We start from the raw sequence: 57,299 nt of genomic DNA on the forward strand, positions 1-57,299 counted from the left end.
CCCTAAATGGCTGAGACGAACGACTCCGCTCAGCGTTCTGCGGACATCCTCGCTCGCCAATCGGGCCAACCGACCTGTCTCGTAACCTCGGTGTCTCGTAACGCATGGGATGCAAGACAGTCTCGCACCTGCATTGGAGATATAGCGGGTGTCCGACGAGGCAGCTCCTGTGGCCGACACTGCCCGCGTAGGAGGGGCGATGCGGTGGCGCATCTCCATGCAATGGACGATGATGGCGGCTATGTCGCATCCTCGCCGTGTCGCCCTGTCCGCTCTGTCAGTGGCAGCAGCCCTTGTTGTGGCTGGCTGCGCGGGGCAGAGCCAAACTTTCGCGGATCTCCAAGGTGATCGTGAGCCTCAGGATGAACTCCCGCAGCTGCCGGACTACGCGTACGAAAACGTCGACGCATCGTCGAGTCGATTCGTCGGAGAGCATGAGGGCGCATCACTCTGGCTCGCTCAGGGGTCTGGGGATTCACCCATCTGTCTTGTTGTTGACCCCGGGGACGATACGTGGGTCGTTAGCTGCGGCGACGGATCTCTCAGAGTCGGTGGGCTCGTCGGAGACTTTGGAGTTGTATCTGACGGCTTGGTGGCTCCTGAGGGAACTACTCAGATCTCTGACAACGTCTACGCGGGCTAAGTCGATCCGGACAGGTGTCTCGTAATCTCTGTGTCTCATAACCCATGGGGTACGCGACAGTGCCCCACCCGTGGGATCGGCTGACGCGCACGAGTGTTGAGGACTTCGGACAGAAATGCCGACGACTTCGGACATCGACACTTTCGTCGGCAACCTATAGTGATATCGCAGCGGTGGTTTGACTCGCGTGATCGCTCGAACCGGCCCGGGTGCGATCGATGAACAGCCTGGAGCAGCGGGATGTGGTTCGCTCGTGGGGTGACGTATCCCGACGTAGTGCTGGTGCATGGTCTTTACCACCAGCCGATTCATATGCAGGTGGTCGAGGCCGAACTTCGCTCGCGAGGTTTCATGGTGCATGTCCCGCGGCTCCATCGCGGTTCGCTGGGGGAAGACACGCGCGCGGTGCAGGCAGCCGTCGACGATTGCGCTGGGGAGCCGATCGTCGTTGGTCATAGCTACGGAGGCGCGGTGATCACCGGCCTGGAGAGAATACGTCGACTGGTCTACATCGCGGCATTCGTGCCCGACGTTGATGAGAGTTGCGCCGGCCTGGGCGGCGAGCATGCTCCTGTGAACGAATGGGTGCGCCCCCACGATTCCGGTGGCACATTCATTCGCGGTGCGGACGCGATGCGATTGTTTTACCAGGACTGCCCTTTCGAGCTCGCCGATTGGGCTGCAAAGCAGCTAGTACCACAGGCGTCCGGTCACGGGCGCGGCAAGCCGTTGCGGGCCGCCTGGAAGAGCATCGAGAGCACATATCTGGTGTGCGCGCAGGACCGCGCCATTGCGCCAGAACTGCAGGAGAGGATGGCTCAGCGGTGCACGACGGTCGTGAAAATGCAGGCGAGCCACTCTCCCTATATCGCCAATCCCGCCGCTGTCGCGGACGTCATCACATCCCACACCTCCGACGCCCGTTGAACGATCCATGACGGGCAACGACTTCTGCTCAGCGCACGTGGAGGCGGCGACGGAGAAAGACCAGTTCTAGACGCTCGTGGTAGGCCAAGCGTCGCAGGAGTTTCACAGCGGTCCATGTCTCGTGCCGATGCGTCGTCCTGAATGAGCGTGGCATCTCGAGGATCACCTCGCGGATGTGCTGTGCAGAGCGGCTGAGTTCCTCGCGGAGATCGTCCACTGGTTCCAGCTGAGGAAGCCCACACCAGCGCGGATAGGCCCGTGCCTCTGTATCAGCGATGTGGCGCAGAATCATCCGAGGCGTGCGCCACGGCATCCACGTCGGCTGCGCAATTGTATGATCCTCCGCGTCGAGTTCGGCGTCGGTCGAAGCATCCAGTAAAGCGAGCGTTTCTCGGCGCTGGGCTTCTAATATACGAATCGTCCGAGCGACCTGATTCTCAGTGGTCGGCAACGCATCCTCCGAGAAGATGCCATCGGGGCCACTAATCCGCTCGGACGTCTCCAGTTCCTGCAGCGAAATCCCAGCGCGGCGCGCGAAACGAGTTAGCGCCTCTGTCTCTGTGGAAGCTTGAGCGCATTCGCCCCACGCCTCGAATGACCAGACGGCCACTTCCCCGAGACGAGCCATGGTGTCACCCGCGTCGACAACGACAAACATCTCCCTACGCTATCCCTCGCTGCGCGTCAGGTTCACCCGATCGAGGAGGTATCACTCAACCGAGCACATGTGTCTCGTAACCTCGGTGGCTCGCAACCCATGCGTTACGCGACACCGGGCTCGAGACATGATCTACCCGATCGCTCTCAAGTCGTGGACTATGGCCTTATGGCTGCGCTAAAGGAGAGTCCTCGCCACACTTCCACGACGTTCGTCGTCACGATGGTGTTGGCTGCGGTCATCGGCGTGCCGGTCGGACTCTACGCGTCCATATTTGGGCCTTACTATTCGATCGCAGTCGGCGCAATTCTGGTCATCGTTGGAGCGATCGGGACCGTGCGCGGTGCCCGCTGGAACCGCATCCTGCTGATCTTCGGTGCCGCAGTCATCGTTGGTGCTGCGCTCTACTTCATGATCGGTGTTCTGACCCCCGACGGGGCGAGTAGTGGATTTGGTAGTGGCTGCGCTGCCGGTGGCTCCTGCGAATGAGTTGATGGTCATCATGAGCCTTCGTTCTGCCATGCAGGGCTCCGAAGCCTCAATCGCGGAGAGTGTCTCGCAACCTTCGTGTCTCGAAACCCATGGGATACGAGACAGTCGCCCCACCTCGCGCGATCGGCTGACGCACACGAGTGTTGAGGACTTCGGACAGAAGTGCCGATGACTTCGGACATTGACACGTACCCCCTCGAGCGCGGAACTGCCTTCCAGAAACGTGCGCCGCGAAGGCGTTTCGGCAGACGTATTCGGTGAGAACCGAGAGGCCTCTTCTCTCAGGTCAGCGGCCTGTTGCCTCATCAAGGGCATCGGTGAGGTCGCTGAGCTGTGTGAGTTCGAGCTTTTCGCCGTTGAGGAAGAAGGTCGGTGTGCCGCTGATGCCGAGATACTGTCCGTCGTTGAAGTCGGCTTCGACTCTCTCCCTGGTCGCGGGGGCGGCTACGGCGGTGTCGTAGGCGTTCATATCAAGTCCGAGGTCTTCCGCGAAGGTGCGGAACAGATCCGCTCGGGAGATCTGCTGTTCGCCCCATTGGGTCTGGGTGTCGAACAGACGCTGGTACATCTCCTCGAACTTCTCCTGCTCGGCTGCGGCCTCGGCGGCCAGGGCGGCGTTCATGGAGTTGAAATGACCGGGGAGCGGGTAATAGCGGACGACGTAGTTGATGTCGCCGGCGTACTCTTCTCGGATCTGCTCGACGACGGGGTAGAACGCCCCGCACGCTTCACATTCGAAGTCGAGAAACTCCACCAAGGTCGGGGCGTCTGGTCCGGCGTCGTCGAGGACATGGGAGTCCGCGAGGGTGCCGGGGAGTGCTCCCTCAGAGCCGGCGTCGGGAGAGTCGGGGCGGGTCGTCATGACAACGATGAGCGCCACGATCGCGAGGACGATGACGACGCCCCCGGTGACGAGGGTGACTTTGACGGGGGCCTTCATGGCGGGCTCCAGATCGGTGGCGGGTTGTCGCCGAGGTGGGGTTGTTCAGACGTGGGCAGGCTCGCGCGTTGTGGCAAGTGTCCGCAGAGCGGCAGGGCGCCGCGCGGCACGCACGCCGTTGAGGATCACGAAGACCTCTGCGATCTCGTGCACGAGGACCACGCCGGCTAGCCCGAGCACACCGAAGAGGGCGAGGGGGAAGAGGACGACGATGATCGCGAGGGCGAGCACGATGTTCGCGGTCATGATTCGGCGGCCGCGACGGGCGTGGGCGAGGGCCCCGGGGATCAGTCGGAGATCGTTCCCGGTGAAGGCGACGTCGGCGGACTCGATCGCAGCAGCCGATCCCTTCAGACCCATGGCGATTCCGACGGTGGCGGTCGCGAGGGCGGGGGCATCGTTGATGCCGTCACCGACCATAGCCGTCGGGCGTACGGATGCGAGTTGTTCGATGACGGCGGCCTTGTCTGCGGGGAGCTGCTCTGCGCGGACGTCGGTGATGCCGGCCTGTGCGGCGATTGCGCGGGCGGTGCGTTCGTTGTCCCCGGTGAGCATCGTGATCCCGATTCCGGCATCCTGCAGCAGGCGCACGGTCTCTGCGGATTCGGGGCGCAGCTCGTCGCGGATGCCGATGAGTCCGGCGATTTTGCCCTCGGCTTCGACGACGACCACGGTCATGCCGTCTTCCGCCATTTCATCAGCGGCCGTGTTGAGTGCACCGGGGGCGAGCCATCGGACGTTGCCGACGCGGACCAGGGTGCCGTTGACGCGGCCGGTGATTCCGTGGCCGGCGTCTTCGACCACTTCCACGGCTGTAGTTGCGCCCGGTGCGGCCGCGGTGATCGCGGCGGCGAGCGGGTGGCTGCTTGTCGCTTCGACTGCTCCCGCCCAGGTCAACAGCTCGTCCCGTGAGATACCGGCTGCGGGGCGTACGTCGACGGCGGCCGGCTTGTTGCGGGTGAGGGTTCCGGTCTTGTCCAGCGCCACTGCCTGGATGGTGCCGAGCTGTTCGAATGCCTCCCCGGACTTGATCACGATGCCAAACTTCGACGCGGAACCGATAGCGCCGATCACCGTGACCGGTACCGCGATCGCAAGGGCACAAGGAGACGCGGCGACCAGGACGACAAGTGCACGCTCAATCCAGATCGACGGATCTCCCACGATGAACCCGAACAGGGCGAGGAGGGCAGCGGCGATGAGTACGACGGGGACGAGGGGACGGGCGATCCGGTCCGCGAGCCGTGCGCGGTCGCCCTTGCGGGCGTGGGCTTGCTCCACGAGGGACACGATCTGGGTGAGCGAGTTGTCGCGCCCATCGGCGGTCGCCTCGATCCGCAGCGTCGATGTACCGTTCACCGAGCCCGCCGCGACCGCAGTGCCGGGTTGCACGTCGACAGGGATGGACTCTCCCGTGATCGCGGAGGTGTCCAAGCTCGACCGTCCTTCCACGACAACACCATCGGTGGCGACACGCTCGCCTGCTCCGACGATGAGGATGTCGAGTTCACGGACGTCCGCGGCCGGGATCGTCGTGTCGCCGGCGAGGCGCGAGACGCGCACGGTCTCGGGGATCAGGGACAGCAGGGCACGCAGGCCCTCTTTCGCCCGATCCATCGCCCGGTCTTCGAGAGCTTCCGCCAGCGAGAACAGGAACGCCAAGGTCGCAGCCTCACCGACGTGGCCCAGGAGAACCGCACCGATCGCGGCGATGGTCATCAGCAGCCCGACTCCGAGGCGGCCCCGGATCAGCCGGCGGATCGCCCTGGGAATGAACGTGTAAGCCCCCGCCAGCAGAGCAGCCCATTGCAGCACGAGCGCCGGGATACCAATGCCCGCCCACTCGAATGCGTAGCCGGCGATCAGGAACAGGCCGGAGAGTGCGGAGGGGAGAAGGGCGATGTCGCGCCACCACGGCGGACGCACCTCGCGCTCATCGTCACTTGCGCTGCGCTTGGAGGGCAACGCCGGCCCGCAGCAAGCGTCTCCCTCCTCATGGGTCGTGGGTAGGGCGGCGTTCTGCGCCGTCTCGGGAGCACAGCATGCGTCTCCCGCAGCATGGGGCCGCGTCAACTCGATGCGCTGAACAGTACGTTTCCTGCGGGGTTCATCCGGGCCGCAGCACTCTTCACTCATGCGCAGCACTCACATTTCTCGTCAATGCACGGAACACCCTCGTCGACGGCGACGACCGCTTCCAGCATGTGCCGCAGGCCCATCGCGAGATGCGGGTCCGCGATCTCGTAACGCGTGCGCCGTCCTTCCGGCGTAGCAACAACCAGACCGCACCCGCGCAGACACGTCAGGTGGTTGGAGACATTCGAGCGCGTCAGATCGAGATCACGGGAGAGTTCCGCCGGGTAGCCCGGCGCGTCCAAGAGCGCCAGAAGGATCCGCGAGCGAGACGGATCCGCCATCGCACGGCCCAGACGGTTCATCACATCAAGATGAGAAGAAATAGTCAGCACAAGCTGACTATACAGCGAATGCTGATTAGTCGCAAGGGTCTACCAGGCTGCCGAAAACGATCGTTTACGACAGCACCGTTTGAGACTGCGCGGCCAACGACAGCGGCCTGGGAGTCAGATCGATCTCACCAGATGTGTCGCCTCGAGCGCCCTGAATCGCATCGGAAGCAGGACGGAGGTGTTTTCGCGGCACCGATGTGGGCGATTATGGATGAATGCTGAAATCGGGACTCTGCACCACATCGAACTGCGCACGAGTGATCTTGACGCGGTCACCGAAGCATGGGGCTGGTTGCTCGGTGAACTCGGCTACGAGCGTTACCAAGAGTGGGCCAATGGCAGGAGCTGGCGTAGCGGGCCTACCTATGTCGTGTTGGAAGCCGCACCAACTCACGGCTGGGAGCATCTGTACACAGATCGCTGGCCGTCGCCTCGCAGTCAGTCGCCTGATCGGGGCCTAACCGCACCGTCGACTGGATCATGATGATCGTCAGGTCATTCGCACGAGCCACCAGCGATGAAATAGAGCGCCGCACCGACGATGACTGCGGCACCGAAGATCAGCAGGATGCGCCCCCAGAGGGCTCCGCGAACGGCCCCAATCACTCTACTGACGGCCAGAACTGTGCCGGCGGCGATCGAATAGAAGGGCCCAAATATGGACCCTTCTTGGAATGCCGAGTGAGCACCCAGCCTGTCAACTGTGCTGAGCGCAGGTCAATAAGCTGGTTGTGAGCGCAAAATATCCCGCTCGAGGTGCCTTATACGCCCATCGAGATCGATCGTTTACCGCGGGCGTATCTCGCGCCGGCACTTCAGAATCCGTAGCTCATGAACGTCGGCAGCGTGCCGCGGGTGAGAGCATCCAGCACGGCTCGCTCATGCGGCACCATCGCCTCCGGAAGATCCGCCAACGGGAACCACGCGATCTGAGCGCACTTGCTCGGTTCGACCACGCGCGGGACACCCTCCCACGAGGATGCGCTGAAGAACCAGTCCGCGCGCTGCTCGATCGCGGTTGGCGTGCCGTCGGTGCGCTGCATGACGGTCAACGGCACGAGGGCATCCGGTGTGAGCGTGACGCCGAGTTCTTCGCCGGCCTCGCGGCATCCGGCGCCCGCCGCGGTCTCGCCGAGCTCGATGTGTCCGGCCGCGCCGGCCGCCCACATCCCATCCATGTACCCGGTTCCGCGTCGGAGCTGCAGCAGCACCTCATCACCGCGTCGCAGGTACACGTAGACGGCAGGAATCACCGCGAATCGGTGCGCGTTCACGAGCGATGATCCGGGTGGATGACGACGCAGCAGCGACCGCTCTGCGGTGCGAGTTCGGCGCGATCAGGATCAGCATCCGCTCCGTCGAGAGCACCACGCACAAACGCATGATTGAGGTTGCAGGCGAGTTCGCTGTGGTCCTGCACGATGCTGTGGAACGGACAGTTCCGCAGGATGATGTCGTCGTCCTCCGTGCGGGCCGGCTCGAACCCGGCGCTCGTGAGCGCGGTCACGAGGTCTCCGCTCTGCTCGCCGAGCGACATGCCCTCCTGGGCGGATGCCGTAGCGAGCGCCGCCGTGAAAGCACCAGAGGGTGCGGCGTCTGCGGCGGTGGCGAGCAGTCTTGCCAGCAGGCTGTAGTTGCGCGGAGGCATGCTGACCGCCAGCTCGCGCCGACCGCGTGCGTAGCGCTTCGCCGGTCGTCCTGACCCGGGCCCGCTCCGCCCGTCAGGGCGTGCGAAGCTGACCTCCAACAGCCCGGCGTCGGCGAGCTTGTCGAGATGGTAGGCGGCCAGGCTCCGTGTGATGCCCACAGCAGAGGCGACATCATCGCGCGTCACGCTGCCGCTCTGGGGGGCGATGAAGTTGTACAGCCGCCGCCGCACGTCATCGGAGAGCAGAGCGAGGTCTTCCAGGTTTCCCTGCGGGTCCGTCGGGTTCATCTGGGGCATCCTTTCTAAAACCAAGATACCTTGACTAAACGTGTTTGCGGTGCCAGTCTGAAAACAGATCAATAATCTCCCAGATCGGTGGCGAAAATGTCAGAGTCGGTGCTCACCCACGACCTCGCTCCTGTGCATGTCGGCAGTGAGAAAGCGAAGCCGGATCTCGCCCGCGCAGAGCTCGCAGCCGGGGACTTCCTCCGAGCGCTGGGCGTCTCGCTCGACTCGCCCCACCTCGCCGCGACGCCGCAGCGAATGGCGCGGGCGTGGGCTGAACTGCTCGCACCCCGTGAGTTCGATCTGACGACCTTCCCCAACGACGAGGGCTACGACGAGATGGTCATCGTGCGCGACATTCCGGTGCGTTCGATCTGCGAGCACCATCTGCTTCCATTCCGTGGCCGCGCCAGCATCGGATATCTGCCGGGAGAGCGCATCGTCGGACTATCGAAGCTCGCCCGCATCATGGAGCACTTCGCCTGCCGTCCTCAGACCCAGGAACGCCTCACCAAGCAGGTCGCCCAGTGGCTGCAGGATCACCTCAACCCGCACGGCGTCGGCGTGATCATCGAGGCAGAGCACTCCTGCATGACATTGCGCGGTGCACGAGCGACCGGTTCGAGCACACTGACCTCGACACTCCTCGGACAGCTCCGCGAGGACCCGCGCTCACGCCAGGAGTTCCTCACCCTCGCCGACCTCAGCCGCGCATAGCGACACCGCGCATAGCGACACCCTGCGAACAGGAGAAATCATGAGCACCATCCAGAACGTCGTCGTGATCGGCGGGGGACTCGCCGCGGCGAAGACCGCAGAGGCCCTGCGCGAGAACGACTACACCGGAACGATCACGCTGATCGCGGCAGAGCGCCACCTTCCGTACGAACGACCGTCGCTGTCGAAGGACTATCTCGCCGGAAAATCATCCTTCGACGACGCCCTCGTTCATCCGGCCGATTGGTATCGCGAGCACGACGTCGATGTCCGCGAGGGCCGCACGGCAACCGCAATCGACACGGGTGCGCACACAGTCGCCCTCGACGACGGCTCCACGCTTCCGTACGACAAGCTCGTCCTGGCGACCGGTTCTGTTGCGCGACGCCTTCCCATCGAGGGGGCGGATGCCGACGGCATCCACTATCTGCGCACCGTCGAGGAGTCCGACGCGATCCACAAGACCTTCGGCGAGGGCCGAAAGCTCGTGATCATCGGCGGCGGGTGGATCGGACTCGAGGTCGCGGCGGCGGCCCGCGAAGCGGGCACAGACGTGACGATCCTCGAAGGCGGAAAGCTTCCGCTCCTGAAGGTGCTGGGCGAGAAGGTCGCACAGGTTTTCGCCGATCTGCACACCGCGCACGGTGTCGATCTGCGCACCGACGTGAAGATCGAGGCGATCACCACGGCGGACGGTCGCGCCACCGGAGTCCGCCTCGCGGGCGGCGAGGTCATCCCCGCGGACGCGATCGTGATCGGCATTGGCGTCGCCCCCGAGGTGGGTCTCGCCGAGCAGGCCGGAATCGCCGTCGACAACGGCGTGCTCGTGGATGCTGCGCTGCGCAGCAGCGACCCGGACGTCTTCGCGGTCGGTGACATCGCCAATCATCAGCATCCGATTCTTGGCCACCGGGTGCGCGTCGAGCACTGGGCAACAGCGTTGAATCAGCCGGCTGCCGCCGCGTCCGCTCTTCTGGGCAACGACACGGAGTACACGGAACTGCCGTACTTCTACAGCGACCAGTACGACCTCGGGTGCGAGTACATCGGGCATGCCTCGGCAGACGATCGCGTCGTGGTCCGCGGGAGCCTCAGCGAGCGCGAGTTCGTCGCGTTCTGGATCGACGGCGAGAACCACATCACGGCCGCGATGAACGTCAACATCTGGGATGTCATCGATGAGATCAAGCCGCTCATCGCCGGGTACGTCGTAGTTGATCCGGACAAACTCGCCGATCAGAATGTTCCCTATGCGAACCTCTGACTCACAGGCCGTGAACCGGCGGACGATCGGCCGGCGCACGTTCGACTTCGACACACAGGTCGCGGTCATGGCCGTGGTCAATCGCACACCGGATTCGTTCTACGATCACGGTGCGACGTTCGCGCTCGAGCGTGCCGTGGAGGCAGCCCTCGATGCCGGACGCATCGGAGCTGACTGGGTCGACATCGGTGGGGTCCCCTTCGGCCGCGGCGCTCCCGTCTCGGTCGCCGAAGAGATCGATCGCACCGTCCCGGTCGTCGCGGCCATCACGCAGGAGAGCGACGTTGTCGTCTCGGTGGATACGAACCGTGCCGACGTCGCGCGTGCCGCGATCGAAGCCGGAGCCGCCGTCATCAACGACACCAGCGGCCTGGGCGATCCGGAGATGGCCGACGTGATCTCGAAGAGCGATGCGCAGATCGTCATCACCCACAGCGTCGGCCCTCCTCGCGTCGAGAAGCCCGCCGCGCACTTCGACGATGTGGTGGGGGAGGTGCGGGCGTTTCTGGAAGAGCGCGTCGCCCGCGCCGAGGATGCCGGTGTGCCGCGCAACCGGATCATTATCGATCCCGGACACGACCTCGACAAGAACACGCTGCACTCCCTGGAACTGACCCGCCGCTTGGGTGAGCTCACCACGCTGGGACTCCCGGTGCTCGCCGCCGTATCGAACAAGGACTTCATCGGTGAGTCGATCGAGCGCGAGCAGGGCAGGCGACTCGCGGGCTCGATCGCGGCGATGACGATGTGCATCGAACGCGGCGCCCGCATCGTCCGGATGCATGACGCCCGGGCCGCAGTCGACGCGGTGCGTATGGTGGAGAGCATTCTCGGGATGCGCACTCCCGCCCATCTCGAACACAACATGCACCCGACCCGGAACGTATGAGCGCAGACATCTCCCGTCTCTGGCCGCACCCCGCGGCGCGGATCGACGACGACGGCATCCTCGACACCTACGCATTTCCCCGAGGGCCCTGGCTGCGGATGAACTTCGTCTCCAGCATCGACGGCGCCGCGACCCGCGAAGGACGATCCGGTGAACTCGGCGGCGATGCCGATCGCCGTGTCTTCGAACTGTTGCGCCGGCAGGCCGATGTCATCCTGGTTGGCGCGGGAACCGTGCGTGCCGAGGGATACGGGGCGATGCGACTCCAGCCCGACGCCGTGCAGTGGCGCCGCGCGCGCGACATGCCGGAACATCCGACGTTCGCGCTGATCTCCGGAAGTCTCGATCTCGATCCCGACTCCGACGTGTTCACCGATGCTCCGAACCGGCCCATCGTGTACACGGTGAGCACGGCCCCGGCCGATCGCCGGGAGGCTCTGTCGGCGGTCGCCGATGTCGTCGACGCCGGTGCACAGATGCTCGACCCAGCGATGGTCCGTGCAGATCTCGTGGCACGCGGGCTGTTCCACATCCACTCCGAGGGCGGGCCCGGCGTGTTCGGCTCGTTCATTGCCGCAGGTTCGGTCGACGAGCTGTGCCTGACTCTCGCCTCGTCACTGGAGGCTGGCGGCGCCGACCGCATCTCTCACTCACCGCACGCCGCGCCGACCGATATGGATATCGCAGCCATCCTCCAGGCTGACCGGGAGCTCTTCTTGCGCTACGTGCGGGCCGGCACGTAGCGTTCGTAGATCGAGCAGCCGCTCACAGGGCGAACTCGACCGCGCCCTGGGCGATGTCCGCGCTCACCAGCTGCACCGAGACCGTGTCGCCGGGCTTCGTGCCGGAGGAGACAGGAGCGGATGCCGTGACGGCAGGCTCTGCGATCTGAATGCTCGCGCGGTCGCCGTCATCGCCGCGCAACTCGATCACCGTGGCATCCATGCGCGACCCCACCAGGGGTGTCAGCAGCGCCGCCTCGACGCGGTTGATCGTGTCGGCGTTCAGTCGCGATGCGCGCTGGCTCGATTGCTGCATGAGCTCGGGCAGTTCATCCAGTGACTCCCGTGCCCATCCCGGCACGTCCGTTCCCTCGGAGATCGCGAGGCAGATCGCCAGCGACCAGCGGTCGACGAGGCGACGCAGGGGAGCGGTGGCGTGCGCGTAGGGGGCCGCGATCGCCGCCTGCTCGATATCATCAGGCACGGAGCCGTCGAAACTCACATACCCCGCACCGCGAAAGAGCGATGCGGCAGCCTCGAGCACCGGCAGTGTCAGCGGATCCTCGCGATCGAGGCTGCGCAGGTACTCGCCGTACTCGCCGGTCCGCCACGGGCGGCCGAGTGCTTCGGTTTGGCGTCGGAAAGCGTCGAAGGACTTCTCGTCGGGAGCGGGCATGGTGCGCAGCACGCCCACCTTCGCACCGATCATGAGCTCTGCCGCCGCGATTCCCGTCATGAGCGACAGCTGCGCGTTCCACTCCTCGATGGGCAGCGGCGTTCCGCGCACGATCGAATAGGTGCCGTCGTCGTGTTGCACGACCTCTTCATCCGGCATGTTCAGGCTCGCCCCGCCGCGCTCCTGCTCCTTCGCAATGCGCAACTCACCGATGTCGCGCAACAGCGACGCGGGTGAGTCCTCACCGCGATCGAGCGCCTGCTGCGTGGTGACGTAGTCGAGCTGCACTCGTGAGCGAATGAGCGTCCGCTCGAGCCGGAACTTGGCCACGGTGCCATCTGCGGTCAGATCGAACGTCCAGACGAGGGCGGGGCGATCGACGTCAGGAAGCAAGGAGGCATGGTCTTCGCTGAGGACAGGCGGATGCAGCGGGATGCGCCCGTCCGCGGCATACAGGGTCTGCCCGCGCTCGCGCGCGGCAGCATCCACGGCCCCGCCAGGGGTTACGAATGCCGGCACGTCGGCGATCGCGTAGCGCACGACGAATCCTGAAGCATCCCGAGACAGGTGGAATGCCTGGTCGAGGTCTTTCGCCCCCGCCGGATCGAGCGTCGCGAAGGGGATATCGCGCAGGTCGAGGTCCGGTGTCTCAGGCGCGGCGGCAGCGGCCTCGGCTTCTGCCTCCGCCGAGAAAGCAACGGGTACGTCCAGGTCGGCGCGCAGTGCGGCCAGCGCTGCGGCGAGCTCGCTCTGGGCGGCGGACGGGGCGACATGGGCACGACGCTGAGGCATGTCCTCAGCCTAATCACGGCTAGCGTGGATGCTGCGGCGCCAGCCGCACGAAGAGCGGAGGACCCGATGAGAAAGCTCGCACTGCTTCTGGTGATGATGCTGGCACTCGCCGGATGCTCGGCGTCACCCACAGATGATCCCGACGCGCCGGTGCAGACCGTTCAGGTGGATGCCGCGAATATGCGCTTCACACCGGATGCCATCGAGGTTCCCGTCGGCACGCGGCTCGTGATCGAACTGACGAACACGGACGTGTCGCAGATGCACGACCTGGTGTTCGACAACGGCGCTGCCGGCGAACACCTCGCGCCCGGAGCGTCCGAGACGATCGACGTCGGTGTCATCACGGAGGACATCGACGGCTGGTGCTCGATCTCGAACCACCGCGCGATGGGGATGACCATGACGGTGACCGCCGTCAATTGAGCCTGCCGCTCAGGGGGAGCCTGTCTCTCAGGCGACCTTGCGGATCAGGATGCGCCAGCGCTCGGGGCCCTCGTCGAGGTAGCGGGTGGCGTACGCGTCGCCGTGACGAGCCTGCAGCTGCGTGAGTAGCGGTACCGGGTTGTGCGTGGCGGAGATGATCATCGCGGATCCGACGTGAAGCGACTCGATCGCACCGAAGATCGAGGCGTGACGGATCGCGTGGGGGATCGTCTGCACATCGAGTTCGGGCAGTTCTTCATCGGCTTCACCGCATGTGCATCCCGCCGTGGGGTTCTGGTTTACGGCTTCTTCGCGTGACCGCTGAATCTCGATGTTGCCCATGGCTTACTCCCGTCGATGGCTGACTGCTGGAGATTTAACTATAATCAATTCCGTGGAAAAGTTTCCCGCCGAGCACCGGCGAACTGCGCAGGATCGCGTGCACTCCTCGACGCGCGAGCGCCTGTTGCGTGAGATCGAGTCGCGTCCCGACGCGACCACCGCACAGCTCGTGGAGGCCACTGGCCTCCACGAGAACACGGTGCGCGGTCATCTGGAGCGTCTGCGCGCCGACGGGCACATCCGGCGCGACCGTGACAGCGGATCGGGGCGCGGGCGGCCGGCATGGCGGTGGCGGACGGTTCCTCCCGCACAGCTCAGCGCATATGCCGGACTCGCCGGTGCCCTGGCATCCGCGCTGGGTGACGCCTCCGCGGACCCTGCGGCATCGGCACGTCTGGCCGGTAGATCGTGGGGCCGCGAGCTCATCGCCGACCACGGGGCGGAAGGCGCCGACACGCGGGAGGTCATCGTCGATGTGATGCGCGAACAGGGATTCGCGCCCGACGACGACGGCACGACCGTGCATCTGCGCGCGTGTCCGCTGTTCGCGGCCGCAGCGCGGGACAGCCGCGTGGTGTGTGCCGTGCACGAAGGAATGATCGACGGTATCGCGCAGGCGCAGGGCGCGGATGTGGTCAGCGAGCTCATCCCGTTCGCGACCGACGGGGCATGCGCCCTGCACCTGCGAGCCTCGGCGTGAACGCCCGCACGCAGCGCCGCGGTCCGTCGTGGCGCCTGATCTGGATGCTGCCCGCCGGCCTCGCGCTGCTCGCCGGTCTCGATGCCGGCCTGCTCCTGCTCGGGCTCCCAGCCCCGGTCGACGGCAGTCGTCTGCCCGAAGTGCACGGGATGCTGCTCGCACTGGGATTCGTCGGCACACTGATCTCGCTGGAGCGAGCGACAGCACTGCGGCGCTGGTACGGATACGCGGCACCCATGCTGCTCGGCCTCGGCGGGATCGCCCTGGTCGTCCCCGCGATCCCTCTAGTCGGCGCGAAATCGGTTCTCATCGCCGGCGCGGCGGCTTTCGTCGTCGTCTACCTTCCGCTGTGGCGCCGCCAGTACGACGCCGCACTGCTCACGCAGCTGCTGGGCGCGGGGCTCGGTCTCGTCGGGAGCATCCTCTGGCTCGTGCCCGACAGCATGGCGCACGTGCTGCCCTGGATCATCGGCTTCATCGTGCTGACCATCGCCGCCGAACGGGTCGAACTCGCCCGGATCACGATGGGACCCCGCGCAGGGTTCTGGCTGCTGATGCACGCCTGGGCGATGGTGACGGCACTGGTCATCGGGGTCGCGCTGCCTGATGTCGGAGCCGTGCTTCTCGGTATCGTGCTGATCTCGCTGACGGGATGGCTCGTCACCCATGACGTGGCTCGCCGCACGGTCCGTGCCACGGGTGTGACACGGTACATGGCCGCGTGCATCCTGGCGGGCTACTTCTGGCTCGCGCTCGCCGGAGCTGTACTGCTGCTCGGACGCCCCGACGCGCAACCGCAGTACGACGCCGTCGTGCACGCCGTCTTCCTCGGCTACACGTTCTCGATGATCATGGCGCACGCGACGACCATTCTCCCGGCCGTACTGGGGATCTCGCTTCCGTATCGTCCGGCATTCTGGGTACCGGCGGCGCTGCTGCACGTGGCGCTGATCGTGCGGATCTTCGCCGGCGACGCCTGGGGCATCCCGATGGGCTGGCAGATGGGCGGCGCGCTGGGAGTACTCGCACTCGTGCTGTTCGTCCTGACCGCGCTGTTCAGCGCCGTTTTCGGATCACAAGAAAGCCGGTCACGAAAAAGCCGGTCTCGGACAAGAGAGACACATCGATGAGAATGTCCACACCGCCCCGGGCCAACGAGGTCAAGGCTCCCGCGCGCGGATTCTGGGCCGCCCGCGACCTGCCCACGGCGTTCTGGCTGGTGCTCACCGTCATCGCAGTACTCGCTCACCGTTCACTGCCCGTGCCGCAGTGGCTGATGATCCACCTGCTGCTGCTCGGTGCGATCACCCACGCGATCCTCGTATGGAGCCAGTACTTCTCGTTCGCGCTGCTGCGGAGCGCCGCAACCATCGCGGACCGTCGGACGCAGAACATCCGGCTCATGCTCGCGAACGGTGGAGCCGCCCTGGTCTTCCTCGGAGTACCACTGGGGATCTGGCCGCTGTCCATCGCCGGTGCGGCGCTGCTCATCATCGCCGTCATCTGGCATGGGGTGAGCCTGTACGTGCGAGCGAAGCGGAGCATGCCGGGCCGATTCGGGCGCACCATCCGCTTCTACATCGCGGCGGCCGGGATGCTGGTGATCGGTGCGGCCCTCGGCGGATGGCTCGCGCAGGGCACGGACGCCCCGAACCTCGTGCTCGCCCATGCTCTTCTGAACGTTCTTGGCTGGATCGGGATCGTTGTCGCCGGTACCGTCGTCACGCTGTGGCCGACGATCCTCCGCACGCGGGCCGACGAGAGCGCCGCGATCGGAGCCGCACGCGCGCTGCCGCTGCTTGCCGCCGGTGTCCTCATCGCAGCGGCAGGAGCGGCCCTGAACGTGAGCGCGCTGCTCGCGGTGGGCCTGACCGCATACTTCGCGGGGCTCGTCTTCATCGGCGTATCGCTGTGGCGTGCGGCGCGACAGGCACCACCGAAGTCCTTTGCAGCACTTTCGGTCGGGATGGCGCTGCTGTGGTGGGCCGGGTGCGTGGCCGTCCTCATCGTGGGAACGATCGTGGTGAGCATCGACGGCAGCGGTATCGCCGGTCTCAGTCCGCTCTTCGACCAGACCGTTCCGTACCTCGTCGCCGGATTCGCCGCCCAAGTGCTCCCCGGAGCGCTGAGCTATCTGATCCCGGTCGTTCTCGGCGGTGGCCCGACTCCCGTTCGCGTCGGCACCGCAGCTTTCGACCGGCTCGGTGTTCTCCGAGTGTCGACGGCGAACGCCGCTCTGCTGGTGTGCGCGCTGCCGGTGTCGAGTCTCATGCGCGTTGCAGCATCCATTCTGTATCTCGTGGCGATGGCCTCGTTCCTCGTGATCATGTTCATCGCGATGCGCGCGCAGCGTCGCGCCAAGGCCGAGGGGCGCACGCTCGAGGAGCCTCGGCGCGGACCCATCGTCCCCGAGGGGGAACAGCCTGCGGGACGCCGGGCAGGGCAAGCTGTCGCCGGCCTGCTGGCCGTCGTGCTCACGGTCGCCGTGTGCGCCGTCATCGACCCGATCGGGCTGGGCTGGGGAGGGCAGGCAGGCGGCGATCCGGATGCTCCGGTGCAGGTCGTTCAGGTCGAAGCCGCCGATATGCGCTTCACGCCGAACACCATCGAAGTCCCCGTCGGCACCCGGCTGATCGTGGAGCTGACCAATACAGACGAGTCGCAGGTGCATGACCTGGTGTTCGCGAACGGCACGGGCGGTACGCGTCTCTCGCCAGGGGAATCAGAACGCATCGACGTCGGTGTCATCACGGCAGACGTCGATGGCTGGTGCTCGATCATCGGGCACCGTCAGATGGGGATGACGCTCACGATCATCGCCACGGGTGCGCAGAACGGTGCCGCCGATACCGAGCACGGTGATGGGCAGGACCATGCCGACATGGACATGGGTGGCTCGGGCGGCATGGACATGAACGCCGAACCCGGCGCGGACTTCGCCCCCTACGATGCGATCCTCCCACCGCTTCCCGCAGCCGACGGTCCGACCACGCACGAAATAACCCTCACCGTCGAGGACACCGTCACTGAAGTCGCGCCGGGCGTCGAACAGACGCTGTGGACGTACAACGGCACAGCACCGGGGCCCACCCTGCACGGCAGAGTGGGCGACACGTTCGAGGTCACTCTCGTCAACGACGCCACCATGGGCCACTCGATCGACTTCCATGCCGGGGCTCTCGCCCCCGATGAACCCATGCGCACGATCGCGCCGGGGGAGAGCCTCACCTACACGTTCACGGCGACCCGCTCGGGGATCTGGATGTACCACTGCTCGACCATGCCGATGACAGCGCACATCGCCAACGGCATGTTCGGTGCGGTGGTGATCGAGCCGGACGACCTCCCCGCTGTCGACCGCAGCTACGTTCTCATTCAGAGCGAGTACTACCTCGGCGACGACGGGGGCGAGGTCGATGTCGATGCGCTCGCCGCAGAGAAGCCTGATCTCGTCGTCTTCAACGGGTATGCGAACCAGTACGATCACGCGCCGCTTCCCGCGACGACCGGGGAGCGCGTGCGCGTGTGGGTGCTCGATGTTGGACCCAACCGAGCATCGAGCTTCCACGTGGTCGGGGGCCAGTTCGACACGGCGTGGTCAGAGGGCCGCTACCTCATCGACCACGCCGTCGACACCGGATCACAGGCGCTCGCGCTGCAGCCCGCACAGGGTGGATTCGTCGAGCTGACCTTCCCCGAGGCCGGCCACTATCCCTTCGTCTCGCACATCATGATCGATGCCGAACGCGGCGCGCACGGACTCTTCGACGTCACAGACTGACCGAATCGCCCCCACCCCCACAGAGAGAGATAGCGTGAAACCATGACTGCTGCACAGAAGGCCCAGACACTTCGTTCGCTCTACGACGCCACGGAGATCCTCCGTGTCGTCAATGTCTGGGACGTCGTCTCAGCCAAAGCCATTGCAGATCTCGATCAGACGACTGCCCTTGCCACGGCGGGGCACTCGATCGCCGCGACTTTCGGTTACCCGGATGGCCAGATCCCGCGTGAGCTCATGATCGACATGGTCGGGCGCATCGCAGCATCCACAGAGCTTCCCGTCAGCGCCGACCTCGATGACGGCTACGACGACGCGGGGGAGACCACGCGCCTCGCGATCGGCGTGGGGGTCGTCGGGGCGAATGTTGAAGACCGGCTGAAGCCGCTTGCCGAGTCCGTCGCCGTGGTCGAGGCGATCGTCAAGGCGGGCGAGGCAGAGGGCGTGCCTTTCGTGCTCAATGCCCGCACCGACGCATTCGTGCGCGCGAACGGCCGTCCGGTCGAGGAGAGCATCGCGGACGCCATCGAGCGCGGACGTGCGTTCCTCGACGCCGGCGCCGCGAGCGTATTCATCCCCGGCATCCTCAACGCCGACGTGACCCGCCAGCTCGTCGACGGAATCGGACAGCGCAAGATCAGCGTGATCGGTCTGCCCGGCGCCCTCACCGCAGCCGAGTACGAGGCGCTCGGTGTCGCTCGGATCTCGTACGGTCCCACCACGCAGCGTGTCGCTCTCACGGCGCTGCAGGACGTGGCATCGAGCCTGTACGCCGACGGAGTGATTCCCGAGGGTACCCGCGCGCTGAACTGAGGCCTCGCGCGTCAGTAGACTTGACCCGTGGTCACTCGTCTTTCGAACTTCTTCCTCCGTACGCTCCGTGAAGACCCCGCCGAGGCGGAGGTCGCAAGCCATAAGCTGCTGCTCCGCGCAGGCTACATCCGCCGTCAATCGGCCGGTGTGTTCGCGTGGTTGCCGCTGGGGCTGAAGGTCAGAGCGAAGATCGAAAAGGTCATCCGCGAAGAGATGGCGAACGCCGGCGCTCAGGAAGTCCACTTCCCGGCCCTCATGCCCCGCGAGCCCTACCAGGCGACCGGGCGCTGGGACGAGTACGGCGATCTGCTGTTCCGCCTGCAGGATCGCAAGGGCGGCGACTACCTGCTCGCGCCCACTCACGAAGAGGCGTTCACTCTGCTCGTGAAGGACCTGTACTCCTCGTACAAGGACCTCCCGGTCACGCTCTTCCAGATCCAGGACAAGTACCGCGATGAGGCGCGCCCGCGCGCAGGCCTGCTGCGCGGCCGCGAGTTCACGATGAAGGACGCGTACTCGTTCGACGTCTCCGATGAGGGACTCGACGCCAGCTACATGGCGCAGCGCGATGCCTACGAGCGCATCTTCCAGCGCCTCGGCCTCGAGTACGCGATCGTCAAGGCGGATGCCGGGGCGATGGGCGGTTCCCGCTCGGAGGAGTTCCTGCACCCGACTGTCGTCGGAGAAGACACCTTCGTCCGCACCGACGGCGGCTACGCCGCCAACGTCGAGGCCTTCACCACTGCCGTCCCGGATGCCGTCGCATTCGACGATGCGCCCGAGGCAACCGTCTTCGATTCTCCGAACACGCCCACCATCGACACCCTCGTCGCGCACTCGAACGCGGTCCTCGACGGTGAATACACCGCAGCGGACACGCTCAAGAACGTCGTGCTGGCGCTGACCCACCTCGATGGAACGCGCGAGCTCGTCATCGTCGGCATCCCCGGTGACCGCGAGGTGGATGAGAAGCGCGCTGAGGTCGCCTTCGCGCCCGCCGAGGTCACCACCGCGACCGAAGACGACTTCGAGAAGAACCCGCTGCTGGTCAAGGGCTACATCGGACCCTGGTCGCCCACGGGCGCCGTGCTCGGTGAGGAGTCCGCCACCGGCATCCGATACCTCGTCGACCCGCGCGTCTCCGAGGGAACCCGCTGGATCACCGGCGCCAACATCGATCAGAAGCACGCGCACACCGTCATCGCCGGTCGCGACTTCGACGCCGACGGCATCGTCGAGATCGCGAATGTGCGCGACGGTGATCCGGCTCCCGACGGCTCGGGGCCGGTGTCGCTGGCGCGCGGCATGGAGATCGGGCACGTGTTCCAGCTCGGGCGCATCTACGCCGAAGCACTGGGGCTCAAGGTCCTCAACGAGAACGGCAAGCTCGTCACGGTGACGATGGGGTCGTACGGCATCGGTGTCACCCGCATCCTCGCGATCATCGCCGAGCTCAACAACGACGACAAGGGCCTCATCTGGCCGGCATCCGTCTCGCCCTTCGACGTGCACGTGGTTGCGGCCGGCCGCGACCAGATCGCGTACGACGTGGCCGAGAAGGCCGCGGCCGATCTCGAGGCAGCCGGTCTCGACGTGCTCTACGACGACCGTGTCAAGGTCTCGCCGGGCGTGAAGTTCGGCGACGCCGAGCTCGTCGGAATCCCGCGCGTGCTCGTCGTCGGACGTGGTGCTGCGGACGGTCAGGTCGAGCTGTGGGATCGCCGGTCGGGGGAGCGCGACGCGCTATCGCTGGCGGATGCGCTCGAAAAGCTCGGACAGCGCCTATGAAGGACGACCTGAGAGTCGCCATCGATGAGCTCATGGCAGACAGCGCCATCACGCAGAACCGCTCACTGATCCGCAAGATCCTCCGTACCGGCATCCATCTCGGTGAGGACGGCACAGATCGGCTGAACCTGAAGATCGCATCCGCCGCCCTCGCCGAGATGCGCGATGCTTTCCGTCTCTTCCAACCGTATGCCGACGTTCCCAAGGTCACCGTGTTCGGCTCCGCCCGTACTCAGCAAGATGATCCGCTGTACGACCAGGCGCGCTCGGTTGCATCCGCGCTCGCGCAGCGCGGCTGGATGGTCGTCACCGGTGCGGGCCCCGGCATCATGCAGGCAGCGGCTGAGGGCGCCGGCGAGAAGATGGCCCTGGGCGTTTCCATCCGATTGCCGTTCGAAGAGAAGCCGAACGCCGTCGTCGCGAAGGACACCCAATCCGTCGAGATGAAGTACTTCTTCACGCGCAAGCTCATGCTCGTCAAGGAGTCCACCGGCTTCATCTGCCTGCCCGGCGGCTTCGGCACCCTGGACGAGATGTTCGAGCTGCTCACCCTGCAGCAGACCGGCAAGGCCGAGCCCACACCGATCGTGCTGCTCGACGAGCCGGGCGGCACCTTCTGGCGGGGGTTGGAGCGCTTCGTCATCGACACGCTCATTCCGGCGGGGGTCATCTCCCCGGACGACTTCGACCGCGTGCTGATCACCGATTCCGCAGAAGAGGCTGTCGCCGAGATCACCGAATTCTGGCGCAACTATGATTCGCTGCGTTGGGTTGATGACGTCCTCGTGCTCCGGCTGAAGAACAGGCCGACCGAGGCCGAGGTCGATCGTCTGAATGAGGAGTTCTCGACGATCGTCGCCGAAGGGCGCATCGAACTGATCGACGCTCTGCCGACAGAGGTGTCCGACAACGATGTGGTCGACCTGCCGCGTCTGGCTCTCCGGCTTCGCCAGCGCGAGGTCGGCGGGCTCTATCGCCTCATCGACGCGATCAACGCGCTCGACTCCGCGCGCTGACTCGCCCTCGGTGCAGACCCTCGGTATCCGGTATCGTAGGACGGATGCCGCGCGTGCACGATGCTGCGGTGAAGAGCTGAATATGGAGGCCGTCATGGACATTGAACTCGGTTTGCTGCGGGGCATCGAAAAAGAGAAGGCGATCCCGTTCGACGAGTTGGTTGCGATCATCGAGCAGGCCATCCTGACCGCTTACGGAAAGCATGTCTCGCCCGACGGCGCCGTCCCTGAGGACGTCCGCGTGGAACTTGATCGCAAGACCGGTCATGTCGCGGTGCTGCAGCCGGTCACCGATGACGAAGGTGCAGTCATCGGCGAAGAGGATGCCACACCGGACGACTTCGGACGCATTGCCGCCTTCGCGGCCAAGCAGGTCATCAGCCAGCGTCTGCGCGACATCGCAGACGATGCGGTGCTGGGCGAGTTCAAGGCCAAGGAGGGCGACATCGTCGCCGGTGTCATCCAGCAGGGCCCGAACCCCCGGATGATCCACGTCGACCTCGGCAGTGTCGAGGCGATCCTGCCGCCCGAAGAGCAGGTTCCTGGTGAGGAGTACTCGCACGGTTCGCGCCTGCGTGTGTATGTGACCAGTGTCGCCAAGGGGCTCAAGGGCCCGCAGATCACGGTGTCGCGCACGCACCCCGGACTCGTGCGCAAGCTGTTCGCCCTCGAGGTTCCCGAGATCGCCGCAGGTCTCGTCGAGATCGTCTCGCTCGCTCGTGAGGCCGGTCACCGCACGAAGATCGCGGTGATGGCGAATGACCCCTCGATCAATGCGAAGGGCGCGTGCATCGGTGAGATGGGCAGGCGTGTGCGTGCGGTGACCGAGGAACTCGCCGGCGAGAAGATCGACATCGTCGATCACGACGCCGACCTCGCGACCTTCGTCGCTCACGCCCTGTCGCCGGCCAAGGTCACGAGCTCGTTCGTGCTGGACGCCGGCACGAAGGCCGTCCGCGCCCTGGTGCCCGACTACCAGCTCTCCCTCGCCATCGGCAAGGAGGGTCAGAACGCGCGTCTTGCAGCCAAGCTCACCGGTGCGAAGATCGACATTCAGCCGGACAGCATCCTCGATGAGTGACGGGTCGACTCGGGGCGGCGCGGAGTCGGCGCACAGCGGCGCAGTGTAAGATGGATCCCGTACGAACATGCGTCGGCTGTCGCATGCGTGCTTCCCGGTCCGCCCTGCTCAGGGTGGTGGCCCAACACGAATCTCTCATCATCGATGAGCGTGCCGTGATGCCAGGGAGGGGCGCGTGGGTGCATCCGACGCACGAGTGCCTGGATACCGCCATTCGGCGCCGGGCCTTCGCACGAGCACTCCGTGTGTCACCGACCATCGGGTTTCCCGAAGGTCAAGATACGCAGACCATTGAAGATCATCACCAGCGAAACAAAGGCTGAACGGCTATGGAAACAAAGTGAACGGCTCGAAATGAGTCCCGTCCGCGACTAGTGGTCTGTCCTGTCTGGGCAGACCGACCCAGACAGGAGAATTGTGGCTGCCAAACCACGCGTACACGAGATTGCTGCCGAACTCGGCGTTGATAGCAAGGTCGCACTCGCGAAGCTGAAGGAGCTCGGCGAATTCGTCAAGAGCCCCTCGTCAACGATCGAGCCCCCGGTGGCTCGCAAGCTTCGTGCTGCCATCGCAGCAGACGATGCGATCAAGCCGAAGACCGAGGAGAAGCCCGCTGCCAAACCGGCTGCGGCCAAGCCTGGTCCCAAGGCCCCGACACCCGGACCGAAGCCGGGCCCGAAGCCCGCTCCAGAGGAGAAGCCTGCAGAGGCGGCTCCCGCAGAGCCCGCACCGGCACCGGTGGCTGAGGCCCCCGCTGCACCGGCAGAAGAGCCGACACCGTCGGCGGACAAGTCTGCAGACGCGTCAGCACCGAAGCCCGGTGCCCCGCGTCCGGGCAACAACCCGTTCTCATCCGCGCAGGGCATGGGCCAGCGTCCGGCAGGTCCCCGTCCGGGTAACAACCCGTTCGCATCTGCGCAGGGCATGGGCCAGCGTCCGACGCCCGGTAACATTCCCCGTCCGCAGGCACCGCGTCCCGGTGCTCCGCGTCCGGGTGCCCCTCGTCCCGGATCGCCTCGTCCCGGTGCACCTCGCGGTGGCCAGGGCGGTCGTCCCGGTGCACCGTTCCAGCAGCGCTCCGGCGGCCCCGGCCGTCCCGGCGGCGGCCCTGGTGCAGGCGGCGGCCCCGGTGGACGTCCGGGCGGCGGCTTCGCCGGTCGCCCCGGTGGCGGCGGTGGCCGTGGCCGTGGACCCGGTGGTGGTACCGCTGGCGCCTTCGGAAAGGGAGGCGGCAAGTCCAAGCAGCGCAAGTCGCGTAGGGCGAAGCGGCAAGAATTTGAAATGCGGTCGGCTCCGGTCGTCGGTGGCGTCAACGTCACCCGCGGCAACGGTGAGACGATCCGCATGCGCCGCGGTGCGTCGATCGCAGACTTCGCGGACAAGATCGAGGCGCTGACCGGTTACACCGTGCAGCCAGGAACCCTGGTTACGATCCTCTTCAACCTCGGCGAGATGGCTACGGCCACCGAGTCGCTGGACGAGGCGACCTTCGAGGTGCTGGGCGAGGAGCTCGGCTACAAGATTCAGATGGTCTCGCCCGAGGACGAGGACAAGGAGCTCCTCGAGGGCTTCGGTCTCGACCTCGATAAGGAACTCGAGGCCGAGAGCGAAGACGATCTCGAGATCCGTCCTCCTGTGGTCACCGTCATGGGCCACGTCGATCACGGTAAGACCCGACTGCTCGACGCGATCCGACAGACCAACGTGATCGAGGGTGAGGCCGGCGGCATCACCCAGCACATCGGTGCCTACCAGGTCTGGACCGAGCACGAGGGCATCGAGCGCGCCATCACGTTCATCGACACCCCCGGTCACGAGGCGTTCACCGCCATGCGTGCCCGTGGTGCGCAGGTCACCGACCTCGCGATCCTCGTGGTCGCAGCCGACGACGGCATCATGCCGCAGACGGTCGAGGCGCTGAACCACGCACAGGCGGCGAACGTGCCGATCGTGGTCGCAGTGAATAAGGTCGACAAGCCCGAGGCCAACCCGGCGAAGGTGCGTCAGCAGCTGACCGAGTACGGTCTGGTCGCAGAGGAGTATGGCGGAGACGTCATGTTCGTCGACGTTTCGGCTCGTCAGGGCACCGGTATCCAGGAACTGCTGGATGCTGTCCTGCTCGTCGCCGATGCTGGCCTTGACCTGACGGCCAACCCGAACAAGGCTGCTCGTGGCGTTGCCATCGAGGCCAAGCTCGACAAGGGTCGCGGCTCGATCGCCACCGTGCTCATCCAGTCCGGAACGCTCCGCGTCGGCGACTCGATCGTTGCCGGAACCGCTTACGGTCGTGTTCGGGCGATGCTCGATGAGAACGGCGACGCTGTCGAAGAGGCATGGCCCTCCCGTCCGGTGCAGGTGCAGGGTCTGAACTCCGTGCCACGAGCCGGCGACGTCTTCATCGTCACCGAAGAAGACCGCATGGCGCGCCAGATCGCTGAGAAGCGTGAGGCCGTCGAGCGCAACGCTCTGCTGGCCAAGGCTCGCAAGCGCATCTCGCTCGAGGACTTCACCCGTGCACTCGAAGAGGGCAAGGTCGAGACGCTCAACCTCATCATCAAGGGTGACGTCTCCGGTGCCGTCGAGGCGCTGGAGGAGTCGCTCCTCAAGATCGAGGTGGACGACACTGTGCAGTTGCGCATCATCCACCGCGGTGTGGGTGCGGTCACCGAGTCGGATGTGAACCTGGCGACGATCGATAACGCGATCATCGTGGGCTTCAACGTCCGCCCTGACCCCAAGGCCCGTGAGGCTGCGGCGCGTGAGGGCGTGGATGTCCGGTTCTACTCGGTCATCTACGCGGCGATCGACGAGATCGAGAGCTCCCTCAAGGGCATGCTCAAGCCGGAGTTCGAAGAGATCCAGTCCGGTGTCGCCGAGATCCGCGAGGTGTTCCGCTCCTCGAAGTTCGGCAACATCGCCGGTGTCATCGTCCGCTCGGGAACGATCACGCGCAACGCCAAGGCACGCATCATCCGCGACGGAGTCGTGCTCGCCGATGGCCTGGCCATCGAGTCGCTGCGCCGCTTCAAGGATGACGTCACCGAGGTGCGCACGGACTACGAGGCCGGTATCGGACTCGGCAAGTTCAACGACATCCAGATCGGCGATGAGATCGAGACCACTGAGATGGTCGAGAAGCCTCGCGGCTGATCTGATCGATTGTGAGGGGCGCCTGCGGGCGCCCCTCATTCGTCACACGAGAGAAGAAGAGAAAATGGCTGGAGAACGACAGGCACGTCTGGCTGACCGCATCCGCGTCATCTTGGCTGAGCGACTGGAGAAGGGGCTGCGCGACCCGCGTCTCGGCTTCGTCACCATCACGGACGTCCGCGTCACCGGTGACCTGCAGAACGCCTCCGTGTTCTACACCGTCCTCGGCACGGATGAGGAGCGCATCTCCAGCGGCGAGGCCCTCGCGTCGGCGACGGGGATGCTCCGCAGCGAGGTCGGGCGCCAGCTGAGCACACGCCTCATCCCGACCCTGGAATTCATTCCGGATGCTCTTCCCGAGAACGCCGACAACATCTCGGCTCTCCTGCGCCAGGCGCAGGAGCGGGATGCTGAAGTCGCGAAGCTCGCCTCTTCGGCAACTCATGCCGGCGATGCGGACCCGTACCGCCCGGAGCTGAACGAGGACGAGCAGTAGCCGAGATTCGATTCGCTTGATAATCTGATCGCTATTGTCGGCCCGTCAACGCGGGTCGCGAACGCGGGAGAAACGATCTGGTGACGACGGCTCTGCAGGACGAACTGCCGGTGCAAGCCCGTACGACCGACGAGCGAGAGCTCGTCTCCCAGGTTGCTGCTGATCTGCTGACCGAGGGATTGCCGACGGCGCCGCACGTCGTGGCGAAGCTGCTGCGGCGGCTCAACGCGGATGCCGGAACCGCTCGAGAGACAGCCGCGCAGATCAGTCCCCTCCAGCGCAGCGGTCAGCGGATGCTGCCGAAGCCACTGCCCCTCGTGCCGTCGATCTCCGCGGCATTCGAACAGCTTGATCTTGATGCCGACGATCGATTCGTTCTGCTTCTCGCGGCGCTGTGCACGGACAACAAGCTCGATCTGCTGGTGGATGCATCCCAGCGCAGTCCTCTCAGCCTTCTGACGGGACCCGTCGGCGAGCACCTCGCCATTTCGCACGGCCGGTATCGCTTCATCGATGCACGAATGGCGATCTGGGTGCGGGAGACCGTCGCAGGGCTCGACACGACGCGTGCACACGCTCGACTGCTGCGGGTCCATGAGAAGCGCGACGATCGGGTGCGAGCCGCCTGGCATCAGGCCCGCGGTGCCGTGGAGCGCGAGGCGGATCTTGCCCCGATGCTCACATCAATGGCACGTGAGCTCAACGTCGCAGGCAGCCCGGAATCGGCATTCGAAGTGGCGGTAGAGGCCGCAGATCACGCCACAGGCGCCGCACGTGATGAGGCATGCCTGATGGCCGGGGTCTCCGCGGTCGCTGCCGGATGCTTTGACGACGCCGCGAAGTGGCTGAGGGGCCTGTTTCCGCACGGTGATCGCGCGTGCAGAAGACGCGCCCTGACGAGCATGCTCATCGCCGAGACCTGTGCTCGTGGTGCGGTGCCGGTGCTCGACCCGGCCGAACTTCGCCCGACAGCGGTTGACACCCGCCAATGGTTCTTCTGGGCGCGCACAGCGGGCATCGCCGCAGTGATGTGCGCGGAGCGGGGCGACGTGCCCGCGATGCGCGTCTGGTTGACGGAGTTGCGCGATGCGGATCGGCGCGCTGACGCGGGTGGAGCGATTCAGGAATCGGCGGTTGCGATGTGCTGGATGCTGACCGGCGACGCGGACGCCGTGCCGATGCGTTCGCGGGGCCCGTACTCCGGCGGCGTCGTCGGTGCTCTGTCCGCTGCCGTCGACGGAGACATCGCCGGCGGTCTGCAGATGCTCGCCAGGGCTCGGTCCGGCCTGGTAGACGAGACGGATCCGCTGGTGTCGGGGTTCGAGCGCAGCCCGCTCGTGGATGCCTACCTCGCCGTCACCGAGACGCTCTTGCACTTCTGGAGAGGCGACGTGGATGCTGCGCGCGAGCGGCTGTCCACGGCATCCATCGACCTTCCGGTCGCTGTGCCCTTCGCGGGTCTCGGAACCGTGCTCGCACACCGGCTCGACATCACAGCCCTGGGCGCGCCCGGTGTGCTGCCTCAGGTGCTCTCGGAGACGCTTCCGAGCGGCATGCGCATCGACCGACTCGTCGACCACGGCCTGCGCGCGTACCTGGATGGTGCCCATGAGCAGGCCGCGACCGATCTGAGGCTGTGGCACGATCGTGGGGCGCCGGAGCTGGCGCTCTCGGTCCCTGGCCTCGACGAGGTCGGCCCGGTCATCGTACGAACCCGGATCGAGCCCCCGGAACTCACCGAAGCGACGGCGCTCAGACACCGCATCCGAGCGATTCCGGAAACGTCATGGCGACGGGAGCGCGACGCGATCGCCGATGCGGGACGAAGTCTCAGTTCATCGTTCTGCCGCGGCCGCGTCGAGGCGATGCTGGCCACGGTGAGCATCGTCCACGAAGATCTGGCGGGCGGGCGACGGCATTTGCGCGCGGCACGCAGCCTGTTCGAGGATTCCGGAGCGCTGGCCTGGCGCGATGTCATCGATATGCGCCTGGACAGGCTCATGGCCCAGATGCAGGCGATGAGCGGAATCGCCACCGCGCCGATACACGTGGTCGGCGTCACGGATCCTCTCCAGAACAGCCGAGTCGCCTGGTCCGAGATCCTCACCGACCGGGAACTCGAAGTCGCCATGCGTGTCGCTGAGGGGCTGACGAACAGCGAGATCGCAGGGGAGCTCGACATCTCGGTGCGCACCGTCGAAGTGCACGTCAGCAAGCTCTTCAGCGTGCTCGGAGTCCGCAACAGAGTCGAGCTGACGGTGCTCGCTCACCGGACAGGACAGCACCTCTGACGAACTGCTGTCCGCATCCTCATCGGGGGAGTCGGAGCATCCCGTCGACCGCCTCGACGAGTCCGTCGGCGACGAGGGAATCGATCGCACGATCCCGCTGGGCGGGATCGGCCCAGTCGGGGGTCACCGCCTCTGCGGGCAGTTCGTGCGTGGCAGCATCCCGCAGCATCTTGAGCACGGCACCTCGTGCCTGCCGATCAGAGCCCGCATAGCGGGCCTGGCGTGGCCTGGTATCGCCGGTGTCGGGGCGGCCAGACGCGATCCATGCGCAACGCTGAGCGATCGGACAGCGTTCGCAGTGCGGTGCGCGGGCGGTGCAGACCGTCGCGCCGAGTTCCATCATGGCTGCGTTGAACACGGCGGACTCTGAGACATCTTCCGGGAGCAGAGCCGACATCGCGGTCAGGTCGCGGCGACTGGCCGGTCCCGGCTGCGACCTGCCCTCCAGTGCTCGTGCGATCACGCGGCGCGTATTGGTATCGACGACGGGATGCCGGTCGCCGTAGGCGAACGTCGCGACAGCGCGTGCGGTGTAGTCACCGATACCGGAGAGCGCGAGCAGCGCATCGACATCGCGCGGAACCGTTCCACCATGACGCTCGGCGATCTCGATGGCGGACCTGTACAGCCAGAGAGCACGTCTGGGGTAACCGAGATTCGCCCACTGATGCACGACCTGTGCCGGTGTCGCGTCCGCCATCGCCGTGGGCGTCGGCCACCGATCCAACCAGGCTTCCAGGTGCGGGATGACACGCGAGACCGGAGTCTGCTGCAGCATGAACTCACTCACCAGCGTGCCCCACGCACCGTACTGCTCATCGAACTCCCGGCGGCGCCATGGCAGATCGCGTGCGTGCGTCGCGTACCAGTCCGTCAGCTCCTGCGAGAAGGAGTCGGAGGAGGAGTTCAGGGCCACCCCGACAGCCTATTCGGCAGAGCGACGGTGCAGGCCTCGGTAGGCTGGAGGGATGGTCGAACCTGGCATCCTCCTCGTCGATAAGCCCGGTGGGCTGACCAGTCATGACGTCGTCGCGCGGACGCGTCGCGCGTTCGGCACACGCAAGGTCGGACATGCCGGCACGCTCGACCCGATGGCGACGGGGCTGCTCGTCCTCGGCATCGAGGGTGCGACCAGGCTGCTCACCTACATGGTCGGCGCCGACAAGACCTATCTCGCCACGATTCGGTTGGGGCAGGCGACGACGACGGACGATGCGGAGGGCGAAGTCACCGCACACGCTAATGCGGATGCCGTGGACGCCATCACCCCGCTGCAGATCACCGAGGGCATTGCTGCGCTCACCGGGGACATCTCGCAGGTTCCCAGCGCTGTCTCTGCGATCAAGGTCGACGGGCGGCGCGCCTACGACCGTGTGCGCGCCGGTGAAGAGGTCGAGCTGAAGGCCCGCGCGGTCACGGTCTCCCGCTTCGACGTGCTCGCCGAACGCCGTGCGGACGGCGTTCGCGATCTCGATGTCTGGGTCGACTGCTCGTCCGGCACGTATATCCGTGCGCTCGCGCGTGATCTGGGCGAGAGCCTGGGTATCGGCGGACACCTGACGGCACTGCGTCGTACTCGAGTGGGCCCCTTCGAAGTTGCGGATGCAGTCGAGGTCGATGATCTGGACGGCGCCCGCACGCTCACCCCGGCGGCTGCGGCGACGCGTGTGCTCCAGCGGCTCGATGTCTCTGCCGATGACGCGCGCGACCTGCGCCACGGCAAATGGCTGAGGGGGCGCGGCGACCAGCTGCACGAGTCGCTCGCCGCGGCCGTCGACCCGGACGGCGCTCTCGTGGGAATTCTCGAGCGCCGTGGTGCTGATCTGAAGAGCGCGATGAACATGCCGGGGGAGACGCGATGATTCTGTGGTTCACGTTCGTTCAGATCGGGGTGGCTGTCGCTGCGGGGATCTTCGCCGTCATCGCGGGGCTGATGGGGCGACGTCCGAGCGACTACACGGTCGGCGCGCTGGCGCTGGTGGAGCTTCTGCTGATCGTTCAGGTCGTCGTCGCCATCGTCGCGCCCTTCGCGGGCAATCCGCCCAGCGGTGACCTGCTGGAGTTCTGGGTGTATCTGGTTTCTGCGGTGCTCGTCCCGATCGGGGGAGTGTTCTGGGCGCTGCTCGAGCGCAGCCGGTGGAGTACCGTCATCCTCGGTCTTCTCGGCTTCGCCGTGGCCATCATGCTGTGGCGCATGGAAGTGATCTGGACGATCCAGGTCGGGTGACGGGCTGCATCCGCCCCGCTCCAGCGCACTTAGGATGGAAGACGCTATGAGCACCACCGAAACCCGCAATCGAATGACCGGCATCGGCCGCATTCTCGTCATCGTGTACGCCGTGATGGCACTCGCGGCCACCGGTCGCAGCTTCGTGCAGATCGTTCGGAAGTTCGACGAAGCACCGCTCGCATACTCGCTGTCCGCTCTGGCTGCCGTCGTCTACATCGTCGCCACGCTGGGGCTGGTCTTCGCACGTCGCCGCGGGTGGTACACGATCGCCTGGGTGGCCATCGTGTTCGAGTTCGCCGGAGTGATCATCATCGGAACTCTGAGTCTGGCGATTCCCGCTCTGTTCCAGCATGACTCGGTGTGGTCGGTGTTCGGCCGCGGGTATCTGTTCATTCCGCTGGTGCTGCCGGTGTTCGGCATCTGGTGGCTTCTTACGCATCGGCCCGTGAGCACGCTCCCGAGCCCGGAGCGCCACGAGGTGACCGTATGATCGTCTTCCGCGATCCGAGCGAGGTCCCGGCCGACTTCGGACCCTCGGCTGTCGCCATCGGCAAGTTCGACGGCCTGCACGCCGGGCACAGGGCCGTGATCGAGCGACTCAAAGCGGATGCTGCGGCATCCGGAGCCCGTGCGGTCGCCGTGACCTTCGATCGCAACCCGCTGGCGCTGCTGCGTCCCGAACTCTGCCCCGAGAATGTCGTGTCCGTGGACCGCAAACTCGAGCTGCTGAGTGAACTGGACCTCGACGCGACCCTGCTGCTGACCTTCGATCAGGAGCTTGCCTCTCAGACGCCTGAGGCGTTCGTCGATGACATTCTCGTCGGGTCGCTCCACGTGTCGACTGTGCTCGTCGGACAAGACTTCCGATTCGGGCACCGAGGGGCCGGCACACCCGACCTGCTCCGCGAGCTGGGACCCGACCGCGGATTCACCGTCGACGTGGTCGATGATGTGTACATCGAAGGGATCGAACGGCGCGTCTCGTCCAGCTGGATCCGCGAACTGCTTTCCGAAGGCGATGTCGCTGCGGCAGCAAAGGTGCTCGGTCGACCGGTCGATGTGCGCGGCGAGGTCGTCCACGGACTCAAGCGCGGACGCGAGCTGGGATTCCCGACCGCCAATCTTGCTGAGACCGTCGATGCGTTCGTTCCCGCCGATGGGGTGTACGCCGGTTGGCTCCACGACCACGACACCGGGATCCGCTATCCGGCGGCTGTATCGGTCGGCACCAATCCGACTTTCGATGACGTGCTCGTCCGTCAGGTCGAGGCGCACGTGCTCGATGAGGATGCCCTCGATCTATACGGTCATGACGTCACGGTGGAGTTCACCGAGCGTCTGCGCGGCATGGTCGCATTCGAGGGAATCGACGCCCTCATGGCACAGATGGGGGCCGATGTCGACTCGGCTCGCGCACTTCTGGCCTCAGATGCTCTAGAATGATGGTGGTTCTCGACGTTGCGGGTGCGCAGTTCGCACTTCGCTGAGCACGAGATCTCGATCCGCACGGTCATGGCTCATGCCACACGCGGACAATTCGTACGGCACGATCGCCTGATATGGCGACTCGGTATCTCACGCTCAGGAGGAGCATGCCGACTACGGCAACCGCCGCAACGCGGCGCAAGAAGACGTCTCGTCGTGACGAAGAGGCCCCGCTGATCCCGATCCTTGCGCGCAAAGTGCGCGAGATCGAGGCCAAAGCGCAGCGCGGCAAACTCGGACCGACGAACAGGGTCAAGTTCCAGGTCATCGCGTTCCTCGTGCGCGAGGAGCGTGCCCGCGTCAAGACCGACGAGGCATTCAGCGACTCCGCTCGGGCTGAGCTTCTCAAGCGGCTCGACGGCGTAGCGACGATCCTCGCCAAGACCGCAGCGCGTGACACGTCGCTGATCCAGCTGCTCGAGGCAGACCAGGCCACGAGCCCGGTCGCCAAGCGCATGCGCCGTGACTGGCTGCTCGAATCCGGCGCCGAACTCGCGCCTGAAGAGCTCATCATCACCGATGTGGCACGTGTGCAGGAACCGGTGGTTCCCGCGGCTCTCGCCGAACGTCAGGTCACCCCGCCGTCTGTGGAGTCCCGCCAGCTCGCCAACCCGTTCCTCGCGCCGGACCTCACCCCGCGGGTGACGACGACGCCGCGTCGACGCCTCGACGGCTGGGAGCTCATGGGCCCCCTCTACAAGGCCTTCGAGACGGGGGCGGGCGGATCTGCCGCGACGATGGAGCTGCCGCCGGTTCCGGAGTACGACCACATCTCGCCGAAGGGCCTCGAGGTGATGGTGCACCAGTCGCGATTCCTCGAGTCCGTGCGCGCCGGGCACCGCAGCTTCCTGCTCGCGGACGAGCCGGGTCTGGGAAAGACCGCGCAGTCGGTGCTCGCAGCCTCGATCGCCGATGCTTACCCGCTGCTGGTCGTGGTCCCGAACGTCGTGAAGATGAACTGGGCCCGTGAGGTCGAGCGGTGGACGCCGCAGCGCCGCGCGACGGTCATTCAGGGCGACGGTGCTGACATCGACGCCTTCGCCGATGTGTTCATCGTGAACTACGAGATTCTCGATCGGCACCTGTCCTGGCTCGGCTCCATCGGGCTTCAGGGCATGGTCGTCGACGAGGCGCACTTCATCAAGAACCTCTCGTCGCAGCGTTCGCAGAACGTGCTGGCACTGGCATCCAGAGTCCGCGAGCACGCACACGATCCGCTGATGATGGCATTGACCGGAACTCCGCTGATCAACGACGTCGAGGACTTCGACGCGATCTGGCGCTTCCTCGGCTGGACGACCGGTGACAAGCCGGGCGCTGAGCTCATGGAGAAGCTCGATGCCACAGGTCACACGCCGGCAGACAAGGCGTTCTATCCCGAGGCGCGTGAAGCGGTCATTTCGATGGGCATCGTTCGCCGCAAGAAGAAGGATGTCGCAGCCGACCTGCCGGACAAGCTGATCGCAGACCTGCCCGTGCAACTGGACGACGAGTTCGGTCGCAGCATCCGCCAGGCCGAGCGCGAGCTGGGGGAGCGGTTGGCGGCGAAGTACCGTCGGATCCTGCAGGCCCGAGGCGATCGCGGGCTCGAGCCCGGCGAGATCGACGAGGACATCGTGCGCCTCGTCGCGCACAACGAGCTCGAAGAGTCCAAGGCCGCCGGGACAGGCGGGGACAACGTGTTCACCATGGTGCGCAAGATCGGTCAGGCCAAGGCCGTGCTCGCTGCGGATTACGCGGCGCAGCTTCAGCGTTCGGTGGGCAAGGTCGTCTTCTTCGCCAAGCACATCGATGTCATGGACCAGGCCGAGGCGCACTTCGCCGCCTCCGGCATCCGCTACGTCTCGATTCGCGGTGATCAGACGACGCCAGCACGACAGCAGGCGATCGACGACTTCAACGGCGATGAGGGCGTGGGCGTGGCCGTGTGCTCGCTCACGGCAGCCGGAGTCGGCCTGAACCTGCAGGCGGCGTCGAACGTGGTGCTCGCAGAACTCAGCTGGACGGCCGCCGAACAGACTCAGGCGATCGACCGCGTGCACCGCATCGGCCAGGACGAACCGGTCACCGCGTGGCGGATCATCGCCGCGCACACCATCGATACGAAGATCGCAGAGCTCATCGATCAGAAGCAGGGGCTTGCTGCCCGCGCTCTTGACGGTGAAACCGTCGAGGAGACCGCGAGCGAGTCCGTGCAGATGGCGGCGCTGATGCATCTGCTGCGCGAGGCGCTCTCCGACTGAACGGCGGTGTGAGGCTGGCAAGAATGGCATCGGTGGGTATTTGACCACTAGTGTCGTGAACAGGCAGCGTCGCCGGTTCCCCCACTTCCCGCAACCTCCGAAGGCATCAGCATGAAGATCGGTATCCTCACCAGCGGCGGCGACTGCCCCGGCCTCAACGCAGTCATCCGCGGAGTCGTGCTGAAGGGCACAACCTCCTACGATCTCGAGTTCGTCGGTATCCGCGACGGCTGGCGCGGCGTCGTCGAAGGCGACTTCACACCTCTCACCCGCCACGAGGTCAAGGGCCTGTCGAAAGTCGGTGGGACGATCCTCGGCACCAGCCGCACCAACCCGTACGAGGGCGAGCGCGGCGGAGCGGAGAACATCGCCAAGACCCTGTACGGGCACAAGATCGACGGCATCATCGCAATCGGTGGTGAGGGGACTCTTGCTGCCGCAGATCGGCTGTCGAAGGACGGCATCAAGGTTCTCGGAGTGCCCAAGACGATTGACAACGACCTGCGGGCCACGGACTACTCGTTCGGGTTCGACACGGCGGTGAACATCGCCACAGATGCGATGGATCGCCTCCGCACGACGGGCGACTCGCACCAGCGCTGCATGGTCGCCGAGGTCATGGGCCGCCACGTCGGATGGATCGCCCTCCACGCTGGAATGGCGGCCGGAGCTCACGTCATCTGCATCCCCGAGGTGCCGATGTCGATTGATGAGATCGCCGCCCAGGTCACCAGTGCCCACGACCGCGGTCGCGCGCCTCTCGTCGTCGTCTCCGAGGGGTTCAAGCTCGAGGGCATGGATGAGGCGTTCAGCGACAAGGGCCTGGATGCTTTCAACCGTCCGCGCCTGGGTGGCATCGGCGATCAGCTCGCCCCTGCGATCGAGCGGATGACCGGTATCGAGACGCGTGCGACGATCCTCGGTCACATCCAGCGCGGCGGTTCGCCGTCGGCGTTCGACCGCGTGCTCGCGACCCGGCTGGGGCTGCACGCCGCCGACGCGATCGTAGAGGGCGACTGGGGTCAGATGGTGGCGATGAAGGGCACCGACATCGTGCGCGTGCCGTTCGAAGAGGCTCTCGGCGAGCTCAACACCGTTCCGCGCTACCGCTACGACGAGGCTGCCGCACTCTTCGGCTGACCCCGTCAGGCGAGGCCGAGTGCGTCCAGCATCCAGGCTAGCTCGAACGAACGCTCGCGCCAGGCGTTGTAACGTCCGCTCACGCCACCGTGGCCGGCGGCCATCTCGCATTTCAGTAGCACGTCCTGCGCGCCGACGTGCCGCAGCGCGGCCACCCATTTCGCCGGCTCGACGTAGAGCACGCGGGTGTCGTTGAGCGAGGTCATCGCCAGGATCCGCGGGTAGGTGACGCCCTCCTGAACGTTCTCGTAGGGCGTGTACGTCTTCATGTACGCGTAGACCTCGGGGTCGTGCAGTGGGTCTCCCCACTCATCCCACTCGATGACCGTCAGCGGCAGGGAGGGATCGAGGATCGACGTCAGGGCATCGACGAAGGGAACGGATGCGAGAATTCCGGCGAACGTCGACGGTGCGAGATTGGCGACCGCTCCCATGAGCAGCCCGCCCGCGCTTCCGCCCTCGGCGACCATCCGCTCGGCAGATGTCACACCCGTCGCGATGAGGTGCTCGGCGCACGCCACGAAGTCCGTGAAGGTGTTGCGCTTGTTCTGCAGCTTGCCGTCTTCGTACCAATTGCGCCCCAGCTCGCCGCCACCGCGCACATGCGCCACGGCGAATACGACCCCGCGATCGAGCTCTGACAGCCGCGCGACCGAGAAGCCGGGGTCGATGGAGTGCTCATAGGATCCGTAGCCGTACAGATGCACAGGACGCACCTCGGCGCCGGGCTCGCCGAACGACTTCTTCCACACCAGCGAGATCGGGACCCGCGTGCCGTCGGGTGCGGTCGCCCAGCGGCGCTCCTGGTCGTATTCGGCCGGGTCGTAACCGCCGAGCACGGGCTGGCGCTTGCGCAGCACGAGCTCCCGGGATGCGAGGTCCAGGTCGTAGACCGTGCTGGGGGTGACGAAGGACGTGTATGTCAGGCGGAGGAAGGGGGCGTGCCACTCCGGGTTGCCCGCCGGCCACGCGGCGAACAGCGGCTCGTCGAAGCGGAGTTCTTCGACGGCATCCGTTCGGTAGTCCAGCAGCCCGATCCGCTCCAGCCCCTCGCGACGGAACCCGACGACGGCATAGTCGCGGAAGCAGTCCACGTCGAGAATGCGCCGGCCGGCTTCATGCGGCATGACCACGTGACGCGCACCCTGCGGGGCGGATGCCGAGACGGAGACGAGCTCGAAATCCAGAGCATCCTGGTTGTGGAGGATGTACAGCCGGTCCTCGCCGTCGACGATCGCGTGCTCGACGGAGTACTCGACGCCCTCGGTCCGCGGCCACACGAGCTGCGGCTCTGCGGTGATGTCGCCCTGCAGGTCGACGAGGTACTCCTCGCTGGTGATGCTCGAGCCCACCCCGATCACGAGATAGCGGCGGCTTCGGGTCACACCGGCGCCCAGCCAGAACCGCTCATCGGGCTCGTGGAACAGGCGAACATCCTCAGCGACTGGCGTGCCGAGGCGGTGCAGCCAGAGCGTGTCGGGACGCCATGCCTCATCGCGAGTCGTGTAGACGATCGCGGTGCCGTCGGGGGTGAAGAATCCGCCGCCGGTGTTCGGGATCTCGTCGGCGAGAGCCTCACCCGTGACGAGATCGCGCACCTTGATCGTGTACAGCTCGTCGCCCTCGTAGTCGGGTGCCCACAGGAGCTTCGTCGCATCGTCGGAGACATCGAAGGAACCGAGTGAGAAGAACTCGTGTCGCTCAGCTTCTACGTTTCCGTCGAGCAGGATCTCTTCCCCGGGGACGGGGACGCCCGGCTCGAGCGTCGGGGGAGTCCAGTCGCCGGGCTCTGCCGCGGCGCGGCACTGGATGCCGTACTGCGCGCCCTCCTCGCTGCGACCGTAGTACCACCACTGGCCACGACGGGATGGAACGGACAGGTCCGTCTCCTGCACGCGGCTCTTGATCTCACCGAACAGCGTCTCGCGCAGTTCTTCGAGGTGCGCGGTCTCGGCGTCGGTGTACGCATTCTCCGCTTCGAGATGCGCGATCACTTCCGGGGAGTCCTTCTCGCGGAGCCACTCGTAGGGATCGGCGAAACTGTCGCCGTGGTGCGTGCGGATAGAGGTACGGCGTGCGGCAATAGGTGCGGTGGTCACCTGCTCCACGGTAGCTCAGGTCGAGTTGACCGGAGCCGAGCAGGGTGCGAGGATCAATCGGGGCCGGTTAACGGAAGCGAAACCCACGGTGAACTCTTCGTTCGTCACGCCGATCACGTCGGCACATCCCTTCTCCAGACAACCGAAAGCTAACGGTGGAAACCGCAGTCCTCATTGTCGTGCTGGTCATCTTGCTGGCGCTGTTCTTCGACTTCACGAACGGGTTCCACGACACCGCGAATGCGATGGCAACACCCATCGCAACCGGTGCTCTCAAGCCCAAGACCGCGGTGCTGCTGGCAGCGTGTCTGAACCTCGTCGGGGCCTTCCTGTCCACAGAGGTGTCCAAGACCGTTTCCCACGGCATCATCAATGAAGATGCCATTCTCGCGTCGGGTGCACAGCTGTTCCTCTCGGTCATCTTCGCCGGGCTCATCGGCGCGATCACTTGGAACATGCTCACCTGGCTGCTGGGTCTGCCCTCCAGTTCCTCGCACGCTCTCTTCGGTGGTCTGATCGGTGCGACGCTCATCGGCGTCGGCCTCGGCGGTATCGACTTCGGAATGGTCCTGTCCAAGATCGTGCTGCCCGCACTGATCGCGCCGCTCACCGCAGGGATCATCGCGTTCGCGGCGACGAAGATCGCCTATTCGATCACGCGTCGATACGACGGCAAGCCCGACGGGCGATCCGGCTTTCGATGGGGACAGATCTTCACGTCATCCCTGGTCGCGCTCGCTCACGGCACCAACGATGCCCAGAAGACCATGGGGGTCATCACACTCGCGCTCATCACCGTCGGCTGGCAGAGCTCCGATCACGCCGACCCGCATCTCTGGGTGATCGTTGCCTGTGCGGTCACGATCGCGCTCGGCACCTATCTCGGCGGCTGGCGGATCATCCGCACGCTCGGCAAGGGCCTCACCGAGGTCAAGCCCGCTCAGGGATTCGCGGCCGAGAGCTCGACGGCGGCGACGATCCTGGCCTCGAGCGCTCTCGGCTTTGCTCTGTCGACGACACAGGTGGCATCGGGCTCGGTCATCGGCTCCGGTCTGGGCCGTCGCGGTTCCTCCGTCCGCTGGCGGACCGCGGGGCGCATTGCGATCGGCTGGCTGCTGACACTGCCCGCTGCTGCTACGGTCGGCGCTCTCGCCGCGCTCATGGTGGTCTGGCTCGGTGGCTGGGGCGTCGCGATCGATGCGGTTCTGGCCCTCGTCATCATCGTCGGTCTTTTCCTTCGTTCGCGTAAGAACGCGGTCACCTCAGAGAACGCGATGAGCGATGTTGCCGAATCCGGCCATGCTGTCGAGCATCCTGATGTCCCCCCGCCCACGCGCCGACAGACCCGGATCGAACTTCTCCGTGCCCTCGATCGTGCTGAGCGCAAGGCCGAGGAAGCGGAGAAGGCGGGCCGTCGAGCACGCAAGCTCAAGAAGAACGGCGGCTCCGGCGCCGAGGTCAAGGCGGCACGCAAGGCCGCAGAGCGCGCGAACAGGAAGCTCGCCGAGGCGCAGAAGGCCGCGCAGACGTGGGAGACGCTCAGCGAGAGCCGTCGCGCACGCGCGCAGCTCGCCGAGTGGGACGGGATCGAAGAAGAGACCGATGAGCGAGAGGGGCAGCGATGAGCATCGTGATCGACTGGATGGCGTTCGTCAGTGTCTTCTTCGCGGCTCTCATCGGTGCCGTGCTCATCGTCACGTTCTACGCCACCGGCCTTCGACTGCTCGTGCGCGCCGGGCGGATTCCTGTTGTATCGCCCGCCGAGTTCACGGATGCGATCACGATCCTCACCGATAAGCAGGCCAACCGCGCTGCGAAGCAGGCGGCCAAGGCCGCGAAGAAGAGCCCTCTCACCGAGGGGCAGAAGCGCGTGGCGCTCGTCGGAGCGTACGGATGCTTCGTGATGTGCGCTTTGGCTGTCATCGCAGGAATTCTCATCATCGTCATCGGTCACTGACGCCGCATCGTGGGGCGGCATAGGATGGATGCATCCCCCGTACATCCATCCGCCACACCACCCACAAGGAAGTGACATGGCTTCTGCCGCGCCCGCATCGACCCGAACTGAGACCGATTCGCTGGGAAGCATGGAAATTCCCGCCGACGCATACTGGGGCATTCACACCGCCCGCGCCGACGCTAATTTCCCGATCTCGAAGCGACCGATCTCGGTCTATCCGGACATGATCCGCGGACTCGCGATGGTGAAGCAGGCCAGCGCGCGAGCGAACAAGGAGATCGGCGTCCTCGACGCTGAACGCGCTGACATGATCGACGCCGCAGCGCAGCGCGTGATCGACGGAGAGTTCCACGATCAGTTCACCGTGGGTGTCATCCAGGGCGGTGCTGGTACCTCGACGAACATGAACGCCAACGAGGTCATCACCAACGTCGCGCTCGAGATGGCTGGACGCGAGAAGGGCGATTACGCGTTCCTCTCGCCGATCGACCACACCAACCGCAGCCAGTCCACCAACGATGTGTACCCGACAGCGATCAAGATCGGGCTGTCGCTGAACCTGCGCTCGCTGCTGGACGAACTGGACCTGCTGCGCCGCTCTTTCCTCGGAAAGGCCGTCGAGTTCCACGACGTGCTGAAGGTCGGGCGCACACAGCTGCAGGATGCTGTGCCGATGACGCTCGGCCAGGAGTTCCATGGCTTCGCCACGACGCTGGGCGAGGATCACGAGCGTCTTGCCGAGAATGCCAAGCTCATGTTCGAGATCAACATGGGCGCCACCGCGATCGGCACCGGAATCACCACTCACGTCGACTATTCGACGTCGGTGCTCAAGCACCTGCGTGAGATCTCCGGACTCGAGCTGGAGACGGCGACCGACCTGGTCGAATCGACCAGCGACACCGGTGCGTTCATGTCGTTCTCCTCGTCGCTGAAGCGCAATGCCATCAAGCTTTCGAAGATCTGCAACGACCTGCGTCTGCTGTCTTCGGGCCCGCAGGCGGGGCTCGGCGAGATCAACCTCCCCGCCAAGCAGGCAGGTTCCAGCATCATGCCGGGCAAGGTGAACCCGGTCATCCCGGAGGTCGTGAACCAGGTTGCGTTCTCGGTCGTCGGTGCCGACATGACCGTGACGATGGCTGTTGAGGGCGGGCAGCTGCAGCTGAATGCCTTCGAGCCGGTCATCGCGCACTCGATCTTCCAATCGATCACCTGGATGCGTCAGGCGATGTGGACGCTTCGCGTCAACTGCGTCGACGGCATCACCGCCAATGAGGACCGTCTGGGTGCGATGGTGGGGGCGTCGGTCGGCGTCATCACCGCGCTCACCCCGTTCATCGGCTATGCAGCGTCTGCGGCGCTCGCGAAGACCGCGCTGCTGACCAACCGCAACGTCGCCGACCTCGTGGTCGAGGCCGAGCTGATGTCTCGTGAAGAGGTCACCAAGCAGTTGTCTCCGGCACGGCTGTCGGGGCTCGAGGCCGTGACTGCGGCCATCAGCGTCATCCCGCCCGAGGACATGATCCAGATCTGACCTCGTTCAGACGCACGGCGAGCGGTTCGGGGGAGCACCCCGGACCGCTGAGCCTGTCGAAGCGTCAGTCGTAGATGCGGCAGTGCGTGGTGAGCTCTCCGATGCCGTCGATCCCCACCGTGACGGTGGAGTGGTCGCGCAGGAAGATCTGCGGGTCCCGGGAGTAGCCGGCCCCGCCCGGGCTGCCGGTGGAGATCAGAGTTCCCGGCTGCAGGGTGATCGATTGCGACAGATGCGTGACGAGCTTCGCAACCGAGCGGACCATCTGCCCGGTGCTGGCGTCCTGCACGGTGTGTCCGTCGATGACCGTCCAAATGTGCAGATCCTGCGGGTCGGGAACCTCGTCGGCGGTCACGGCGAACGGGCCGGTCGGTGTGAAGCCGTCGAACGACTTGCACCGCGACCACTGCGCCTCGGCGAACTGGATGTCGCGAGCGGTGATGTCGTTGACCACCGTGTAGCCCCAGACATGCTCGAGTGCATCCTCGAGCGCGACGTCCTTCGCGGCGCGGCCGATGAGCACGCCGAGCTCCGCTTCATAGTCGATGGACTCGCTGAGCGTGCGCGGCCAGCCGGTGACGGCGTCATGGCCCGTGAGCGAGTTCGGCCAGAGCGTGAAGACCGTCGGCGCCGTGTCGGTCTTCAGCCCCAGTTCACTGGAGTGCGCGGCGTAGTTCAGTCCGACCGCGAGGATCACGGGCGGGTTCAGCACAGCGGATGCGAATCCGAAACCATCGAGCGGATGCCGCGGTGCTGCGCTGTCGGCAAGCGCAGAGCGCAGGGCCTGGAGCATGTCGTCTCCGCCCTCGATGAGCTGCTGGAGCGTGGCTGGCGCGGGGGAGAGGAGATCGGAGACGAGGACGGCGGCGGAGTCTTCGATGACGGCGAGATGGATGCCGGAAGAATCAGAGCCGCGCAGATGGGCGAAACGCATGCTTCTACGCTACCGGTCATCACTTGTCGTCGGCGTGATGACTGCCTCTAGGCTTTGATCATGACTTTCGGAGGACCTGGACAGCCCCAGGACAGCCAGCCGACGACGTATGCGCCGCCGGCACCGGTGGTGTCAGCTCCGGGCCCCGCGCTGCCGACGCTCCCCGTCCCCGCGAAGAAGGGCCGCACCGTATCGATCTGGCTGTTCGGCATCCTGGGGTTCGTGCTCGTCGTGCTGATCGGGTACTTCGTATGGGCACTGGGAGCGGTGGCATCCGGAATCGGGCTCGTCATCGCTCTGATCCCATTGACGATCGTGTTCATCGGCGTCTACATCATCGACCGCTGGGAGCCGGAGCCGAAGCTCCTCATCGCTTTTGCGATCGCCTGGGGCGCCATCGCGGCGGTCGGCATCACGCTGCTCGTCGACCTCGCCATCACGATGGCGATCGGTCTGCGCACTGAGGAGCTCAGCACGGTGATCCAGGCCCCGATCATCGAAGAAGTCGCGAAGGGGATCGGCATCTATGTCATCTTCCTCATCGGGCGGCGTGCATTCGACGGTCCGATCGATGGAGTCGTCTACGGAGCGCTCATCGGCGGAGGGTTCGCTTTCACGGAGAACATCCAGTACTTCGCGATCAGCCTGATCGAGGGCGGCGGAACCCAGCTGACGGCGACGTTCGTGATGCGCGGACTGATATCTCCGTTCGCGCACGCCATGTTCACGGCCTTGACCGGGTTTGCGATGGGCCTGGCCGTGCGCCGCGGCGCGTCGAAGGGAGGCGTGTTCGGCGCCGGATGCTTGGGAATGATCGGAGCCATGCTTCTGCACGGGTTCTGGAACGGCTCTGCGATGTTCGCGGACTTCTTCGCGCTCTACGTGACGCTGCAGGTGCCGCTGTTCATCGGTTTCATCCTCGCCATCGTCGCGCTGCGTCGCGAGGAAGCACGGATCACCCGGGAGCGACTGGGAGAGTATGCCGCCGCGGGTTGGTTCACCCCCGAGGAAGTGACGATGCTCGCGACGCCCTCGGGGCGCAAAGTGGGCATGCGCTGGGCGGCATCGCTGAACGGCGACAGGCGTTCCCTGATGAAGCAGTTCATCAAGGATGCGACGGCTCTCGCAGCCGTGCGCCAGCGCGCCATCGCCGGGCGGGATCCGCTCGCGGCGGACGACGAGCGGGCGCTGCTTACTCGGACGCGGGCGACCAGAGCCGCCCTGCTGGCCTACTGACAGCGGCAGGCTCTTGACAGGCGACAGCACCGGGTGCACCCTGGTGTCAGGCCAACTCAGCGCCCGGGAGACTCGCAGGCATCGCCGCAGCACCGGGCGCTGAGTGTTGCCACGGCCAGGCTCTCGGCGCGAAGCGCCCTGAGCCTGGCGCGTGGCAAGGTTGAGCGAGCGAAGCGAGTCGAAACCTCCTTGAGCCAGCGAAGCGAGCCGAAACCTCCCAGCTGTTCGCTCTCGGCTATCCCCATCGCATTGACCCCGGCCACGTCGCTCCGGTTGGATGGAACCATGACAGATCGCACAAAGCCCGAGTTCGACGCCCCCAGCGGACCCGCCCCCGAAGAGCTCGTCATCCGAGACCTCATCGAGGGTGCAGGAACCGAGGCGAAGCCCGGCGACACCGTGACCGTGCACTACGCCGGGGTCGAGTACGACTCTGGTGAAGAGTTCGACTCCTCCTGGGGGCGCGGTGAGACCATCCAGTTCCCGCTGCGCGGCCTGATCCAGGGCTGGCAGGACGGCATCCCGGGAATGAAGGTCGGCGGACGCCGCGAACTGGTCATCCCGCCGCACCTGGCCTACGGGCCTGCGGGTGCGGGTCACTTCCTGTCCGGGAAGTCCCTCATCTTCATCATTGATCTGGTGGACGTCGGCTGATTCGACGCCCCGCAGTGAAGACCTCCGCTCCGAGACGAGCGGGGGTCTTCGTCTTTTCTCGAAAATTGTTCGGGAGAGTCGGAATACATGCGCTCGCATACGAGCTACACCCCATGAACGCCGCGAGCGCGGCCCTGATCTCAAGGAGAACTCCGCATGACCACGATTGATGTTCCCGGCTACCGTCCCGGCACCTGGATCCTTGACCCTTCGCACAGCGAGGTCACCTTCAGCGTCCGCCACATGATGATCTCGAAGGTGCGCGGCACGTTCGGAATGAAGAGCGCCACGCTTGTCGCTCCGGAGAACCCGCTCGAGACGAAGGTCGAAGCATCCGTCGACGTCTCATCGGTCGACACCAAGGATGAAGGTCGCGACGGGCACCTGCGTTCGGCAGACTTTTTCGACAGCGAGAACTTCCCGACCATGAACTTCGTCTCCACCGGTGCACGCGTCGAGAACGGCGACTTCTTCGTCGACGGCGACCTGACCATCCGTGGCGTCTCCAAGCCGGTCAGCTTCGAGTTCGAGTTCGGTGGCTTCGGTCAGGACCCGTACGGAAACTACAAGGCCGGCGCATCGGCGAAGACGGTCATCAACCGTGAAGACTTCGGTCTCACCTGGAATGCCGCGCTCGAGACCGGTGGCGTACTCGTCGGCAAGGACATCACGATCAACCTCGACCTGCAGGGTGCACTGCAGCAGGACTGATCCGATTAGCAATGCACCCCGTGCCCGTCAGGGCACGGGGTGCTCTGCGTCGTAGTCGCGGAATCGTGGTGTGGCGCGTACCAGCATCGCGACCAGCACGATCACGATGAAACCGCCCAGCAGTGGCGGGAACCACAGCGCCGTGAGGGTGGCCAGCGTGCCCGCATAGAGGGCGCCGAGACGCGGGCCGCCGGTGACGACGATGACGAAGATGCCCTGCAGTCGACCGCGGATGCTGTCGGGAACCGACGACTGCATCATGGTGCTGCGGTAGATCGAACTGACATTGTCGGCGGCCCCGGATGCCGCCAGCGCGACGCAAGCGGCGACGATGAGGCCGAGATTGATCGAGGTCTCGCTCGCCGCCGGCATCCACACGCCGAGGAGCAGGATCGCGCCGAACGCGAGTATCGAGGCGCCGTACACCTGGATCGCACGTTGGATGCCGCGACCGTGCCAGCGATATCGCACGATTCGCCCGGAGAACAGGCTGGACAGGAAAGTCCCGGCCGCGACCGCCGCGGTGAGCGCGCCGGTGGTGACAGCCCCGCCGCCGAGCAGCACGGTGCCGAGGGCCGGATACAGAGCCATCGGCTGCCCGAACGTCATCGCGATGATGTCGAGGATGTACTGCGTCCGGATGTTGCGGGCGCGTTTGAGGAACTGCCAGCCGTCGACGAGCGACGCCAGGCCGGGGCGTACGATCGTGCCTTCCGGACGCAGCGACGGCAGGGTCCACAAGCCCATGAACATCGCCAGCATCAGGACGACGTCGATCGTGTAGGTCCACCCGTACCCTGTGGTGGCGACGAGGACACCGGCCATCGCCGGGCCCACCATCACCATCAGGCCGATCGTGATTCCGTTCAGAGCGGAGGCGGAGGCGAGGAGCTCGCGAGGGATGAGCCGGGGGATGATCGCGCTGCGCGTCGCCATCCCGACCGAGTTCGCCGCGGCGTTGATGATGCTGAGTGCGTACAGCCACCAGATCGTCTCGAGCTGTGACCAGGTCAGGATCGCGAGTAGAAGGGTGGATGCGAAGGTGAACACGGCGGCGATGAGGCCGACGATGCGCCGGTCGAATGCGTCCGCCAGCATCCCGCCGTACAGCCCGGCCACGATCATGGGGATCAGTCCGGAGACGGCGACCATCGAAACGGCGAACGTGCTGCCGGTGAGATCGAACACGTGCAGCATGATGGTGACCAGCGTCAGCTGCCCGCCCAGGCCGCCGAGCGTGGAGCCGATCCAGAGTCGCGTGAATGATGGACTCGCCCGGAAGGGGCGAAGATCGATCCAGGCACTGCTCACCCGATGAGGCTACCGGCATCCACGGCATCCGCCGTTTCGTGACCACGTGTCAGGGACATTCGAAGGGCTGGTAGACTCTACAGGTTGCCGTTTGATCGGCCGCGGATAAAGAGAGCCCACGTATCAGGCGTCGGGCGCCGCGCAATGAGTGAGAGGGGATCGAATCTATGGCACTGGAAGCAGACGTCAAGAAGGCGATCATCGAAGAGTACGCGACGCACCCCGGTGACACCGGATCCCCCGAGGTGCAGGTCGCAATGCTGACGCAGCGCATCAAGGACCTCACCGAGCACCTCAAGGAGCACAAGCACGACCACCACTCGCGTCGTGGGCTGTTCCTGCTCGTCGGTCAGCGTCGTCGTCTGCTCGGCTACCTCCAGGGTGTTGACATCGAGCGTTACCGCTCGCTGATTCAGCGCCTCGGACTCCGTCGATAACGACCAGCGTTCAATCGCGCGAAACTTCTTGGAAGGCCTCCCCACGGTGTGGGGAGGCCTTCATCGTTCCCGGTGCGTTCAGGCCGGGTACGTGACCGTATCGCCGTCGGCGACGGCTCCAGCCGTCAGCTCGGCCGGGTGCTCGCGCCCCTGGTCCATCAGGTGGAAGACGGTTTCGCCGCGCGCCAGCAGATGATCGGCGATGATGCGTCGGTGGCACCGCCACCAGACGGCTTCCGAGCACATGACCGTTGTACGCGCCTGGCGCCCTAGATCGATGAGCTGCTCGACGCCCCCGCGAAACTCATCGGAGAGCGCATAGTCGGCATAGTTGTGGAAGCTGCGGTTCTGCCAGAACGCATTGACGTCGAATGGCACATCTTTCGAGACGGGACGGCGTCCCGCGAGCTCCGCGATGCGCTCGAAACGGATGCCGGCGGTGCCGAGCGATTCCCGTAGCGCATCCTCGTTGAACTGCGGATATCGATTCGAGCCGGGCAGTCGTCGCACATCGACGACGCCTTCGACCTCTGCCGATTGCAGCAGTTCGATGAACTCGTCGATGGAGCGAGTCGAGTGTCCGACAGTGAAGAACGGCGACGGCATGCCTCGAGGCTACTCCGCGCCCCCAGGGCTCGACCTCAGGCGCCAGCACCCACCAGATCCGCGTGATGGATCGCCGCGACGTCCGGATGTGCGCGCAGCCGTGATTTGAGCGCATTCTCGCCATACAGGCTGTGGATCGGATTGCTCGGATCCTCGGTCACGCCACGCGCCTCGGAGGCAAGCTCCGCCGGGAGCTGGATGAGCGGCAGCTTCGCATCGAGCGCAGGGCTGAAGAAGAACGGAACCGAGATGCGATCTTCCGGCGCCTTCGGAGAGATCACCCGGTGGTTGGTGGCTTTGAGATAGCCGCCGGTGGCGTATTCCAGCATCTCGCCGATGTTCACGATGAATGCGTCGTCGACGGGCGGGGCGTCCACCCAGGCGCCGTCGCGCTCCACCTGCAGACCGCCCTTGCCTGGCTCCACCCACAGCAGGGTGAGAACGCCGGAATCCTTGTGCGCCCCGACTCCCTGGTGCGGTTCCGGCGCATCCGTGCCGGGGTAGCGCACGATCTTGAGCAGACTCGCCGGATCGCCGAAGTCGGCGTCGAAGTGGGTGGGTTCAGCACCGAGCGCCTGCGCCCAGCTGCGCAGGAGCCTGCGGGAGATGCCCGTCAGGTGCTCGCGCCATGATGTGGCGATCTCGCGCAGCTCAGGCTGGGCCGCCGGCCACAGGTTCGGGCCGATGAGGCGGTTGAAGGAGGGGCCCTCAGCAATGGCGTCACGTTCTGGCCCGATGTCGATTTGCTCACGCCAGTCGACCTTGCCCTGAGTGCGCTCACCGCCGATGCGCGTGTATCCGCGGAACTGGGGGCTCTTTAGGTTCTCGATCGCGAGCTTCTGCTCCTCGGGCAGTGCAAAGAAGTCGCGTGCCGCCTGCTGCAGTTGTCGGAAGAGCTCGTGCGATATGCCCGTTCCGGTCAGGTAGAAGAACCCGACGTCGTGTGTGGCAGCGCGAAGGTCATCGCGGAACTTTGCGGCCGCTTCGGGGCCGTTGTCGAGCTCTGCGAGGTCGAGCACCGGGAGGTTCAGATCAGCCATATCCCGAGCGTACGTCGAGCCCTCGCCCTGAACCGCTCGTGTTGCGAAGAGTTACCGTCGCGTAGAACCGCGGCGCGCTCAGGTGCGCCGTGACCCCGTGGGGTCATCCCGCCGCGAAGTCTCGGCCAGCCGCGCATCCGAGAACAGCCAGCGTGCGCGAGGTTCGACGAGGGGCCGGAACACCCAGCGCACCGGCTTCGTCGCAAGCCCCAGGGCGATCCCGACGGAGAGGACGATCACCATCGGCAGCCAGATCCAGGTCGGCTCAGCGTCCCGGAGAATGCCGGATTCCCGGAACGGGTAGAGCACGAACGAGTGCAGCAGGTACACGTACATCGTGTACTGACCGAACGTCGTCCACCAGTAGGTGCCGCGGGGGATCAGCACGAAGAAGGCGATGCTGAGCACGAATCCGATCACGATCAGCAGCAACCGGATGCCGCCTGACCACCACACGTGCGCGCCGAGTTCGGCGTACGAGTCGTTGTAGAAGAACCAGGTATCGAGGTCGAGGCTCTTCCAGAGGTCCACCCAGTTCCACGCGATGAACCCGACGGCGACGAACACCGCGACGGCGACCGCGCGCAACCACCACGGACGGAAGTCGATGAGCCGCAGCCTGTTCACGAAATCGTGCTCGCGTGCCCACCAGCCCAGCACGAAGAACGGCAGGAACCCCAGGGTGCGCGACAGCGAGAACGTGCTGTCGACGTTCGGAAGGTATCCGGCGCCGATCGAGATCAGCACGCTCCACACCAGTGGCCAGCGCAGCAGTGCCAGATAGGGCAGCACCAGGCGGAAGATTCCCAGGGCGAGCAGGAACCACAGCGTCCAGGATGGTTGGGTGAGGTTCGGATTCGCGCGTCCCTCGACGAGCCATTTCGTCAGCGTCCACAGCAGTTCGAAGATGACGTAGGGCAGCAGGATGTCGGTGAGGACACGGGACATCTGCTTCCTGGTGGGCGGAGCGGATTTCGAGAAGTATCCCGCGATGATGGCGAAGGCCGGCATGTGGAATGCGTAGACCGACAGATACAGCGCCATCGCGATGTCGGAGTCATAGGTCAGACGCTGGATCGCATGTCCGAGGACGACGAGCACGATGCACGCGTAGCGGGCGTTGTCCCAGAAGGGAACGCGTCTGCGCGGGCGTGCGACGGAACCAGTAATCGGGCCAGTCGGCACCAGCGGGGTACTGCTCATCATTGAAGGCTACCGTTCAGGAATAAAGTTGCCGAGGTGGCGTTGTACCCGATATATTCAAACGCATAGACACGGATGTCGCCGCATCCGCCTCGAGAACCCCGGAGCACCCTCATGAGCGACCAGCCCGCAACCTCAGGCATCCAGTTCGGACTCTTCACCGTCAGCGACGTCACCCAGAACCCCATCACCGGCGAGACGCCCAGCGAAGGTCAGAAGATCAAGGACGCGATCACTATCGCGAAGCACGCCGAAGAGGTGGGCCTCGACGTCTTCGCCGTCGGCGAGCACCACAACCCGCCGTTCTGGTCGTCTTCTCCCACCACGACTCTCGCCGCCATCGCCGCGCAGACCGAGCGAATCATCGTGTCGACGTCGACGACGCTCATCACCACGAACGACCCGGTGAAGATCGCCGAGGACTTCGCGATGCTCCAGCACATCTCGGACGGCCGCACCGACCTCATGCTCGGCCGCGGCAACACCGGCCCGGTGTACCCGTGGTTCGGCAAGGATATCCGTCAGGGGCTTCCACTGGCGATCGAGAGCTACGCGCTGCTGCGCAAGCTCTGGGACGAGGACGTCGTCGATTGGGAGGGCAAATTCCGCACCCCGCTGCAGGGCTTCACCTCCACGCCGCGCCCGCTAGACGGCGTAGCGCCGTTCGTGTGGCACGGCTCCATCCGCACCCCGGAGATCGCTGAGCAGGCGGCGTACTACGGAGATGGTTTCTTCGCGAACAACATCTTCTGGCCCAAGGAGCACTACCAGCGCCTCATCGAGCTGTACCGTCAGCGCTTCGCGCACTACGGGCACGGCACAGCCGAGCAGGCGATCGTCGGGATCGGCGGCCAGGTCTTCATGCGTGCCAACTCGCAGGACGCAGTCAACGAGTTCCGGCCATACTTCGATAACGCCCCCGTCTACGGCCACGGCCCGAGCATGGAGGACTTCACCGAGATGACGCCGCTCACGGTCGGTTCGCCCCAGCAGGTCATCGACCGATACGCCGCGATGCGCGATACCTTTGGCGACTACCAGCGCCAACTGTTCCTCATCGATCACGCGGGGCTCCCGCTGAAGGTCGTGCTCGAGCAGCTCGACATCCTCGGCGGCGAGGTCGTTCCGGTCCTCCGCAGGGAACTGGCGAAGAACCGTCCCGCGAGTGTCCCGGATGCTCCGACCCACGCCGCTCGCGTGAAGGCCGTGTACGGCGATGGACCCGCGCGCGAGGCGCGGCCGGGTGTCAACCGCGGTGACAACCTCACCGCCGGCTCGCCCTACCAGGACACCCCAGCGCCGGCCGGCGCTGCATTCGGCATCAGCCGGACGGAGGCATGATCATGGCAGAGCGTCGTATCGCCGTAATCGCGGCGGGATTGTCGAACCCCTCATCGACCCGGATGCTGGCGGACAGGCTGGCGGCGGAGACCGTGAACCAGCTCGCAGAGCGCGAGATCCAGGCCACGGTGGACGTGATCGAGCTGCGCGATCTGGCGCACGACATCACCAACAACCTGCTCACCGGCTTTGCGCCCGCAGCACTCGAGTCGGCGATCAACTCGGTGTACTCGGCGGATGCGCTGATCGCGGTGACGCCGATCTTCTCCACGAGCTACTCCGGACTGTTCAAGTCGTTCATCGATGTACTCGATCCCGATGGCCTCAACGGCAAGCCCGTGCTGATCGGTGCGAATGCAGGAACCGCCCGGCACTCGCTCGCGATCGACTACGCGATACGGCCGCTGTTCGCCTACCTGCACGCCGATGCCGTCTCGACCGGAGTCTTTGCGGCATCCAGTGACTGGGGAAGCAGTGCGGACGACGTCGCCCCGCTCAGCGCGCGTGTCGAGAAGGGGGCGCGTGAGCTCGCCGAGGCCGTGGCGCGACGGGCTGCTGTCACATCCGACGACCCGTTCGACCCGGCGAACTACCTCGGTGAAGGACGCTCCTTCGGCCATCTGCTCGGCGGCCTTGCGGGGGAGTGAGCGCGGACTGAGAGGAAGGCACCGGCCCAGTGCGGGTCGGTGCCTTCTAAACGGTCAACCGCTCTTGCGTCGGAACTCACGTCGCGTCTGCGGAGAATTCACCGAGTGGACGGCGGACTCGCCATCCAGGTGAGACTCACCGTCGCGATGATGTGCGTTCTTCTTCTCGAGCGCTTCCTTGAACTTGCGCTTCATCTCCTCGGATGAGGAGGTTGCGCCTTCGTCGGTGCTCATGCAGTCAGCCTAGGCCAATCTGACGCTAGGGTGTGAGCACGCTGACCTCCCGACGAAAGGCCACCCATGCGTGTACTCGTGACGAGTTCTCGGAATACATTCGCCCTCGACATCATCCGCAAGCTGGGAAGCGTCGGACACACCGTCGTCGCCAGCGACACCTACCGGGATGCCATCGGCAATCACTCGAAGTATGCCTCCGAGCACGCGGTGACCGCCTCACCGCGATTCGACACGGATCAGTTCATCAGTGATATCAGCGACATCGTGACTCGCCACGACATCGACCTCATCATCCCCACGTTCGAGGAAGCGTTCTACCTCGCTGCTCGTGTAGAGGACCTGCCAGCAGGCGTCCGTCTGTACGCAGGACGGTTCGAGGCGCTTGCCCGACTGCATGACAAGGCGAGTTTCAAGCGGCTCGTCACCGACGCGGGCGTCCCGGTGCCCGAGACGATCGTGGCGACCGATGACGCATCGCTTGCCGCCGCGATCGAGAAGTACCCTCGCTACTTCGCACGGGCAGCGTTCTCCCGCGGTGGCATCGGACTGCTCACGAACACCGGTCCGCTCGCCGGCAACATCGCCGTCGAGGACTGCAAGCCGACTCCGGATCAGCCGTGGCTGGTGCAGCCGTTCGTCGACGGGCCGATGGTGTGCAGTTACAGCACGATCGTCGACGGTCGGATCACGTCGCATTGCACCTACCGGGCACCCGAGCAGTGGGCGCACAGCACGGGCATCACGTTCCTCGCCGTCGACAGCACCGACACGCTTGCCTACACCCAGCGCATCATCGACGCCCTCGGCGGCGACTTCACCGGACAGCTGTCGTTCGACTTCGTCGACAACGACGGCCAGCTCTACGCGATCGAGTGCAATCCGCGCCCCACGAACGGCGTGATCCTGCTGGAAGCCGAGGAATTCGCCCTCGCGTTGACGGGCGAGACCGCCGACCCCGCCGTCGTGGAGCCGGGTGTGGAACGCCAGGTCTCGGCCGCGGTGCTCGCCGATGCCTTCACCGAACCGCTCAAGCATCTGCCGACGACCCTGCACGACCTGATCAAGGTCAAGGATGTGGGCTCCGGCTGGCATGACTCGATGGCCATGATGTGGAGTCCTGCGACCCTCATCCACGGCGCCAAGCTCAGCCACGGCCAGCGTAAAGAACTGCTCGGTGCGCTCGGCGACGACATCGTCTGGAACGGCGAGCCGATCGACGGGATGACGGATGCTCAGGCCGCGGCGCTGGAGGCCGTGCACGAGCAGCGGGTCTGACCGCCGCGGTCGCTAGCGGGAATGGATCGCGTCCTCGAATCGCGCTGCCGTGATGAGTGCGGTGACGAGGGCCGCTGATGCGCCCCGGCGGGGGAGCTGATCGAGTCGATCCGCCTGCTGCGCGAGCAGCTTGTGCTGTCCGCGCACGAGGTTCCGGACGCCATTGAGGAAAGCGAGCGGATGAGTGTCGAGTGCGCTGTGTCCGTTCTCGATCGTCACAAGCGCGGCATCCGGCGCCGCGGCTGCGACACGATGTGCGATCGCGGGAGGGGTGCGGATATCCCGGTTGCCCACGAGCAGTGCGAGGGGCCACGCGAACGCCGGCATCGCGGCAGGAAGATCGAAGGACTCGCCGGCGAATGCGGGGAACCGATACGCGAGGCGCGAGTACGTCTGCGCCGGGTCGAGCGGTAGTCCGTCGGGATGCCCGCCGTAGCCGAGTTCCCGATATCCGATGGCACCCACGATCGAGAAGTCGTAGTACCCCGGAATCCGGATGATCGATTCGTCCCGTCTGGAGTAGAGCGAAAGCGCCCGCCATGCGGGATTCCACCGACCCCGTGACCGTGTGCGCAGGAAAGGTCGCAGCAATGCATCGCCACCGAGCTCGTAGGCGGCTCTGATCACATCGAGCACCCGGCGGTCCTGTGCGCCGGAGGCGATCAACCGGCGAACGTCGCGGGAGTACGGCGAGTCGTCTTCCCAGAACAAGTTCCGGATGAGCTCCCGCTCCAGCGTGACGTCGTCTGCGGACTGCAGAGCGGAGTCGAGGAGCATGCCGGCCACCCGATCGGGGTATGCGATGCCGAAGGCGCCGGCCAGGTAGCTGCCGTACGACGAGCCGGCGATGAATGCTGTCGCTGCACGCTCGTTGTCGAGCACAGCGGCGATGTCATCGACGACATCGCCGACACGCATCGCCGACTGCGGGAGCGGGTGTCCATCGAGCCCCCTGCGCGAACTGCCCACACCACGATGCTCGATCATGATGATGTCGAGCCCACCGGATGCGCCCTGGCGCCGAAGCGACTGGTAGGGGCGGATCGAGCCGAGACCTGGCCCCCCGGGGATCACGACGGTCGGGGTGCTGGTGCGGGGCCCCGTTCGCACATACGCAAGATCGAACTCGGGCGTGTGACCGGTGGCCGGCCGCCGAACCCGAAGCAATCCCATGGGGTCACTCTAGTGTCCGGCAAGTTCCGCGCCACCACGCTGATAAGCTGGCGGTGGACTGCTGTGTGCAGTCAGCGCGCCGATTCGCGCGCGCGTACGTATGATCTCGCCCCTCACACGGAGGGACGAGTCTAAACAAAGAAGGAGAGACCTCTTGGAAGGTCCTGAAATCACTGCCGCCGAGGCCGTTCTCGATAACGGTCGCTTCGGCACCCGCACTGTCCGCTTCGAAACAGGTCGCCTTGCTCAGCAGGCGCAGGGTTCGGTCGCGGCTTACCTCGATGGAGAGACCATGCTTCTCTCCGCAACCTCCGCAGGAAAGCACCCGCGCGAGGGCTTCGACTTCTTCCCGCTGACCGTCGACGTCGAAGAGCGTTCGTACGCAGCAGGCAAGATCCCCGGTTCGTTCTTCCGTCGGGAAGGACGCCCCTCCACAGAGGCGATCCTCGTCTGCCGTCTGATCGACCGTCCGCTGCGTCCGTCGTTCGTCGACGGCCTGCGCAACGAGGTCCAGATCGTCATCACCGTGCTGTCCATCGCTCCGGGTGAGTTCTACGACGCACTGGCGATCAACGCGGCATCCGCGTCGACCCAGATCTCGGGTCTGCCGTTCTCCGGTCCGATCGCTGGCGTTCGACTTGCGCTCATCCCCGGCCAGGGCGAGAACGCCGACCAGTGGGTCGCGTTCCCGAACCACGCACAGGTCGAAGAGGCCGTTTTCGACCTCATGGTCGCCGGTCGCGTGGTCACCAAGGCCGACGGAACCGAAGACGTCGCGATCATGATGGTCGAGGCCGAGGCCACCGAGAACAGCTGGAACCTCATCAAGGGCGGCGCTGTCAAGCCGAGTGAAGAGATCGTCGCAGGCGGCCTCGAGGCTGCCAAGCCGTTCCTCAAGCAGCTCGTCAAGGCCCAGGCCGAGATGGCGCAGCACTCGTCGAAGGCACCCGGTGTCTACCCGGTCTTCCCGGCGTACGAGCAGGCCACCTACGACTTCGTCGCCGCATCCGCGACTGCAGACCTCGAGAAGGTCTACCAGATCGCTGACAAGGTTGAGCGTCAGAACGCCGATGACGAGGTCAAGGACCGCGTCAAGGCCGAGGTCGCTTCGGCGATCGAGGCGGGTACGCTTCCGGCATCCGCTGCAGGCGAGGTCTCGGGCGCATACAAGTCCGTCACCAAGAACATCGTCCGCGGCCGCATCCTCGCAGAGGGCGTGCGCATGGATGGTCGCGGTCTCGCGGACATCCGTCCGCTGGACGCAGAGGTGCAGGTCATCCCGCGCGTGCACGGTTCGGCGATCTTCCAGCGCGGTGAGACCCAGATTATGGGCGTCACCACGCTGAACATGCTGAAGATGGAGCAGCAGATCGACTCGCTGTCGCCGGTGACGCACAAGCGTTACATGCACCACTACAACTTCCCGCCGTACTCGACCGGTGAGACCGGCCGAGTGGGCTCGCCGAAGCGTCGCGAGATCGGGCACGGCTTCCTCGCCGAGCGCGCGCTCGTGCCGGTGCTGCCCAGCCGCGAGGAGTTCCCGTACGCGATCCGCCAGGTGTCCGAGGCGCTCAGCTCCAACGGCTCGACGTCCATGGGCTCTGTCTGCGCATCGACGCTGTCGCTGCTGAACGCGGGTGTGCCGCTGCGCGCAGCCGTTGCCGGTATCGCGATGGGCCTCGTCTCCGACGAGGTCGACGGCCAGACCCGCTACGCGGCTCTCACCGACATCCTTGGTGCAGAAGATGCACTCGGCGACATGGACTTCAAGGTCGCCGGAACCAGCGAGTTCATCACTGCGATCCAGCTCGACACCAAGCTCGACGGCATCCCGTCCGACGTGCTTGCCGGTGCGCTGACGCAGGCCAAGGATGCGCGTCTGACGATCCTGAACGTCCTGAACTCTGCGATCGACGCTCCTGACGAGATGGCGCCTACCGCGCCGCGCGTCATCAGCGTGCAGATCCCGGTCGACAAGATCGGTGAGCTGATCGGCCCGAAGGGCAAGACGATCAACGCGATCCAGGACGAGACCGGCGCGCAGATCTCCATCGAGGAGGACGGCACCGTCTACATCGGCGCAGTCGACGGCCCTTCGGCCGAGGCGGCCCGTGCCCAGGTGAACGCGATCGCCAACCCCACCAACCCGGAGGTCGGCGAGCAGTTCCTCGGAACCGTCGTGAAGATCGCGTCGTTCGGCGCCTTCATCTCACTGCTCCCGGGCAAGGACGGCCTGCTGCACGTCACCGAGGTGCGCAAGCTCGCCGGTGGCAAGCGTGTCGAGAACGTCGATGACGTCCTCTCGGTCGGCCAGAAGCTCCTCGTGAAGATCGCGAAGATCGACGACCGCGGCAAGCTGTCGCTCGAGCCCGTGCTCGATGACGCAGCCGCTGAAGATGCTCCCGCCGCGGAGCAGCCCGAGGCGTAAGTCTCAGCGCGTCGGCCCGGATTCCGCTCCTCAAGAGCGAAATCCGGGCCTTCGTCGTGCCATCTGTGATCAAAACGTTATGAGAAGTTCTCGTCTCGTTACGCGCAATGGTCGGGGAGTTCGTTGTTCTCGCTTACCCTCGTAGTACGCACAGGGGGTGCATGACAAACGCTGGTCTTCCACAAGACACGCGCGGGGGTGATGAAGATGCGACTGTTCGGCACAGGAACTGCTGAGCAGGTCGCACGCGCTCGGGAAGCATCCCAGCATCCATCCGCACCGATCCCCGTGGTCGGTCCCGGTGTCGGAGAGAGCATCCGTGTCAGCCTCGGCGAGACCGACGTGCGCACATTCCCGCTGATGCTGGGGG

General features: G+C 65.5%; 53 protein-coding genes (1 of these 53 running past the window's edge). 36 read left to right on the forward strand and 17 right to left on the reverse strand.

What is annotated here, in order from left to right; all coding sequences use genetic code 11:
* The first annotated feature begins 901 nt into the window (after positions 1-901).
* Complete coding sequence (locus tag ACTIAO_RS00005; RefSeq protein ID WP_441904292.1) at positions 902-1,570, forward strand: alpha/beta hydrolase; 669 nt, start codon at positions 902-904, stop codon at positions 1,568-1,570.
* Positions 1,571-1,598: 28 nt separating this feature from the next.
* Here ACTIAO_RS00005 and ACTIAO_RS00010 read toward each other — a convergent pair whose 3' ends face one another.
* The gene (locus ACTIAO_RS00010) at positions 1,599-2,228 is read right to left on the reverse strand and encodes a hypothetical protein (protein WP_441904293.1); all 630 of its coding nucleotides are present in this window, start codon (positions 2,226-2,228) and stop codon (positions 1,599-1,601) included.
* 168 nt (positions 2,229-2,396) lie between these two features.
* On the opposite strand from ACTIAO_RS00010, the gene ACTIAO_RS00015 reads away from it, so the two are divergent.
* On the forward strand, positions 2,397-2,717 hold the full coding sequence (locus ACTIAO_RS00015; RefSeq protein WP_441904294.1) for a hypothetical protein: 321 nt from the start codon (positions 2,397-2,399) through the stop codon (positions 2,715-2,717).
* Between the two features lie 289 nt (positions 2,718-3,006).
* On the opposite strand, the gene ACTIAO_RS00020 is transcribed toward ACTIAO_RS00015, so the two are convergent.
* The 5 genes from ACTIAO_RS00020 to ACTIAO_RS00040 all read right to left on the reverse strand — a co-directional run bounded on the left by ACTIAO_RS00020 (position 3,007) and on the right by ACTIAO_RS00040 (position 8,064).
* Complete coding sequence (locus tag ACTIAO_RS00020) at positions 3,007-3,660, reverse strand: DsbA family protein (RefSeq protein ID WP_441904295.1); 654 nt, start codon at positions 3,658-3,660, stop codon at positions 3,007-3,009.
* Between the two features lie 45 nt (positions 3,661-3,705).
* Positions 3,706-5,586 (reverse strand): heavy metal translocating P-type ATPase, encoded by a 1,881-nt coding sequence (locus tag ACTIAO_RS00025; RefSeq protein ID WP_441904296.1) that lies wholly within the window; start codon positions 5,584-5,586, stop codon positions 3,706-3,708.
* Positions 5,587-5,792: 206 nt separating this feature from the next.
* On the reverse strand, positions 5,793-6,128 hold the full coding sequence (cmtR, locus tag ACTIAO_RS00030; RefSeq protein ID WP_441904297.1) for a Cd(II)/Pb(II)-sensing metalloregulatory transcriptional regulator CmtR: 336 nt from the start codon (positions 6,126-6,128) through the stop codon (positions 5,793-5,795).
* 815 nt (positions 6,129-6,943) lie between these two features.
* Entirely contained in the window at positions 6,944-7,402 is a 459-nt protein-coding gene (locus ACTIAO_RS00035) for an NUDIX hydrolase (RefSeq protein WP_441904298.1), read from the reverse strand.
* Complete coding sequence (locus tag ACTIAO_RS00040) at positions 7,399-8,064, reverse strand: helix-turn-helix transcriptional regulator (RefSeq protein WP_441904299.1); 666 nt, start codon at positions 8,062-8,064, stop codon at positions 7,399-7,401. The genes ACTIAO_RS00035 and ACTIAO_RS00040 overlap by 4 nt, the downstream gene beginning before the upstream one ends.
* A 96-nt stretch (positions 8,065-8,160) precedes the next feature.
* Between ACTIAO_RS00040 and folE the strand changes: the two genes are divergently transcribed.
* Genes folE through ACTIAO_RS00060 form a run of 4 tightly spaced genes read left to right on the forward strand, consistent with a single transcriptional unit; the run spans position 8,161 to position 11,674 of the window.
* Positions 8,161-8,778, forward strand: coding sequence for a GTP cyclohydrolase I FolE (gene folE / locus ACTIAO_RS00045; RefSeq protein ID WP_441904300.1), 618 nt, complete (start codon positions 8,161-8,163; stop codon positions 8,776-8,778).
* Positions 8,779-8,818: 40 nt separating this feature from the next.
* Positions 8,819-10,042 (forward strand): NAD(P)/FAD-dependent oxidoreductase, encoded by a 1,224-nt coding sequence (locus ACTIAO_RS00050; RefSeq protein ID WP_441904301.1) that lies wholly within the window; start codon positions 8,819-8,821, stop codon positions 10,040-10,042.
* Positions 10,029-10,931, forward strand: coding sequence for a dihydropteroate synthase (folP, locus tag ACTIAO_RS00055; RefSeq protein ID WP_441904302.1), 903 nt, complete (start codon positions 10,029-10,031; stop codon positions 10,929-10,931). Before ACTIAO_RS00050 ends, folP begins: the two co-directional genes overlap by 14 nt.
* Positions 10,928-11,674: a pyrimidine reductase family protein gene (locus ACTIAO_RS00060; protein ID WP_441904303.1), complete on the forward strand. Its 747-nt coding sequence runs from the start codon at positions 10,928-10,930 to the stop codon at positions 11,672-11,674. The genes folP and ACTIAO_RS00060 overlap by 4 nt, the downstream gene beginning before the upstream one ends.
* A 22-nt stretch (positions 11,675-11,696) precedes the next feature.
* Here ACTIAO_RS00060 and ACTIAO_RS00065 read toward each other — a convergent pair whose 3' ends face one another.
* Positions 11,697-13,121, reverse strand: a complete 1,425-nt coding sequence (locus ACTIAO_RS00065) for an RNB domain-containing ribonuclease (protein WP_441904304.1) — start codon at positions 13,119-13,121, stop codon at positions 11,697-11,699.
* Between the two features lie 66 nt (positions 13,122-13,187).
* On the opposite strand from ACTIAO_RS00065, the gene ACTIAO_RS00070 reads away from it, so the two are divergent.
* Positions 13,188-13,547 carry a cupredoxin domain-containing protein gene (locus ACTIAO_RS00070; protein WP_441904305.1) on the forward strand — a complete coding sequence of 120 codons (360 nt, stop codon included), beginning with the start codon at positions 13,188-13,190 and terminating at the stop codon, positions 13,545-13,547.
* A 27-nt stretch (positions 13,548-13,574) separates the two neighbouring features.
* Here ACTIAO_RS00070 and ACTIAO_RS00075 read toward each other — a convergent pair whose 3' ends face one another.
* On the reverse strand, positions 13,575-13,889 hold the full coding sequence (locus tag ACTIAO_RS00075; protein ID WP_441904306.1) for a DUF2249 domain-containing protein: 315 nt from the start codon (positions 13,887-13,889) through the stop codon (positions 13,575-13,577).
* Positions 13,890-13,941: 52 nt separating this feature from the next.
* Between ACTIAO_RS00075 and ACTIAO_RS00080 the strand changes: the two genes are divergently transcribed.
* The 11 genes from ACTIAO_RS00080 to ACTIAO_RS00130 all read left to right on the forward strand — a co-directional run bounded on the left by ACTIAO_RS00080 (position 13,942) and on the right by ACTIAO_RS00130 (position 29,005).
* Positions 13,942-14,589, forward strand: a complete 648-nt coding sequence (locus tag ACTIAO_RS00080) for a helix-turn-helix transcriptional regulator (protein ID WP_441904307.1) — start codon at positions 13,942-13,944, stop codon at positions 14,587-14,589.
* Positions 14,586-15,719: a hypothetical protein gene (locus tag ACTIAO_RS00085; RefSeq protein WP_441904308.1), complete on the forward strand. Its 1,134-nt coding sequence runs from the start codon at positions 14,586-14,588 to the stop codon at positions 15,717-15,719. Before ACTIAO_RS00080 ends, ACTIAO_RS00085 begins: the two co-directional genes overlap by 4 nt.
* Positions 15,720-15,721: 2 nt before the next feature.
* Positions 15,722-18,370: a multicopper oxidase domain-containing protein gene (locus ACTIAO_RS00090; protein ID WP_441904309.1), complete on the forward strand. Its 2,649-nt coding sequence runs from the start codon at positions 15,722-15,724 to the stop codon at positions 18,368-18,370.
* Between the two features lie 42 nt (positions 18,371-18,412).
* Entirely contained in the window at positions 18,413-19,183 is a 771-nt protein-coding gene (locus ACTIAO_RS00095; protein ID WP_441904310.1) for an isocitrate lyase/PEP mutase family protein, read from the forward strand.
* 27 nt (positions 19,184-19,210) lie between these two features.
* Positions 19,211-20,971, forward strand: a complete 1,761-nt coding sequence (locus ACTIAO_RS00100) for a proline--tRNA ligase (protein WP_441904311.1) — start codon at positions 19,211-19,213, stop codon at positions 20,969-20,971.
* Entirely contained in the window at positions 20,968-21,987 is a 1,020-nt protein-coding gene (locus ACTIAO_RS00105) for a TIGR00730 family Rossman fold protein (protein ID WP_441904312.1), read from the forward strand. The genes ACTIAO_RS00100 and ACTIAO_RS00105 overlap by 4 nt, the downstream gene beginning before the upstream one ends.
* 94 nt (positions 21,988-22,081) lie before the next feature.
* Positions 22,082-23,068 carry a transcription termination factor NusA gene (gene nusA, locus ACTIAO_RS00110; protein ID WP_441904313.1) on the forward strand — a complete coding sequence of 329 codons (987 nt, stop codon included), beginning with the start codon at positions 22,082-22,084 and terminating at the stop codon, positions 23,066-23,068.
* 50 nt (positions 23,069-23,118) lie between these two features.
* Complete coding sequence (locus ACTIAO_RS00115) at positions 23,119-23,391, forward strand: YlxR family protein (RefSeq protein WP_441904314.1); 273 nt, start codon at positions 23,119-23,121, stop codon at positions 23,389-23,391.
* A gap of 94 nt (positions 23,392-23,485) precedes the next feature.
* A complete protein-coding gene (gene infB / locus ACTIAO_RS00120; RefSeq protein WP_441904315.1) occupies positions 23,486-26,218 on the forward strand; it encodes a translation initiation factor IF-2 in 2,733 nt (910 codons plus the stop codon).
* Positions 26,219-26,282: 64 nt separating this feature from the next.
* Entirely contained in the window at positions 26,283-26,714 is a 432-nt protein-coding gene (gene rbfA, locus ACTIAO_RS00125; protein WP_441904316.1) for a 30S ribosome-binding factor RbfA, read from the forward strand.
* Between the two features lie 80 nt (positions 26,715-26,794).
* Complete coding sequence (locus tag ACTIAO_RS00130) at positions 26,795-29,005, forward strand: response regulator transcription factor (protein ID WP_441904317.1); 2,211 nt, start codon at positions 26,795-26,797, stop codon at positions 29,003-29,005.
* Between the two features lie 19 nt (positions 29,006-29,024).
* On the opposite strand, the gene ACTIAO_RS00135 is transcribed toward ACTIAO_RS00130, so the two are convergent.
* Positions 29,025-29,921, reverse strand: coding sequence for an A/G-specific adenine glycosylase (locus ACTIAO_RS00135; protein ID WP_441904318.1), 897 nt, complete (start codon positions 29,919-29,921; stop codon positions 29,025-29,027).
* A 52-nt stretch (positions 29,922-29,973) separates the two neighbouring features.
* Between ACTIAO_RS00135 and truB the strand changes: the two genes are divergently transcribed.
* The 6 genes from truB (at position 29,974) to ACTIAO_RS00165 (ending at position 36,103) form a co-directional block, all read left to right on the forward strand.
* Complete coding sequence (gene truB, locus ACTIAO_RS00140; RefSeq protein ID WP_441904319.1) at positions 29,974-30,867, forward strand: tRNA pseudouridine(55) synthase TruB; 894 nt, start codon at positions 29,974-29,976, stop codon at positions 30,865-30,867.
* A complete protein-coding gene (locus tag ACTIAO_RS00145; protein WP_441904320.1) occupies positions 30,864-31,232 on the forward strand; it encodes a hypothetical protein in 369 nt (122 codons plus the stop codon). Before truB ends, ACTIAO_RS00145 begins: the two co-directional genes overlap by 4 nt.
* 46 nt (positions 31,233-31,278) lie before the next feature.
* Positions 31,279-31,725: a hypothetical protein gene (locus ACTIAO_RS00150; protein WP_441904321.1), complete on the forward strand. Its 447-nt coding sequence runs from the start codon at positions 31,279-31,281 to the stop codon at positions 31,723-31,725.
* Complete coding sequence (locus tag ACTIAO_RS00155; protein ID WP_441904322.1) at positions 31,722-32,678, forward strand: bifunctional riboflavin kinase/FAD synthetase; 957 nt, start codon at positions 31,722-31,724, stop codon at positions 32,676-32,678. Before ACTIAO_RS00150 ends, ACTIAO_RS00155 begins: the two co-directional genes overlap by 4 nt.
* Positions 32,679-32,827: 149 nt before the next feature.
* Complete coding sequence (locus tag ACTIAO_RS00160; protein WP_441904323.1) at positions 32,828-34,963, forward strand: DEAD/DEAH box helicase; 2,136 nt, start codon at positions 32,828-32,830, stop codon at positions 34,961-34,963.
* A 111-nt stretch (positions 34,964-35,074) separates the two neighbouring features.
* Positions 35,075-36,103, forward strand: coding sequence for a 6-phosphofructokinase (locus ACTIAO_RS00165; RefSeq protein WP_441904324.1), 1,029 nt, complete (start codon positions 35,075-35,077; stop codon positions 36,101-36,103).
* A gap of 5 nt (positions 36,104-36,108) precedes the next feature.
* Here the strand turns inward: ACTIAO_RS00165 and ACTIAO_RS00170 are convergent, their stop codons facing one another.
* Positions 36,109-38,202: a S9 family peptidase gene (locus ACTIAO_RS00170; RefSeq protein ID WP_441904325.1), complete on the reverse strand. Its 2,094-nt coding sequence runs from the start codon at positions 38,200-38,202 to the stop codon at positions 36,109-36,111.
* A 155-nt stretch (positions 38,203-38,357) separates the two neighbouring features.
* On the opposite strand from ACTIAO_RS00170, the gene ACTIAO_RS00175 reads away from it, so the two are divergent.
* From ACTIAO_RS00175 to ACTIAO_RS00185, 3 genes are all read left to right on the forward strand, one after another.
* Positions 38,358-39,827 carry an anion permease gene (locus ACTIAO_RS00175; protein ID WP_441904326.1) on the forward strand — a complete coding sequence of 490 codons (1,470 nt, stop codon included), beginning with the start codon at positions 38,358-38,360 and terminating at the stop codon, positions 39,825-39,827.
* Positions 39,824-40,159: a peptidase gene (locus ACTIAO_RS00180; RefSeq protein ID WP_441904327.1), complete on the forward strand. Its 336-nt coding sequence runs from the start codon at positions 39,824-39,826 to the stop codon at positions 40,157-40,159. Before ACTIAO_RS00175 ends, ACTIAO_RS00180 begins: the two co-directional genes overlap by 4 nt.
* A gap of 76 nt (positions 40,160-40,235) precedes the next feature.
* Positions 40,236-41,696 (forward strand): aspartate ammonia-lyase, encoded by a 1,461-nt coding sequence (locus tag ACTIAO_RS00185; protein ID WP_441904328.1) that lies wholly within the window; start codon positions 40,236-40,238, stop codon positions 41,694-41,696.
* A gap of 64 nt (positions 41,697-41,760) precedes the next feature.
* Here the strand turns inward: ACTIAO_RS00185 and ACTIAO_RS00190 are convergent, their stop codons facing one another.
* Entirely contained in the window at positions 41,761-42,630 is an 870-nt protein-coding gene (locus ACTIAO_RS00190) for a fumarylacetoacetate hydrolase family protein (RefSeq protein WP_441904329.1), read from the reverse strand.
* Between the two features lie 60 nt (positions 42,631-42,690).
* On the opposite strand from ACTIAO_RS00190, the gene ACTIAO_RS00195 reads away from it, so the two are divergent.
* From ACTIAO_RS00195 to ACTIAO_RS00205, 3 genes are all read left to right on the forward strand, one after another.
* Positions 42,691-43,866: a PrsW family glutamic-type intramembrane protease gene (locus ACTIAO_RS00195; RefSeq protein WP_441904330.1), complete on the forward strand. Its 1,176-nt coding sequence runs from the start codon at positions 42,691-42,693 to the stop codon at positions 43,864-43,866.
* A gap of 285 nt (positions 43,867-44,151) precedes the next feature.
* Positions 44,152-44,520, forward strand: a complete 369-nt coding sequence (locus ACTIAO_RS00200) for an FKBP-type peptidyl-prolyl cis-trans isomerase (RefSeq protein ID WP_441904331.1) — start codon at positions 44,152-44,154, stop codon at positions 44,518-44,520.
* A gap of 156 nt (positions 44,521-44,676) precedes the next feature.
* Positions 44,677-45,231, forward strand: a complete 555-nt coding sequence (locus ACTIAO_RS00205) for a YceI family protein (protein WP_441904332.1) — start codon at positions 44,677-44,679, stop codon at positions 45,229-45,231.
* Between the two features lie 27 nt (positions 45,232-45,258).
* Here the strand turns inward: ACTIAO_RS00205 and ACTIAO_RS00210 are convergent, their stop codons facing one another.
* The gene (locus ACTIAO_RS00210; RefSeq protein WP_441904333.1) at positions 45,259-46,542 is read right to left on the reverse strand and encodes an MFS transporter; all 1,284 of its coding nucleotides are present in this window, start codon (positions 46,540-46,542) and stop codon (positions 45,259-45,261) included.
* A 167-nt stretch (positions 46,543-46,709) separates the two neighbouring features.
* Between ACTIAO_RS00210 and rpsO the strand changes: the two genes are divergently transcribed.
* Positions 46,710-46,979 (forward strand): 30S ribosomal protein S15, encoded by a 270-nt coding sequence (gene rpsO, locus ACTIAO_RS00215; RefSeq protein ID WP_441904334.1) that lies wholly within the window; start codon positions 46,710-46,712, stop codon positions 46,977-46,979.
* A gap of 78 nt (positions 46,980-47,057) precedes the next feature.
* On the opposite strand, the gene ACTIAO_RS00220 is transcribed toward rpsO, so the two are convergent.
* The 3 genes from ACTIAO_RS00220 to ACTIAO_RS00230 all read right to left on the reverse strand — a co-directional run bounded on the left by ACTIAO_RS00220 (position 47,058) and on the right by ACTIAO_RS00230 (position 49,828).
* Entirely contained in the window at positions 47,058-47,585 is a 528-nt protein-coding gene (locus ACTIAO_RS00220) for a DUF488 domain-containing protein (protein ID WP_441904335.1), read from the reverse strand.
* 35 nt (positions 47,586-47,620) lie between these two features.
* Positions 47,621-48,625, reverse strand: a complete 1,005-nt coding sequence (locus ACTIAO_RS00225) for an isopenicillin N synthase family dioxygenase (RefSeq protein ID WP_441904336.1) — start codon at positions 48,623-48,625, stop codon at positions 47,621-47,623.
* 78 nt (positions 48,626-48,703) lie between these two features.
* Positions 48,704-49,828 (reverse strand): acyltransferase family protein, encoded by a 1,125-nt coding sequence (locus ACTIAO_RS00230; protein WP_441904337.1) that lies wholly within the window; start codon positions 49,826-49,828, stop codon positions 48,704-48,706.
* 114 nt (positions 49,829-49,942) lie between these two features.
* Here ACTIAO_RS00230 and ACTIAO_RS00235 point away from each other — a divergent pair, with 114 nt between their 5' ends.
* Entirely contained in the window at positions 49,943-51,169 is a 1,227-nt protein-coding gene (locus ACTIAO_RS00235) for an LLM class flavin-dependent oxidoreductase (RefSeq protein WP_441904338.1), read from the forward strand.
* A gap of 2 nt (positions 51,170-51,171) precedes the next feature.
* Positions 51,172-51,816 (forward strand): FMN reductase, encoded by a 645-nt coding sequence (locus ACTIAO_RS00240; protein ID WP_441904339.1) that lies wholly within the window; start codon positions 51,172-51,174, stop codon positions 51,814-51,816.
* Positions 51,817-51,870: 54 nt separating this feature from the next.
* On the opposite strand, the gene ACTIAO_RS00245 is transcribed toward ACTIAO_RS00240, so the two are convergent.
* Positions 51,871-52,050 (reverse strand): DUF5302 domain-containing protein, encoded by a 180-nt coding sequence (locus ACTIAO_RS00245; protein ID WP_441904340.1) that lies wholly within the window; start codon positions 52,048-52,050, stop codon positions 51,871-51,873.
* Positions 52,051-52,128: 78 nt separating this feature from the next.
* Here ACTIAO_RS00245 and ACTIAO_RS00250 point away from each other — a divergent pair, with 78 nt between their 5' ends.
* Positions 52,129-53,328, forward strand: coding sequence for a carbamoyl-phosphate synthase large subunit (locus ACTIAO_RS00250; RefSeq protein ID WP_441904341.1), 1,200 nt, complete (start codon positions 52,129-52,131; stop codon positions 53,326-53,328).
* A 12-nt stretch (positions 53,329-53,340) separates the two neighbouring features.
* On the opposite strand, the gene ACTIAO_RS00255 is transcribed toward ACTIAO_RS00250, so the two are convergent.
* Entirely contained in the window at positions 53,341-54,501 is a 1,161-nt protein-coding gene (locus ACTIAO_RS00255) for an alpha/beta fold hydrolase (RefSeq protein ID WP_441904342.1), read from the reverse strand.
* A 154-nt stretch (positions 54,502-54,655) separates the two neighbouring features.
* Here ACTIAO_RS00255 and ACTIAO_RS00260 point away from each other — a divergent pair, with 154 nt between their 5' ends.
* Positions 54,656-56,929 carry a polyribonucleotide nucleotidyltransferase gene (locus tag ACTIAO_RS00260; protein ID WP_441904343.1) on the forward strand — a complete coding sequence of 758 codons (2,274 nt, stop codon included), beginning with the start codon at positions 54,656-54,658 and terminating at the stop codon, positions 56,927-56,929.
* Between the two features lie 207 nt (positions 56,930-57,136).
* Positions 57,137-57,299 carry the 5' end (the start) of an aldo/keto reductase gene (locus tag ACTIAO_RS00265; RefSeq protein ID WP_441904512.1) on the forward strand. 863 nt of this gene lie beyond the right edge of the window, so the window shows 163 of its 1,026 coding nt (coding positions 1-163); it begins with the start codon at positions 57,137-57,139; its stop codon lies off the right edge, out of view.

The sequence above is a fragment of the Microbacterium sp. genome (assembly GCF_052099035.1).
Taxonomy (GTDB): Bacteria; Actinomycetota; Actinomycetes; order Actinomycetales; family Microbacteriaceae; genus Microbacterium.

Coding starts and splice junctions, on each gene's coding strand:
- ACTIAO_RS00145 (WP_441904320.1), top strand. CDS start 30,864: ATGATTCTGTGGTTCACGTTCGTTCAGATCGGGGTGGCTGTCGCTGCG.
- ACTIAO_RS00070 (WP_441904305.1), top strand. CDS start 13,188: ATGAGAAAGCTCGCACTGCTTCTGGTGATGATGCTGGCACTCGCCGGA.
- truB (WP_441904319.1), top strand. CDS start 29,974: ATGGTCGAACCTGGCATCCTCCTCGTCGATAAGCCCGGTGGGCTGACC.
- ACTIAO_RS00060 (WP_441904303.1), top strand. CDS start 10,928: ATGAGCGCAGACATCTCCCGTCTCTGGCCGCACCCCGCGGCGCGGATC.
- ACTIAO_RS00065 (WP_441904304.1), bottom strand. CDS start 13,121: ATGCCTCAGCGTCGTGCCCATGTCGCCCCGTCCGCCGCCCAGAGCGAG.
- folP (WP_441904302.1), top strand. CDS start 10,029: ATGCGAACCTCTGACTCACAGGCCGTGAACCGGCGGACGATCGGCCGG.
- ACTIAO_RS00240 (WP_441904339.1), top strand. CDS start 51,172: ATGGCAGAGCGTCGTATCGCCGTAATCGCGGCGGGATTGTCGAACCCC.
- folE (WP_441904300.1), top strand. CDS start 8,161: ATGTCAGAGTCGGTGCTCACCCACGACCTCGCTCCTGTGCATGTCGGC.
- ACTIAO_RS00230 (WP_441904337.1), bottom strand. CDS start 49,828: ATGAGCAGTACCCCGCTGGTGCCGACTGGCCCGATTACTGGTTCCGTC.
- ACTIAO_RS00040 (WP_441904299.1), bottom strand. CDS start 8,064: ATGAACCCGACGGACCCGCAGGGAAACCTGGAAGACCTCGCTCTGCTC.
- ACTIAO_RS00255 (WP_441904342.1), bottom strand. CDS start 54,501: ATGGGATTGCTTCGGGTTCGGCGGCCGGCCACCGGTCACACGCCCGAG.
- ACTIAO_RS00205 (WP_441904332.1), top strand. CDS start 44,677: ATGACCACGATTGATGTTCCCGGCTACCGTCCCGGCACCTGGATCCTT.
- ACTIAO_RS00115 (WP_441904314.1), top strand. CDS start 23,119: ATGGATCCCGTACGAACATGCGTCGGCTGTCGCATGCGTGCTTCCCGG.
- ACTIAO_RS00245 (WP_441904340.1), bottom strand. CDS start 52,050: ATGAGCACCGACGAAGGCGCAACCTCCTCATCCGAGGAGATGAAGCGC.
- ACTIAO_RS00095 (WP_441904310.1), top strand. CDS start 18,413: ATGACTGCTGCACAGAAGGCCCAGACACTTCGTTCGCTCTACGACGCC.
- ACTIAO_RS00020 (WP_441904295.1), bottom strand. CDS start 3,660: ATGAAGGCCCCCGTCAAAGTCACCCTCGTCACCGGGGGCGTCGTCATC.
- ACTIAO_RS00235 (WP_441904338.1), top strand. CDS start 49,943: ATGAGCGACCAGCCCGCAACCTCAGGCATCCAGTTCGGACTCTTCACC.
- ACTIAO_RS00225 (WP_441904336.1), bottom strand. CDS start 48,625: ATGGCTGATCTGAACCTCCCGGTGCTCGACCTCGCAGAGCTCGACAAC.
- ACTIAO_RS00160 (WP_441904323.1), top strand. CDS start 32,828: ATGCCGACTACGGCAACCGCCGCAACGCGGCGCAAGAAGACGTCTCGT.
- ACTIAO_RS00075 (WP_441904306.1), bottom strand. CDS start 13,889: ATGGGCAACATCGAGATTCAGCGGTCACGCGAAGAAGCCGTAAACCAG.
- rbfA (WP_441904316.1), top strand. CDS start 26,283: ATGGCTGGAGAACGACAGGCACGTCTGGCTGACCGCATCCGCGTCATC.
- ACTIAO_RS00190 (WP_441904329.1), bottom strand. CDS start 42,630: ATGCGTTTCGCCCATCTGCGCGGCTCTGATTCTTCCGGCATCCATCTC.
- ACTIAO_RS00105 (WP_441904312.1), top strand. CDS start 20,968: ATGAAGGACGACCTGAGAGTCGCCATCGATGAGCTCATGGCAGACAGC.
- ACTIAO_RS00155 (WP_441904322.1), top strand. CDS start 31,722: ATGATCGTCTTCCGCGATCCGAGCGAGGTCCCGGCCGACTTCGGACCC.
- ACTIAO_RS00195 (WP_441904330.1), top strand. CDS start 42,691: ATGACTTTCGGAGGACCTGGACAGCCCCAGGACAGCCAGCCGACGACG.
- nusA (WP_441904313.1), top strand. CDS start 22,082: ATGGACATTGAACTCGGTTTGCTGCGGGGCATCGAAAAAGAGAAGGCG.
- ACTIAO_RS00220 (WP_441904335.1), bottom strand. CDS start 47,585: ATGCCGTCGCCGTTCTTCACTGTCGGACACTCGACTCGCTCCATCGAC.
- ACTIAO_RS00015 (WP_441904294.1), top strand. CDS start 2,397: ATGGCTGCGCTAAAGGAGAGTCCTCGCCACACTTCCACGACGTTCGTC.
- ACTIAO_RS00180 (WP_441904327.1), top strand. CDS start 39,824: ATGAGCATCGTGATCGACTGGATGGCGTTCGTCAGTGTCTTCTTCGCG.
- rpsO (WP_441904334.1), top strand. CDS start 46,710: ATGGCACTGGAAGCAGACGTCAAGAAGGCGATCATCGAAGAGTACGCG.
- ACTIAO_RS00090 (WP_441904309.1), top strand. CDS start 15,722: ATGTCCACACCGCCCCGGGCCAACGAGGTCAAGGCTCCCGCGCGCGGA.
- ACTIAO_RS00165 (WP_441904324.1), top strand. CDS start 35,075: ATGAAGATCGGTATCCTCACCAGCGGCGGCGACTGCCCCGGCCTCAAC.
- ACTIAO_RS00150 (WP_441904321.1), top strand. CDS start 31,279: ATGAGCACCACCGAAACCCGCAATCGAATGACCGGCATCGGCCGCATT.
- ACTIAO_RS00200 (WP_441904331.1), top strand. CDS start 44,152: ATGACAGATCGCACAAAGCCCGAGTTCGACGCCCCCAGCGGACCCGCC.
- ACTIAO_RS00185 (WP_441904328.1), top strand. CDS start 40,236: ATGGCTTCTGCCGCGCCCGCATCGACCCGAACTGAGACCGATTCGCTG.
- ACTIAO_RS00010 (WP_441904293.1), bottom strand. CDS start 2,228: ATGTTTGTCGTTGTCGACGCGGGTGACACCATGGCTCGTCTCGGGGAA.
- ACTIAO_RS00050 (WP_441904301.1), top strand. CDS start 8,819: ATGAGCACCATCCAGAACGTCGTCGTGATCGGCGGGGGACTCGCCGCG.